The following is a 57,671-nucleotide window of genomic DNA, read 5'->3' on the forward strand; positions in this document are numbered from 1 at the left end:
TTAGGAAATTTGAGGGGTTATTGCAAAGGTCTCAAATTATCCAAAAAGCAACTGCGACATGAACGTCGCCGTATTGGCATGATCTTCCAAGAATATGCCTTGATTGAGCGTCTAACGGTGATGGAAAATGTCCTATCCGGTCGCTTGGGACAGATGGGCTTTTGGAATAGCTGGTTTCGTCGCTTTAACCCAGAAGATATTAGCGAAGCCTATGAATTATTAGACCGCGTTGGTCTAAAAGGTAAAGAAAACAACCGTGCTGATGAGCTGTCCGGCGGTCAGCGTCAACGTGTCGGTATTGCCCGTGCCTTAATTCAGCGCCCCGATCTATTACTGATTGATGAACCGACTGCTAGCTTAGACCCTAAGACCTCGCGGCAAATCATGCGTCTCATTATCGAACTATGTCGTGAACGTGGCCTTGCTGCCATTATTAATATTCATGATGTGGTGCTAGCAAGCGAGTTCTTGCCACGCATCGTCGGTTTACGTGCTGGTTCAGTGGTATTTGATGGGCCTGCTAAAGCGCTCAATGACACCGTACTCAGTACCATTTATGGCGATGAGGACTGGACCGCTATTTGTAAGAAAATCGCTGCTCAAAGCACCGTTGACTCTGAAACCGAAGATAGCTCAACGGCGCTAAAAGATGCTGCCGTCTCTGCGGCTTAAAGGATTGACATTGATGAATAATCCGTCTAATTCCTTGATGCCGCCCGCCTATCCTAGCCAATGGAAAAAGCCACCTTTTATTCGTAATCCATTAACTCGCTATGGCTTACTGCTTGGGGCTGTTATTTATTTGGCCTTAAGTATCGGCTCCCTTGAGATTAACTGGGTCCGCTTAAGCCAAGGTTGGGAACGTGCGTGGATTTTTATTAAAGGCTTTTTAAGCCCCGACTTCACTACCCGCAGTGCCGATATTTGGCAAGGCATGGTAGAAAGCTTAACAATGGCGCTGACCTCAACCGCGGCCGGCATCATTATCTCTATTCCCATTGCCATCGGTGCCGCAAAAAACTTGAGCCCCACCTGGATTTATCTATTATGCCGCGGCATTATCGCTATTTCCAGAACCTTAAATGAAATTATCGTGGCCATTTTTATGGTGGCTTTATTTGGCTTTGGGGCTTTTGCGGGTTTCCTAACCCTAAGCTTTGCCACTATCGGCTTTTTAGCCAAGCTCTTGGCAGAGGATATTGAAGAAATCCAAACTTCTCAATTGGAAGCGATGGAAGCCACGGGTGCTAGTTTCATACAAACCTTAGACTTTGCCGTATTGACTCAATGTCTGCCGCGCTTAGTCGGTCTCTCACTGTATCGTCTCGATATTAATTTCCGCGAATCGGCGGTCATTGGTATTGTCGGTGCAGGCGGTATTGGTGGTACCTTGGGCACCTCCATGGATCGCTATGAGTACAGCTCTGCTGCGGCGATTTTGCTCTTAATTATTGCGGTCGTCATGATTGCTGAATACTGCTCCAGTATTGTTCGTAGGAAAATGTTATGAGTAGTAGTTTAAGTGTTAATACTCAAACAATGCGCCAATGGCATAAGCGCACTCCCGTACAAAATGCCACTGTTTTTATGCTTTGGTTGGTGACCATTGCCTTTGTGCTATGGACCTTCCAAGTAATGACCAAAGACACGATTTGGGCCTTTGTAATGGATGCGCCACGCCAAATGCAGGATATTGGTGGTCGCATGTTCCCGCCCAACTGGCAGTCCATGAAAGAGCTTTGGTGGCCTCTCTGGGAGACCTTAAATATCGCTACCCTAGGTACCTTATTAGGCGCAATCTTGGCAGTGCCTGTGGCCTTTTTAGCAGCACGTAACACCACACCGAGTGCAGCGCTATTAAGACCCCTTGCGCTACTGATTATCGTCTCTTCACGCTCGATTAACTCATTAATTTGGGCTTTATTATTGGTGTCAATTTTAGGCCCCGGGGTACTAGCCGGCATCATTGCGATTGCACTACGTTCGATCGGCTTTATTGGAAAATTGCTGTATGAGGCGATTGAGGAAATTCGTCAAGAACCAGTGGAAGCAATTGTCGCCACGGGTGCCAAACCATCTCAGGTGATTACATGGGGTGTGTTTCCACAAATCGCACCTACCCTAGCTGGTATTTGCGTTTTCCGTTGGGATATTAATATCCGTGAATCCACCGTACTCGGTCTAGTCGGTGCGGGTGGTATGGGTTTAAAGCTAAATGCGGCCCTCAATACACTGGCTTGGCCTAAAGTGACGATGATTCTTATCGTCATCTTTGCGACAGTGATCGTGAGCGAGTGGGTAACGATGAAGCTCAGACAAAAACTCATTTAAGCCAACCTCCCCCCATACAAATCAGCATCAATCTCAAAAAAGCACTAAACATACGAAAAATCATGCTTAGTGCTTTATCTGCTCTGTAATTTTTCAGCTGCTAATGATAGAATCTGTAGTGACTATAACCAGCCTAATACTTTAGTCGCAGATTGGCGTATTAAAGCGGTTATAAAAGCTTACAAACTGAAGCATCCTATTGACAGTTAAGACGCTGAATTAGCCTGAGAAACAGTATAATTTAGAGTTGCTGTTAGGAGTTTTCCCTTTAACCTTGTTTTTTATTTCACAATATACTAAAATAGCAAAAGATAATATGAACATTGAAGCCAAAGATTTAGAAACTTTATCCAAAGACGCTGCGGATTTTATCAAAACCCTAGGTAATCCGCATCGACTGTTAATTCTCTGTCTACTCGCTGAAAATGCTGAGATGAGTGTTGGTCAGATTCATCAGTATTCGAGTCTTAGCCAATCCGCCTTATCCCAACATATTGCGATTATGCGCAAAGAGGGTTTGATTGATTACCGTCGCCAGGCGCAAACGCTTAACTATCGTATTATCGATGAGCGTGTGTTTAAGATCGTGACTTCGCTCAAGGAGATTTTTTGTCCCTAGTCCGCACTAGGACACCATTAACCTTATTTATTTTTATTTGACCTATGACTTTAGCACTCATTACTGCCGAACAGGCTGCTCAACTGGTTAAAGAAGGCGCTATCTTAGTTGATATTCGCTCAGCGGCTGAGTATCGCAATCGCCATATTCCTGACTCCATTAATCACACGGTAGACGAGTTATCAACCGTCCAACTACCGGCTGACCGCGTTGTGATTTTCTTATGTCAATCCGGTATGCGTACCCGCACAAATGCAAATAAACTAGCTGCCGCCGCACAACAAGCAAAGGCATTTTACATTCTTGAGGGTGGTATTGACAGCTGGCAAAAGCAAGGTCTTCCTGTGGAAGTCGTCGCTAATGCACCGTTAGAGCTACAGCGCCAAGTTCAAATCGCTGTGGGTTTGATGGTAATTTTAGGGGTTGTTTTAGGTACATGGATTAATCCAGCTTGGTACATTTTAAGCGCCTTTGCCGGTGCGGGTTTATTAGTCGCTGGTCTAACCGGGTTCTGCGGTTTAGCCAGACTGTTGATGTTAGCCCCCTGGAATCGGGTCTGATCTTCAACGCTACTAGCATGGCGAGTCGCAAGTTTTGCGCTGCAGCCATCCGTATTTTCAGCCTCTCACTGCTAGCACCCTAGGGGTGCTTCATATCACCCCTCACCACCATTCAAATGATGCAATGCATCACCTCGCTGCCAATGTGCGCACAACTGCCGTCCCTCAGGCAGCGCCTTTGACAAAAATTTCTCCACAGGCGCCAGTTTAAAACACAGCTTTCTTTGCTTACGTTATGATTCAAGCTTTACAATTTGAATTACACACTCACGGAGTATGTCATGAATGCTGTCGTCCTCGCGGTACTTGTTATGCTGATTCTATCCTTAGCTCGAGTACACGTTGTTTTAAGTTTATTAGTCGGTGCCTTATCAGGCGGACTGCTAGCGGGTCTAGGTCTTAAAGCGACCTTGGAAGCTTTTCAAACCGGCCTAGCTAACGGCGCTCAAATCGCCCTCTCTTATGTGATGCTTGGGGCGTTTGCGATGGCGATTGCCTACTCTGGTTTACCACGTGCCATTGCCAATCGTGTTATTGAGAGCTTAGATAAAACGCAAAGTGCCGGTGCTCGGGTTAAGTGGTTGCTAATTGCCATTCTGGCGATTATGGGTGTGATGAGCCAAAACTTAGTACCGATTCACATTGCCTTTATTCCTTTGATTATTCCACCGTTAATTATGGTATTTAATCGCTTAAATATCGACCGTCGCGCGATTGCTTGCGTACTCACCTTTGGCTTAGTGACGACCTATATGTACCTGCCTTACGGTTTCGGTGAGATTTTCTTAAAGCAAATTCTTTTAGGTAATATCAATAAAGCCGGCATGGACACCTCTGGTCTAAATGTCATGAGCGTGATGTCAATCCCTGCCCTTGGAATGGCTTTTGGTCTATTGGTTGCGCTCTTTATTAGCTACCGTAAACCACGCCATTATGAAAATAACCCTCTGACTAACACCAGTAATGACAAGCAGGAAAGTGGCAACAATAAAAGCCAGCGCTACAACAATCTGATTGCCTTAATCGCCATTATTGGTTCCTTTGCAATTCAACTCAGCACAGGTTCCTTACTATTGGGTGCGATGATTGGCTTCACCATCTTTATTGCCTTCGGTGTTATCAGCTGGCGTGATGCTGATGCCGTGTTTAATGACGGCCTACGCATGATGGCAATGATTGGTTTTATTATGATTTCTGCTCAGGGCTTTGCCGAAGTGATGAAGACCACCGGCGAAATCAATAGTTTGGTTAGTGCCTCGGCTGAGCTCTTTGCCGGTAATAAAGGCATGGCTGCACTAGCGATGTTATTGGTTGGTTTATTGGTGACCATGGGTATTGGCAGCTCCTTTTCCACCCTACCCATTATTGCGGCAATTTATGTGCCGATCTGCATGACCATGGGCTTTTCAACCGCTGCTACCGTCGCCTTAATTGGTACCGCCGGCGCCCTCGGTGATGCGGGTTCACCCGCTTCAGACTCAACCCTCGGGCCTACCATGGGTTTAAATGTGGACGGTCAGCATAACCATATCTACGATTCAGTGATCCCGACCTTTATTCACTTTAATATCCCGCTCTTAGTATTTGGCTGGATTGCGGCGATGGTGCTATAGGCTTTAGACTAAGGTCTGACACTAGATAACTAGCGGAGAGATGTTATGAATTATATTTTGCAAGTAGATTTTCCATTTGATGGACCGTGGGATAAGGCCATGTATACGGCGATGCAGGATTTAGCAAAGTCAATTAATAATGAACCGGGCTTAATCTGGAAAATCTGGACTGAGAACCAAGCCGATAAGTCAGCGGGCGGGATTTATTTATTCGATAGCCGACACAATGCCCAGAAGTATTTGGAAATGCATTCAGCCCGTCTAGCAGCGGTCGGCATCAAGGATATCCGCGGTCGAATCTTTGCCATTAATGATAAGCTCTCCGAGCTTAATAAAGCACCCCTCGGTTTTTAATCAATCAATTAAGCCCTTAGGACAAGCGACCTAAGGGCTTAATTTTTACTACTGGGCTTGCAAGGCACGGCAAATTTTCAATACTGGCTCTGCTTGATTGAGCGTATAGAAGTGTATGCCCGGCGCACCACCACGACGTAGATCATCACATAGCCTGCTCACCACTTCATGACCAAAGTCACGAATTGATTGCACATCATCCCCATAGCTCTCTAGGCGCTTAGCAATCCAGCGTGGGATTTCAGCACCGCACATTTTTGAGAAACGCGCCAATTTGCTATAGTTGGTAATTGGCATAATTCCTGCCACAATCGGGATGGTTACGCCCTTAGCCTGCGCTCTATCCACAAAATCCCAATAGGCATCGGCATTATAAAAATACTGTGTAATCGCCATATTGGCGCCAGCATTGACCTTGGCCACAAAATGATCGAGGTCCTCATCAAAGCTTTCCGCCTGGGGATGCATCTCTGGATAGGCGGCCACTTTGATACTAAACCAATCGCCACTGTGCTCCCTAATCAAACGCACCAGATCCACGGCATTACGCAAGGGTGAATCGGCCAAACCCATACCGGAAGGCATATCCCCCCGCAACGCCACAATACGACGAATGCCTTTGGCCTGATAACTATCGAGAATCTCCCTAATTGCCTCCGGCTGACTGCCCACACAGGCTAAATGTGGTACCGCCTCACGGCCTAAGTTCGACACCATCTGCACAGTATCCTCAGTGCCTTCACGGGTGGAACCACCCGCACCATAGGTCACGCTGATATACGCTGGATCAATTTCAAGTAGCTGCTTGGTGGTTTCTACCAGTCGCTCACGAGCGTGCTGCTCTCGCGGCGGGAAATACTCCAAACTAAAAAAACGAGAGCCCTCAGTCTCAATTCGATTCATGCTGTTATCTCATAAAAATATAGCTGAGGATGGAAGTAAAGAGGGAGTATAGGATTGGCGCCAAGAAAAAGGCAACTCCACCTCGTACTTCAAAGCCTTTTAAAAACTTACTACCTAACCAAAATAAAAAACCGTTGATGACCAATAAAAACAGCCCCAAGGTCACGATGGTGATGGGAATGGTTAAAATCACCAAAATCGGTTTGACCAAAGTATTAAGCAAAGCCAACACGGCTGCAGCAATAAAGGCCGAGAAGTAGTTTTCAACGTGCACGCCCTTGAGCACAAAGGCTACCGCCATCAAGGCAAAGGCATTTAACAGCCAAACAATAATAAAATCCATGGTATGCTCCTATCCTCAGATTGAGTAAAAAAATCTAAAACAGTGATCCCGACTGCATTGCAATCAGGATCACCTTAAATCATTGATAGTATGAACGCTTAGGAAAAAAATTTCCTATACCATTAGTAACGATAGTGGTTAGGCTTATACGGTCCGTCCACCGACACGCCGATATAGTCGGCTTGCTCTTGGCTCAGTGTGGTGAGTTGAACACCGAGTTTTTGTAAGTGAAGGCGCGCCACTTTTTCGTCTAAATGCTTAGGTAACACGTAGACTTGACCATTTTCATACTTATCACCATGACAAAAGAGCTCAATTTGCGCAATGGTCTGGTTGGTAAAGGAAGCAGACATCACAAAGGATGGGTGACCGGTAGCACACCCTAAATTTACTAAGCGACCCTGCGCGAGTAGAATAATCCGTTTACCATCAGGGAAAATCACATGATCCACCTGCGGTTTAATCTCTTCCCACTCCAGCGACTCTAAGCTAGCGACATCGATTTCATTATCAAAGTGGCCAATATTACATACAATCGCTTCGTTTTTCATTTGTTCCATATGCTCACGCGTAATCACATGGTAATTACCGGTAGCGGTCACAAAAATATCTGCTTTAGCGGCAGCTTCTTCCATGGTCACGACTTTGTAACCCTCCATTGAGGCTTGCAGGGCGCAGATTGGGTCAATTTCCGTTACCCATACTTGGGCTCTTAGCGCCTGCAGTGCTTGGGCGCAGCCCTTACCGACGTCACCAAAGCCAACTACCACGGCGATTTTACCGGCAATCATGACATCGGTTGCGCGCTTAATGCCGTCGACCAAGGACTCACGGCAGCCGTAAAGATTATCGAACTTAGACTTGGTTACGGAGTCATTCACATTAATGGCTGGGAAGGCTAACTCACCCTTTTTAGACATTTGATAAAGACGATTAACACCGGTAGTCGTCTCCTCGGTCACACCCTTAATTTGAGCAAGGCGGACTGAGTACCAAGAAGCGTCCTCGGCTAATTTCTTTTTAATCGAAGCAAATAAGGCTTTTTCCTCTTCACTGCTTGGATTATCCAACACCGACGGGTCCTTTTCGGCCTTAGCACCTAAATGCAATAACAGCGTCGCATCGCCACCGTCGTCTAGAATCATATTTGCCTGCTGATCGGCACCGCCCGGCCAATTAAAGATTTCATGGCAATAAGCCCAATACTCGTCCAAGGTCTCACCCTTAATGGCAAAAACCGGGATATTTTGAGCAGCAATCGCGGCAGCCGCATGGTCTTGGGTTGAAAAAATATTGCACGAAGCCCAACGCACCTCGGCACCTAAGGCAACCAAAGTCTCAATTAACACGCCGGTCTGAATGGTCATGTGTAAGCTACCCGCAATACGCGCACCCTTTAGTGGCTGACTGGCTGCATATTCTTCACGCGTTGCCATTAAACCTGGCATTTCTGTTTCAGCAATGGATAACTCACGACGCCCCCAGTCGGCTAAGCTAATATCCTTAATCACATAGTCCTGGGCCTTGATATTGGCACTCAGTTGATCGGCCATTTGATACTCCTAAGAATTTTTTAAAAAATAAAATTGAGAGTCAGTAGACACAAAAACGCCCACCAACTCTGAATCTAGAGATATGGTGAGCGCCGTTAGGATAATAAGATGGTTTAGTGCTGACGAGCCTGGCAGATAATCAATCTGTCGCAACGCCCCTCGTCAGCCTAAGTAATTGATAATTATAGCAGATTATATTAGAGCTCTGCTTTTAAGGCAGGCACACGGTCTAAGGCCTCCCAAGTAAACTCAGGCTCATTACGACCGAAGTGACCGTAAGCAGCTGTTTTGCTATAAATCGGACGTAGCAAATCAAGCATCTCGACAATACCGCGCGGTCTGAGATCGAAGTGCTTACGCACTAGCTTTGCAATCTCATCATCCGGCATCACACCGGTACCCTTAGTATAGACGGTGATATTAATCGGCTCAGCAATACCGATAGCATAGCTGACTTGTACCTCGCACTGGCGCGCCAAGCCGGCAGCCACCAGATTTTTAGCGACATAGCGCGCTGCATAAGCAGCAGAACGGTCGACCTTAGAGGGATCCTTACCAGAGAAAGCGCCACCCCCATGTGGGCAAGCACCGCCGTAGGTATCCACGATGATTTTACGACCAGTTAGGCCCGCATCCCCCTGAGGACCGCCAATCACAAACTTACCGGTAGGGTTAACAATAAACTTCGTATCCGGTGTAATTAGTTCAGCCGGAATACTCGGTAAAATAATCTCGCTTTTAACCTGCTCTTTAAGCGCTTCTTGCGTGATATCCGGGTGATGTTGAGTAGAAACTAATACCGTATCTACTTCGGCTGGCTTACCATCGATATAGCGGAAGGTTAGCTGTGCCTTAGCGTCAGGGCGTAACCATGGGAGACGACCATCCTTGCGTAGCTCACTCTGGCGCTGCATAATGCGATGAGCATACCAAATCGGTGCCGGCAGTAAATCCTCAGTCTCATCACACGCAAAACCGAACATCAAGCCCTGGTCACCCGCCCCCTGATCGAGGATGTTCTCCTCGCTGCGGTCAACGCCTTGGGCAATATCAGGTGACTGGCGGTCATAGGCCACCAGCACTGCACATGTTTTATAATCTATACCATATTCGGGGTTATCGTAGCCGATGCGCTTTAGTGTCTCACGCGCCACTGCTTGATAATCCACATTCGCCGTGGTGGTAATTTCCCCGGCCAAGACCACTAAACCAGTGCTACAAAGCGTCTCAGCGGCGACACGTGCATTAGGGTCCTGCGCTAAGATAGCATCCAGCACGGCATCAGAAATTTGGTCGGCAACTTTATCCGGATGACCTTCAGAAACAGATTCTGAAGTAAATAAAAAATCGTTATGCGCCATTTTAAGTAGCGTCCTTATATTTTTTAAAAAAACAGTAGAAAATTAATTTGGTATTGTATACCAATTGACAAAGCCATAGCGCTGAGAGTGAACGGATTGCGCTTTTCTTATCGCTTGATTGGTGCTGAGGCATGGTGGTAGCGCCCCAACTGCCATGGCTTAGCTATTCACTTAGGCTTGCACATCCAACGCACTTTAATCAGCTGGCATCTAATCAATCGTCTTGTTGTATACTGCTATTTTTAACCTAGCACGATGATTATTCGCTGCATTTCCAGTGTTCATGAAGCATTCCTTTAAATATAAAGCACTTAATCAGTTATTTCATTTTTTAGGGCAACTCTCCCTAAAAAATCGCTTACGTGTGGGGGCTTTTTTAAGTCTAATTGCACCTTTGGTGATGCGACGACGCATTAGGATTGTTAAGAAAAATTTAGAATTAAGCTTTCCTAAGGCCAGTGAAGCAGAGCGCGCCCAATGGCAAAAACAACATATTCGTGCGCTTTGCCAAAGCATTGTGGACCGGGGGTTTATTTGGTATGGGCCAGAGGAAGAAATCAAAGCACAAGTTCAGCTGAAGAATTTTCACTACTTGCAACAAGCCATGGATAATCAGGAGTCGATTATTCTTTTAGCACCGCATTTTATCGGATTAGATGTGGCCGCTTCTCGCATGACCATGATTGTGCCGGAGAGCGCAACCATTTATTCAGCACAGCGCAACCCACATATTGATGCCATTATCCGTGATGGTCGTGCCCGCTTTAATAAGGTGCATATGATTGAGCGCAAAGAGGGTGTGCGGGGCATGTTACGCTACCTAAAGCAAGGCTTTCCCGTGTACTACTTACCGGACATGGACTTTGGCCGTAAAGGCAGTATTTTTGTGCCCTTTTTCGATATCCCTGTCGCCACCCTACCCACCACCGCTGTACTGGCAGAGAAATGGGGAGCCACCATTATCCCTATTTATAGCCATTGGGATCCGGAAAACGGTCATTATGAAGTTGAAGTATTAGCGCCTTTGCTGAACTTTCCCGGGGAACAATCAGTCGAAGAAGCAACCCTTTTTATTAATCAATTAATTGAAAAGCTCATCCTGCGTGATCCGAGTCAATACTACTGGGTACATAGACGTTTTAAAACCCGCCCAGATCCAGCCGCGCCCAAGTTCTACTAAGGGACCGATGGTGATTCGACAGCACGCGGACGTGGAGAACTATCATGCACACACTTTTTCGTATTCTGAGCACCTTGTTATTTCTAAGTCTCAGCTTCTTTAGTTTTTCAGCGCATAGCGTCGGCGTAAGCAGCCAGCCGCATGTAGGTCAACGCATTGCTAAGCTCAAAGACTTCCAGGATAAACCAGCGACGGATTATCTTAAAAAAGGTCAGCCAAGCTTGGTGAAGTTTTGGGCCAGTTGGTGCCCGCTATGCTTAGCTACGCTTGAAGAAACCCGTGACTGGCGGCTGGATCCCGATTTTGCTGGGGTCAATATCATCAGCCTCGCCTCCCCCGGCTATTTAAATGAGCAAAGCCCCAAGGAATTTAGACAATGGTACCGCGGGGTTAATTTTGACAATTTACCGGTAATTGTGAATGATGGTGGTGAACTGACCCGTGCCATCGGTATCTCGGCTTATCCTAGCTGGGGCTTAATTGATGCTGAGGGTCGTTTACAACGTGTGATAAAAGGCCATATCACCAAGGAGCAAGCACTTGCGCTCGTGGCGGATAAAGACTACGAAATTAAGCGCAAGCCCCCCGATTTTTATCGACCAAGTAAGGACACGGCACAGCAACAAAAGGACAAGGCAAATCTTATGAAAACAAAGGAAATCTATCTAGCAGGCGGCTGCTTTTGGGGCGTGGAAGCGTATTTTGAACGTATCCCTGGGGTTGTCAATGCCGTCTCTGGCTATGCTAACGGCAAAACCCGCCAGCCGACCTATGAGCAAGTCATCTATATGAACACCGGTCACGCTGAAACGGTGAAGGTGGTCTACGATCCTGAGCGTATCGACTTAGAAACGATTTTACGTCACTACCTACGCATCATCGATCCGACCAGCTTAAATCGTCAGGGTAATGACCGCGGCACCCAATACCGCACCGGTATTTACTACAGCGAGCCGAGCGATAAAGACATCATTACGGCCGTGCTAGCACGTGAACAAAGCAAATGGGAGCGCCCTATCGTGGTTGAAAATCAGCCCTTAATCGCTTTTGATGAGGCTGAGGAATATCATCAAGACTATCTTGCTAAGAACCCCAATGGCTACTGTCATATCGATTTAAACCTAGTTGATAAGCCATTAGCCGAGGAAAAAACGCCATTAAATCTTCAAAACGGTAGTAACACCAAAGCCATGCAAGAGCAAAACACGCAAAGCACAATCACAGTGAACCCTGCGGACTATCATGTACCAAAAGAGGAGGAACTACGCAAAACGCTAAGCCCTCTTTCCTATCAGGTGACTCAACAAAATGCCACAGAGCGTGCCTTTACTCACCCCTATGATCATTTATTTGAAGCGGGCATCTATGTGGATATTGTGAGCGGTGAACCTCTTTTTAGTTCGGACGATAAATACGATTCCGGCTGCGGTTGGCCCTCCTTTACCAAGCCCATTGTGCCAGAAGTGATTACCGAGCATCTGGATACTTCCTATAATATGCAGCGCATTGAAACCCGTAGTCGCGTTGCCGACGCGCATTTAGGACATGTTTTTCCTGACGGTCCGCGCGATCGTGGCGGCTTACGTTATTGTATTAACGGCGCTGCCTTAAAGTTTATCCCTAAAGCCGAGATGGAAGCGGCCGGCTATGGTTATTTACTCCCTTTAGTGAGTGATAAATAGCATGAGTCAGGTGCTTAACCGTGAGCAGTTAAATCAATGGCTCGACTATATGCAGCAGCAACGTCGCTGCTCCGAGCATACTTTAGCTGCTTATCGGCGGGATTTAAAGGCTTTGATGGCACTTTATCCTGAGCACAATCTCCAAGCGCTCAGTCATGACTTACTACGGCGTGCAGTGGCGCGTTTGCATGCCAGCGGCTACAGCCCTCGCTCCATCGCCCGTATTGTTGCGGCCTGGCGCTCTTTTTATCAATGGCTTAGCGAGCGGGTTGAACTTAAAAGTAACCCCGCAGCGCACCTTAAGACACCCAGAGTTCCTCGACCGCTACCCAAGGCGATGACGGTGGATCAGACCACAGCCTTTTTAGACCGTAGTCAACAGCTTAGCAACGCCACTGAGGCTAAGGATGTATGCGATGTGGCCATGTTTGAATTGCTTTATAGCAGTGGCTTACGGCTCTCGGAATTAGTGCAGCTTGACTGCCACTATGTTAAAACAGCGAGTTATGAATCCCTCGGTTGGATTGATTTAACTGAAAAAGAGATTAAAGTCGTCGGTAAGGGCAATAAAACCCGCATTGTTCCCTTGGGCGAAAAAGCTGCTGAGGCGATTCGTCATTGGTTGACAATGCGTGAGGCTAGCTTGGCACCACAGGCTAATGAAAGCGATAGGGCTGCCTTATTCTTAGGTGCTAGAGGTCGTCGCATTAGCCCTCGGGCGGTGCAACTTCGCTTAAAGGCCATGGCGCTCAAAACCGGCGCCGACAGTGCTATTCACCCACATATGATGCGACACAGCTTTGCTAGTCATCTACTGCAGTCCGCACAAGACCTGCGGGCCGTGCAAGAGCTGTTAGGGCACAGCAATATCTCCACTACACAAATTTACACCCGTTTAGACTATCAACATTTGGCTAAAGCTTATGATGCTGCCCATCCAAGGGCGCAGAGAAAAGGCAAAGAGGATTGATAAGGGGGTAATGTCTATTAAAAATAGGGTGTGTGAATAATGTAGCAGGTTTACACGGTTTAAACATCTAGTATTTTGAAGCGGTAACTCTCTTTTATTAAGTGACGTGTCAGATCAAGTCGTAAATACAACCTCTCAAGTCAGCTGCAATCCTAGTTACCAAACCAGCTCTAGGTGTTAAATTCCAATAACTCACGCACCTCCTCTGCCGCTTCCTCCATAACTACACGATAAGACAATAATCGACTCAAGCAGGTTCTCGCAGTAACGGCATGGCAAGCAACGGTGGCAATAATACGCGATTTATGATACGGATCATAAACAGGCATAGCTAATGCCACCATGCCAGTAACAAACTCCTCTTTATCGAGCCCGAAGCCTTGGCGCTTGGTTTTTGCTAACTCTTTTTTAAACTCTTCTAAATCAGTAATCGTATTATCAGTAAAAGCGTTTAATTCAATATTTTTTAAAAAAGTGCTTTGCTCAAAATGAGATAAGTTTGACAAAAACAGCTTACCACTCGCTGTGCAATGCAAGGGCACAGATGTATTGGGCTTAACATTCATTTGCAAACTCCATGGCGCTGTATTCTCTACTCTAACCAAGTAACGCACCGAATCCTCATCTAATACCGTTAAATTGCAAGTCTCATTAATCTTACTGACGGTCCTCCTTAAAATCGAACGTGCAGCAACGCTAAATCTTGTAGTTCTCAAAGCATTAACGCAAAAGCTCACGCTTCTCGCGCCCACCGTGTAACCCAACTGTTCGGGCAAGCGAACAACAAAGCCCGCCTCACATAGGGAGTTTAAATTTCTCATTAAAGTGCTTCGAGGTATTGCTATCTTGGCGCATAAAGCATTTAGTGATAACGGTTCTTCTGAGTTAGCAAGTACCTCAACAATCATTAATGCTCTAGTTGCTGCTGAATTTGTAGTCACAACATTTATATCCTTCAATCGATGATGATCAGCAAAACACGCTCACCATAAACCGAAAATAAATCAAAAAAACAATTTGTTGTGTCAAAAATGGTTTTTTTAGCACAAACCCTATGATGTCAAATTTTTTCATATCTTAAATTGATTAAACAACTGATTACAAAGGAGACTTTAATGAAAGAGCAATTTGACTACATCGTGGTTGGCGGGGGTTCCGCAGGTTGTGTATTGGCGAATAGACTTAGCGAAAATGGAAAGCACAGTGTTTGTTTAATAGAAGCTGGACCTGCCGATAAAAACATTTGGATCCATATTCCTATTGGTTATGGAAAAACCATGTTTAACAAAAAGCTAAACTGGCAGTTCGAAACTGAGGCTGACCCATCCATGAACAACCGCAAGTTCTATTGGCCACGTGGTAAGACCTTAGGAGGCAGTAGTTCCATTAATGGTCTAATCTATATTAGAGGCCAAAAGGAAGACTACGACCACTGGGCTGCATTAGGCAATAAAGGCTGGAGCTGGGATGAGTGTTTGCCTTATTTTAGAAAATTAGAAAACAATGACTTACCTGCTTCTGAAACTCGCGGTAAAAATGGCCCCCTAAGCGCTACAACAATACCTGCTAAACATGAATTGGTAGAAGCCTTTATTAAGTCAGCAGGATTAGAGGGAATTCCGCACGTCAATGACTTCAACTCAGGCGATCAGTTCGGTGTTGGTTACTTCCAGTTAACCACCAAGAATGGACTGCGTCAGTCAACGGCCGTCGCTTATTTACGCCCAGCAAAAGAGCGCAGCAATTTGACCATTAAAACCGAGCACTTGGCGCATCGAGTTTTATTTGAAGGCAACCGTGCTGTAGGCATTCAGGTAAGCGATAAAAACAAGAACAAATATACTATAAAGGCCAACAAAGAAGTAATTCTAAGTGCTGGCGCTATTCAAAGTCCACAACTATTGATGCTATCTGGCATTGGTCCCGCTGCTCATTTAAAAGACAAGGGCATCCCCTTGCTCAAGAATCTAGATGGGGTAGGTAAAAACCTACAGGACCACTTACAGTTACGTTTAATCTACGAGGTGTCTAAACCCATTACTAATAACGATCAATTGAAAAACGTCTGGACCAAGAGCAAAATTGGCCTACAGTGGTTACTTTCTAGATCTGGCCCTTTAGCTATCGGCATTAACCAGGGAGCTGCTTTCTGCTATGCACTACCAGATGAAGCCAAAACGCCAGATATACAATTCCACTTCGGCACTCTTTCTGCCGATCAGGCAGGTGGTGCAGTTCACCCATGGTCAGGTTGCACCATTTCTGTTTGTCAATTACGTCCAGAGTCTAGAGGTCATATGGAGCTCAGAAGCTCTGACCCTTCCACGCCATTAGCGATTCATCCAAATTATTTAAGCACTGACTTAGACAGACGCACTGCTGTTGCCTCAGTTAAGTTAGCTCGACGCATCGCCACAACAGGCCCTCTAGCTGACTTATTGACTAGAGAACACCGCCCTGGTGTTGAGCAGCAAAGTGATGACGAAATCTTAGAGTTCTGCAGAAACTACGGTGCCACTATTTTCCACCCAGCAGGTACTGCAAAAATGGGCTCTGCGAATGATAGCTCAGCGGTAGTGGATGACAGACTTAGAGTCCACGGTTTCCAAGGCTTACGTGTAGTTGATGCATCCATTATGCCGACGCTAGTTTCCGGCAACACTAACGTACCTGTAGTGATGATCGCCGAAAAAGCCTCTGAGATGATACTTAATGATGCTGAGAGCATGTTAACTACATCCTACCTAGAAAAATCTATCGCTTAAAAACTAATTAGTTAAAAACCCAGGAGACAAAAATGAGCAATATGACTAAAGAACAAAAGAAAGAGGTGCACCAGGTCATACGGGCATCTTTAATCGGTGCGACAATCGAGTGGTATGATTTTTTCCTATACGGTGTTGTGGCTGGACTAGTTTTCAACAAACTCTATTTCCCATCAGACAATGAGTTTGTTAGTACCATGTTAGCCTACACTACTTTCGCAATCGGCTTCTTGGCGAGACCTTTTGGAGGGATTATTTTCGGCCACATTGGCGACAAAGTAAGCCGTAAAGGGGCGCTAGTAGCGACTTTATTATTGATGGGTGTTGCCACTTTTATTATCGGTTTAATCCCTTCCTATGAAACTATCGGCATCTGGGCACCCATTCTACTCTTATTGATGCGTATTCTACAGGGTATCGGCATGGGAGGCGAATGGGGTGGCGCAATATTGATGGCATATGAGTACGCCCCCAAGCATAAGCGTGGCCTATATACTTCCTTACCACAAATCGGTTTAGCACTAGGTCTTTGCCTTGCATCAGCTGTAGTTGCTATATTAACGGCTGTTTTAAGTCCTGAGGCCTTCTTCGCATGGGGCTGGCGTATTGCCTTCCTTCTTTCAGCCTTGTTGGTATGCGTGGGCTTGTATATTCGCACGCATATTAAAGAAAGCCCAGAATTCCAGAAAATGAAAGCTAGAAATGCAGAAACAAAAATTCCTTTCTTCACCATGCTCAAAAACTATCCAAAAAACATTCTTCGCGGAATGGGCGCACGTTACATAGATGGTGTTCTCTTCAACGTCTTTGGTGTCTTCAGTATTAGTTATTTGAGTAATGACCTTAATATGGATAGAACAACTGCCTTAACGGGCGTATTGATTGCTTCCTTTATAATGTGTTTTTTCATTCCACTATTCGGAGCCCTATCTGATAAAGTAGGCAGAGCTAAAACCTATATTTGGGGCTCATTAATCACTGGTGTTTCAGCTTTCCCCGCTCTATTTTTCATGACAATGCATGTTGATAGCACCCTAATCGTATGGACATCCATTATTATCCCATTTGGTATTTTATATGCTTCAGTATACGGTCCTGAAGCAGCTTTGTTCTGCGAGTTATTCGACACGGATGTTAGATATACAGGTATTTCTTTTGTATATCAATTTTCAGGTATATTCGCGTCGGGAATCACGCCAATGATCGCAACTGCACTACTACATGCTAATGACCATAAACCTTGGTATATCGCGACCTATGTCTTTGTGGTGGGCCTCATCTCAGCGTATAGTGCATGGTCTATTAAGAAAGCTGATGCTAAAGGTATACTTCTGAAACCTAATCTCGCATAAATTGTTAAATTTAAGCTTGGTAGCAGCCTGACTCATAACTTGATTATTGAGTCAGGCTGACTTAAACCATCGTAACTGTTAACAGTAACTCCTACACCAGTCCTAAATACTACAAGCAATAAAAACTTTAAGAATCCGTTCCTCCTAGCTCAACCCTTTGCAAACATTTAAACCACCTTGACTGTTTCCCTTTGGGGTAATCACTACTATTACTTCTTATACCATCTAAATAAACTATATTAAATATCAATAATTGATACACATAGTTTCACTAAAGGAGATTTTGATGAGAGGCTTGACAACTAAAAGGTTACTCACGGCCATTGTTGGAGGATGCCTATCTTTAATGGCACCGTTAGCCTTAGCTGATTATGAAGGACCAAAACTTAAGCTTAGACTAGCTCATACGGCGCCACCTGGTAATCACATCACCCTAGCCTATCAAAAGTTCGCAGATCTAGCTAAAGAAAAATCTAATAATAAAATTCAAATTCAAGTTTTACCTAATGCAATTCTAGGTAGCGATAGAGTTCTAATCGAAGGTGCACAACGTGGGACATTAGAGATTGGCGTGAGCTCAACACCCAATCTAGCAAACTTCTCTAAAGCGTTTCAAACCTTTGATTTGCCTTATATTACATCAATCAAAAACCAAAACAAACTCTATAAAGCTATTAACCCTGGTGGTCCTATATATGAATATCTAGAGGCAGAGTCGAACAAGATTGGTTTACAACCTATTATGTATGCTGAATATGGTTATCGCCATTTTGTATCGGCCAATAAACCATTAAATAGCGCAATTGATCTAGCGGGATTAAAAATGAGAACCACTGACTCTCCCGTTGAGATTGATGTGGCTAAAGCTCTCAATACAAATCCAGCACCTATCGCTTGGGGAGAGGTATATACCGCCTTGCAACAACGCACAGTAGACGCAGAGGGGAACACTTTCCCACATCTAACTGGAGCTAAACACGATGAGGTCTTGAAATACGCTATTACCTCTGCTCATAACTACGGCATGCAGGTAGCAATGGCAAACAAAAAATGGTGGGACGGCTTACACCCTGATACACGCAGAGTACTTCAAGAAGCCGCATTAGAGGCTGTTACTCACCAACGCAAGGTCTTGTGGCCTGAAAATGAAAAACAAGCACGCGCAAGCTTTGAGGAAAAAGGGATAAAAATTCATGATGCTACGGAAGAGGATCTAGCAGAATTCAAGAAGCTAACCCAACATGTTTATGACTCATACGCTGCGCAGTTACCAAGCGAGCTTATCGAGCTTATAAAGGCCACTCAAGAATAACTCGCAACTAATTGCTTAAGCAGTCCCCGATTTCTTATCTCAAAGATCGGGGACTCTTGTCTTTATTTATAAGAGCAGGTATAAATCATGAATGAATCTAGCACAAATCCCCATTTAACCCGATGGTATAACAACCTAGAAAAGCCGCTGCTAGTGATTGGCTTGATACTAATGATTCTTGTAATTAATTATCAAACCTTTTTTAGATACATTATGTCTGGGTTGATATCATTTGCCTCTAATCCAGCTAATCATTCATTGATATCTACCTTTATTGATCCGGTGTATTTCCTTGCTTTTTTAAAGGCTAAAATTGGATGGGCAGTATGGTCAGAAGAGCTTGCACGATATATTTTTATCTGGATATCTTATCTAGCTGTTCCAATCGCCATCCTAAACAAAGGCTTAATCAGGGTTGATGCTTTCCACAATTGGTTAAAGCCAAGCAATCAAAATACACTGTGGGTGACAATCTACTTATTGACATTAGCTTTAGCGCTAACGCTCTTCTGGCTTGGTTTTTCGCATCTCCAGATGCAATTAGAGTTTAAACAAACCACCCCGTCTTTAAAACTCAATTACGCCATTCCATACTTTATCCTACCCTTAGGTTTTAGCTTAATCGCTCTTCGCACAATTCAATGCTTAATAGAGGTCATACGTAGCTCAAGAATTAGAGAAATAATTTTAGGCAGCCTTATTGCCATCGCCCTAGTGGGAGTTGCTTGGATATTACAAGATTACTTCGTTAATACTGCTACAGTACTTTTTGGTTATTTTGCCATCTTTATTATTATCGGCTTACCCATTGCCTTTTCGTTAGGCTTAGCAAGCTTATTAACTATTATTGTATCCCAAGCGTTGCCCATCGACTATACAGCGCAGATTGCATTTGTGTCGATTGACTCCTTCCCAATTATGGCAATTCCTTTCTTTATTGCAGCTGGCGTTTACATGGGTGCAGGTGGGTTATCTGAACGCTTATTGAGAGTGGCCGATAAGTTAGTGGGCTCATTACCTGGCGGCCTTGCTCTAGCAAGTATCATGACCTGCATGTTCTTCTCCGCAATTAGCGGATCAGGGCCAGCGACTGTAGCTGCTATTGGTGCTATCACTATTCCAGCAATGGCACATCGAGGTTATAACATATACTTTGCCGCAGCGATCGTGGCCAGCGCAGGCGCGATTGGTGTAATTATTCCACCAAGCAATCCATTCGTTGTTTATGGTGTATCTGCTCAAGCCTCTATTGGAAAACTATTCATTGCCGGTATTATCCCTGGCTTTCTGATAGGTTTCTTATTAATGCTAGCCACGTACTTCATTTCAAAAAAGAATGGATGGAAAGGCGAAAAGACAGACAATTCACTTAAGTCTATCCTGAAAGCTGCCTATGATGCGAAATGGGCCCTACTTGTACCTGTTATCATCTTGGGCGGAATTTATGGTGGCATTATGACACCTACCGAATCTGCTGCCGTAGCAGCCTTATACGGCATCATTATAGGCATGTTTGTCTACAAAGAGTTGACTTGGACGCGCTTATGGAGCTCAACCATAGAGGCAGCCTTAACCTCCTCAATTATTATTATCTTAATGGCCATGGCTACTATCTTCGGTAACTTAATGACATTGGAACAAATTCCTGAAACTGTAGCTGCCAGTGTTCTTAGCTTAACTGAAAGCAAAGCTATTATTATTCTCTCTATGCTGGCTCTTCTGCTTCTCGTAGGGCTCTTTATGGAGGCACTAGCTGCTATTGTCATCATAACGCCTGTTTTACTACCTTTAGCCACACGCATTGGTATTGACCCAATACATTTCGGTGTCATGATGGTTACAGCTCTGGCCATTGGATTTATTACACCGCCAGTTGGTGTAAACCTTTTTGTCGCAAGTAGTATCTCAAAAGTCAAAATTGAGACTGTGGCAAAAGCTGCTATTCCCTTTTTACTCATGATGATCTTAGCGTTAAACATAATTTCATTTGTTCCTCAAACATCCCTCTTCTTAATATAAGGACTAGTAATGAACATTCAGGAAAGTTTAGAACTTATGAATTGGGCAATGCAACGCTCAAGCGAAGCTTTTAAAACGCCCGTATGTATCGCCATCTGTGATGCAAATGGCGAACTTCTTTTGTTTTCAAGAATGGACGAGGCCCCAGCTCGAACTATCAACATTGCCCAAGCTAAGGCTTATACAGCAGCGAGAATATCAATGAGCACAATTAGCTTCAAAGAGAGATTAGAACGTGAGAGCCTTGCAACATCTGATTTTATGGATGACAAACTATGCTCATTGCCAGGAGGAGTCCCCTTGCTTAAAGATGGTAAAACCGTCGCTGCTGTTGGAATAAGTGGTCTGAGCCTTGAAAACGATCATGCCCTAGCCTCACTGATTGCACAACAATTCATCACTTAGCCTGCTCACCATTTCTTACATTTATCTAGCCACGAACCTATGTCATTAATTCATTAGGTATCGTGGTTTTTTTTACCTCCTTATGTAAATTTATTTACATAAGGGAAAATACCCTTACATAACTATTAACAGCTGTGCTACTCTCTGTATATACTCGCAAATTTACTTACCAGTGGAAATAGATGGTTAACTCATCACAGTATTTAAGTCTTCTCCCTAAAATCCGAGAAAAGAGTCAACTGATGACTGCCAGCGAAAAAAAAGTTGCGCAGTATACGCTCGACAATACCTATAAGGTTGCCCATATGAGCATTAATGAGCTAGCGGATGAGGTTAAATTATCTATTGCCACAGTCAATCGATTCGCAAAACGCTGTGGATTTTCTGGTTTTTTAGAATTTAAAAAAGTTATAACTGACTATTTTTCCAAAATCCATGAGCCTATTGAAAAAGCCAAAAGAGTAAGAACAGGGCCACATGAGGTCGCCACCAGTCTCGATACTTCTTTTAATAACGCAATGGACAATCTTACTTTAACGAGAAACGAGCTTAATCAAGAAAAAATTAACTCCTTATGCAGTCAATTACTTACCAAAAAAAGAGTCTTTATTGCGGGCATAGGAGTCAGCTCAATGCTTGCTTCTTTTTTAGCAAATGCTATTGAGCCTTTTTTGCCCGATAGCTATATCAAGGAGTTAATTGGTTTCTACGGCTATGAAAGCGCTTTCAGGCAAATCAGTCATTTAACAAACGACGATTTGGTGATAATAATCTCCATTCCGAGGTATTCGCAAACCATTGTTGATTTAGCAAAAGCAGTTCAAGAAAAACAATGTACGATTATTGCGATAACAGACTCAATACATTCACCTATAGTTCCCTATGCCAATGAATGTATTTTTGTGGGCACTGAACACCCAGTGCTATATGCATCAAATGTGGCAATGATTGCGACCATTGAAACCATTTCTTATGTTTTAGCACTACGTACCCCTGAGTTAGACGATTTACTCAAACGACAAACTGAGGTTATTTATCCGCTCTTTTATAAAGGTTAACTATCATGCGCAAAAAAGATAATTTCCAAAAAAAATGGATGATTGTTTTCGCAATCAGCTATTTCTTAATCATGCTACCCCTACCCTTCTACTTCAACACGGAGTATGTTGCTGGTTGGTTTGGAGTACCAATTTTTGTTTATGGCTGGCTGATTCACGGTGCTATAGTAATCACACTTATCGCCATTTATGCTTATCAATGTCTACAAAGACCTGAATACCAAGACAGTCATTTTGAAAACTTAGGAGAAAAAAATGAGTAGTACTGTTGATGAGTTAATCCAGCCTATGGCGGGCTCCTTTATTTTCATTATGCTAATTTACTTTGGCTTAATTGGAGCTATTGGATATATTGCCGCAAAACAGACAAAGAGTCTTAAAGATTTCTTTGTTATGGGAGGTAAAGCGGGTTTTATCGTTTCAGGCATTGCTTATTTTGCCACTCAGTATAGTGTGAGCACCTTTATGGGCGTGCCCGCTATAGCCTACAGAGAAGGCTTTGCAGGGTTAAGTATTTCAGTTCCAGGCATTGCCTTCTCCATGTTAATCCCAGCATTAATCGTTGGCAAAAAGCTAATGCAATTATCCAAAAAAAATGATTTCTTTACCATGACCGACTATCTAGGTGACCGCTATCAATCAAACCTTATCCGGGTAACTCACGCAGTGATTATGGTTGTTTTCTTAATAGCGATGATGGGAGCCCAAATGGTCGGTGCTGGGGTAATCGTAAAAACATTCACTGGTTTTCCTGAGTGGACCGGCGTACTCATTACTGGTGTCATTGTAATTCTATATTGTATGTTCGGAGGTATGCGGGGTGCTATGCTAACCGATGTGTTGCAGGGCGGACTAATGATTCTTACAGCAATAATGACCTTTATTATGTCCTTAAAAGCTGGCGGTGGTTTAGAAAAGATCACGCAAGAATTGGCTGACACCAGTGTTTCGCACCTGACCCACCCTGGCGCAGAGGGCGGATTTGGCTTTGGCGTATATGTTTCTATGATTTTACTCTGGTCGTTTTTCAGCATTGCACAGCCAACGCTTTTCACCAAGTTTTACACTATGAAGAACTATAGAGTCATGTTCAAAGGGGTTCTATTAGGCACCTTGGGCATGTTTGTGTCAGCCACACTTATTGAATGGTCTGGTGTCAATGCCTATATTTCTATCCCAGGATTAAAAGGCTCCGAGGCGGATTTTGTCGTACCTATTCTGATCCAACAAAACCTGCCTAACCTTCTAGCAGCGATTATGATTGCTGGCATTGTCTCTGCTGGAATGTCAACTGTCTCTGCGTTAATGGTGGTGGCAACAGGTGGAATCTCACGAGATATATACCAAAAACTCATCAACCCTAACGCTAGTAATGATACCGTCTTAAAGCTATCGCGCATCATTACAGTAATCGTTGGTCTGTGCGGCATTGCTATTGGTATCTATAAACCCGCAGGCATTTTTGCTATTGTGCGCTTTGCATTTGGTGGTTTAGGCATTTGGGCTATTGCTGTCATTCTAGGCATGTATTGGCGACGTGTCTCAACCGCTGGGGTTATTGCAGGTATTATCGTTGCAGAAATCTATTATGTTTATCTTAAGCTTAATGGTTTAGATGGCTCTCTCTATGCTTTAAAGCTAGATTCTCTAGTTGCCTCATGGCTGCTAGGTATGATTGTCGCTATTGCCATTAGTCTAATAACCAAACCAGTCAATGCAGCTGTTGTCGAAAGGCACTTTAAAGACCAATCCATGACTAGTTAAAGGAGGATGTTATGTTTATTAAAGATATGAATTGGATGCAAGTTGAGGAATACCTCAGTAAAGATGACCGCATCATTGTTCCGCTAGGCAGCACCGAACAGCATGCTTATTTAAGTTTGTGTACAGACCTACTCCTAGCAGAGAACATCTCTCTTGAAGCTGCAGAACCCCTTGGCGTCCCAGTCATGCCTGGCGTTGCATTTGGCATGACACCATACTTTAGTGCATACCCAGGCACCGTTTCATTAAAACCAGCCACCTATTTTGCATTAATAAGGGACATTCTTGACAGCCTACAACTACAGGGGTTTCGACGCATTCTCTTTGTCAATGGACATGGTGGCAACAGCCCTGTCGCTGCTGAGATTCAAGAGTGGCTAAAGTCTCGTGATGAGATGCAAGTCAAAATTCATAATTGGTGGGCAGCGCCAAAAACTATGGCAACAGTCACTGAGATAGATCCCATAGCATCGCATGCGTCATGGATGGAAAACTTTCCCATCACCCGTATAGAAGGCGTAACTATGCCTACAGTGCAAAAACCTATGATTAATTTAAAAACCAATAAGCTTTTAAGTGCCAAACAGGTGCGGGAATATTGCGGAGATGGTAATTATGGTGGCGACTACCAAAAAGATGATCTCAGTATGGAAAAAATTTGGCAAATAGGCGTTTTAGAAACTCGCGAGGCTTTAGAAAATGACTGGATTTAACGAGTCAAAATTTGCTTTTCCAGCTGTTCCCATTCTTTCTGCAACTATTGAGGAAGATGACTATCTGCTAGCTAAAGAGCTTTTAGCAAAGATTGAGTCCCTGACCCATGTTGGGGACGATGTTTTAAAGCTAGAGTCAGAATTCTCCAAATGGCTTGGCGTTAATACAAGTATTGCTTGGACTGGTGGCAGAACTGCCCTATATGCTTCGATTAAGGCACTTAATCTTCAACCTGGCGATGAAGTTATTGTGCCTGCTTTCACCTGTCAGGCCGTGATTAATGCCTTCAAGTTTCAGCAGGTGGTGCCTGTTTATGCTGATATCGAAGAACAGAGTTATGGGCTCTCCATCACAGAGGTGCGCAAAAAGTTAAGCGCTAGAACCAAAGGAATACTCCTGCAGTATACCTTTGGTCTTATTCCTAAAGATATAAAAGAAACTATAGCTTGGGCAAGGGAGAACGACTTATGGATCATTGAAGATTGTGCCCATGCCTTAGGAGCTGAATGGGAAGGACAGAAACTCGGTGCATTAGGAGATATCTCCATTTTCAGTTCAGAGCGTTCAAAAATCATCAACACGGTCCATGGTGGTATTAGCTCTACTGACAACCCCACTATCAGTGAGTCTTTATTAGCCTTAAAAAGACAATCACCAACAATCTCCACAGAAAAGACTAAAAGTTTATTAGAAACTTTTCTATTATTATATGAACAAAACAATAACCTGCCCTTAAGCATACAAAAAGAGCATGCTATCCCGCAAATGTTTACGGATGAGCTAGAAGGCAAATTCATAGCTCATTACAAGGAATTAATGAGCCCAGCCATTGCTACATTATTCTTAAAACAATTCTCTAAACTAGAGAAGTTTCAAAGCCAACGGGATAAGGCGACACGGTTTTGGAACCAATGGTGTGATAACAATGGCTATGAAAAGCCACTGGTCGTGAACAATAGTCGACCCACATTTTTGCGTTACCCGCTTTATGCAGGCAAGCATGTAAAAGATAACATACTTGAGCTTGAACGAAAATTAAACGTAGATTTAGGCGTTTGGTTTACCACACCTGCACACCCTATGCCTATCAAGGTACCAGATTGTCCCGTAGGGATGCGACTAACAGCTGGTTGTATCAACATGCCTACCATATTGCCTCAAGCTTTCTACGACCATTTTAATTTTAAGGATGCTTAAACTTATGACTGAATCTTTTCGCCCTGTTCTAGTGATTCACGGAGGAGCTGGCGCTATCTCAAAAGAAGTAATCACCACTGAACAGGCTAAAAATTACACCGAGAGTTTAGCCAATATTGCTAAGGCGGGAATAGAGATAATCGAAAACGGAGGCAGTGCTGTTGATGCCGTCACACATGCTGTTTCATTGCTTGAAGATTGTGAGCTGTTTAATGCTGGAAAGGGCTCAGTTTTTACCGCTGACGAGACACATGAATTAGATGCAGCCATCATGGATGGCTTAACATTAAAAACTGGCGCCGTAAGCATCGTTAACCGAATTAAGAATCCTGTTCAAGCGGCAAGAGCAGTGCTACGACACAGTCATCATGCTTTTTTTGTTGGTGAGGGTGCTCATCGTTTTGCTAAAGAACATGGGTTAGAGTTGGTAAGCCCTGACTTTTTCAATACTGAATTTAGATATGAGCAATTGTTGCATTTAAAGAAAACTAATACTAAAAAAGCAGTATTAGATCATAATGCTCAAACATTAACGTCTAAGAGAAAGGCACCTCTGGATGAAAACAACAAAATGGGCACGGTAGGAGCTGTAGCTCTTGATAGCTATGGTAATTTAGCCGCAGCAACCTCAACTGGCGGCCTTACTAACAAGCAAATAGGACGAGTAGGTGATACTCCCATCATCGGCGCTGGCACGTATGCTAACAATAGAACCTGTGCAGTCTCATGCACTGGTGAAGGAGAGCGTTTTATTGAGCTTGTTGCAGCCTATGACATTTCTGCACTTATTGAATACTGTCAGCTCACCATTAACGACGCCGCACACAAAGTGATTGAAAAGCTAACAGCAATTAACGGCGTCGGTGGCCTCATAGCTGTTGATAGTCAAGGCAATATCAGCTTGCCCTTTAACTCTGGTGGTATGTATAGGGCATTTGCGTATCAAAATGAAGAGCCCAGAGTCGCCATCTATGACGAGGAGCCATTCTGCATTTGACGCACAAAGAAACAATACACGTTTAAGAAAGACTTACGCTCAAGGAAAATTACTCTGAAACTGGTAGGCTTTAAACAAAGCGTTTAAAGGAAAATTCACCATAAAATTACCCGATATAAGAACGCTGTCTTATATCGGGTTCACTAAAAACAAGAGTTTATTGTTCGGCTGCAAAAGCGCTAACAACGACAACGTCGTCATCTACCAATTGATAGTAGGCATGCCTTTTTTCTACTGATTTAGTCCTTGAACTAAACCACCAGTACTCCTCATTTAGAATCTCTTCAGCGTTAGCGCTATCAGCAATTTTTGTTAAAAAGGGCTTCCCCTGGACATCAAGCACTTTATCTAGAGAAGTATGAACTAAATCACGCTGACTCGGGGCAAAAATGATCTGTCGACTTTTAGTGTCCAACACAAAAATATATTTATCCGGATTTCTAAAACCGCTCTGATGATTACGGAACTTACGCATGGCAGCAATCGGGTTCTTACGATATTCACTCACTGCCTGTTTTAACAAATCAACAACTTCCGAATCGGTGGCAACGTGAGGCGTATAGCCTACGGCAACGATAATATCATCGACTACTTTAAAACGGGTCAGTTTGTTTTCATCCCTACCTAAGCTCATGCTGTACCAGAGATACTCAACCTCCCCGGCCCCCTCTGCTTTAGCAATATCAATAATACGTTGAAACAAGGGAACACCTTGAGCATCAATGTAATTAATCACATTATCACCAACCATACCAGCAGACCAACCGCCGCTGGAAAGTAAGATCCCCTCCGTACTTAGACTGAACACATAGAGGTCTCGATCAGTAAAACGCTCGTCATTATTAAAGTCGTTAACGCCGCTTAAGCCATTTTCTTGAATATGCGCCACAGCCTTGTCCAATAACTGAGCAACACGCGCCCGAGTAGACTCCTCGGATTTAACAATATCAACCGTATCGTTTTCAGCCTGCACAGGCGAGTTTTCAGCTGTTGCTACTGTTGAGAAAGCCAATGCCAAGACACTGACGAGCATCGCTTTTCTTGTAAACTTTGTCATATTAGTACCCCATCAAACTCGGCAACCACAAAGACAACCCAGGAACGAAGGCAATAGTAAAGATAGCAATCGTTAGGACCAGAATAAACGGTAGAACCTTAACCACAATTGACTCGACAGATGCACCTCCAATCCCCGAAGCAACGAAGATATTTTCACCTAACGGTGGTGTGATAAAGCCCACCGATAAGGCGCAGATAACCACGATACCCACGTGTGTCGGATCCGCACCCAACATATAAGTCACTGGTAACAAAACTGGCACCAGAATCATAATCGCTGCTAAGGTTTCCATAAACATGCCGACAAAGAGCAAAAACAGAATCAATAAAGTCCAGATAAGGTACATATTATCCGTCAAATTAATCAAGGTCTCGGCAATGTGAGCAGGAATTTTCTGCTCCACTAACAAGCGACCGAAAACGGTAGCAGCAAATAAAATTAACAAAACACGACCAGTAATCCAAGTTGTCGTACGCAAGGAGTTAAAGACTTTTTTGAAAGTTATTTCCCGGTGGATAAAAATACCAACGAATAATGTGTAGAAAATCGCAACAACCGCTGATTCTGTCGGCGTGAAAAAACCGGCATAAATACCGCCCAAAATAAAGAGCGGAGCTAATAAAGACCAAACCCCTTGTACCAGTGAACGTCGTAAACCAGCACCGTTCCAACCGCTATCCATACCCTTATAGCCATGCTTGCGTGAGATAAAATAATTCATCACCATAATACTAGAAGCCATAATCAGACCAGGAATAACGCCGGCGATAAATAATTTCGAAATGGAAACACTGGCAAACTCTCCGTGTAGTGTAACGGCCTCAGCCGGCGGTCTTAAGCCAAGCGCAGAAATACCGAAAATCACCATGGGAATCGATGGCGGAATAATAATGCCTAAACCGCCAGACGAAGCTGTAATCGCCGAAGCATAGCTTAAATTATAATTACGCTTGGTCATGGCTGGAATCATTAACATACCCACTGCGGCTGTGGTAGCCGGACCCGAACCGGAAATGGCACCAAAAAACAAACACGCTATTACTGTTGCAAGACCCAAACCACCGGTAATCGGTCCAGCAAGACTTTCTGCAATATCGACTAAACGCCGAGAAATGCCCGCCGCTTCCATGAGCGCACCGGCCAATATAAAGGCCGGCAAAGCCATTAAGGGGAAATTACCTACGGAGGTAAAAGCAATTTGTACAAATGAGATAGGATTTTTGTCCAAAACCAGATATGCCACCATCGCTGCACCGGCTAAGGAGACCGTAATCGGTGCGCCTATCAGCAGCAAGAAAATAAAGCCACCAAATAGCAATAAGACAATTTGTTGTTCCATCGTTACGCCCCTTTAACCAGTTGATTTTTAGATGCTTCCTCTTGAATCTTGGCGAGTTCCTGCGCCTCAGGATCGATGATTTCAACGTGCTTAAACCAAGTAAGATAGTTATTCCATAAAATACGGATGGACATTAAAGCAAAAGCCAAGGGCAATACCATAAAGAAATACTTCATGGGGATACCGGTTGTCTGAGACTTCCAAAACATATTCATGCGATTAAAGACGAAGTCATAACTTAAATAGGTAAAGAAAATATTAAAAGCTACCCATAATAAATCGGCAAACGTTTCCACCACTTTTTTAACAATGGGTGGGAATAGCTTAAATTGCACAGTTACACGATTATGCGCTGACATTTTGGCGGCAACCACCGCACCCAAATAAGCGAACCAGACAAACATATAGGTCGAAACTTCTTCGGCCCAAGGGATGGAATACGCAAAGAAAAAGCGCATGACAATTTGCGCGAAAAGAATAATCACAAAAGTTGAGAGAAGCAGACCGCAAACATACTCTTCGATGTGATTAACAAGATGCAGAAAGAACTTTTTAAAACTCATTGAAATCTCCGTCTTAAAATAGCTACGCTGATAATCAGTTGCCGCTATTTAGGCGACCACCGTCCGACCGAAAACCACATGATGCGGTCGGACAGCTTTACCGGAAAATTAATTGATTTAATTAACGGCCTAACGATTTCAGAATTTTATCTAAGCGCTCTTTACCACCCACTTGGTCGTAGAATTTAGGCCACACTTGGTTAGTCGCCGCCTCGATCCATTCTTTTTCATCATTGGCAGGATCGTTGATTTCCATGCCCTTAGCCACTAATTCTTCTTTAATCTTTTGCTCAGTGTCTTGCAAAAACTGATAGCTATGCTCAGTAGCCTCCATACCGGCATCTAAAATTGCCTGCTGAACTTCTGGTGATTGTGACTGGAACACTTGTTCGCTCACAATTAAGGGCTCTAAGGAGAATAAATAACGAATATTGGTGATGTACTTTTGGACTTCATCAAACTTCATTGCAGCAACGGTGATGTACGGATTATCCTGACCATCCACGACACGCTGTTGTAATGCTGTAAAGGTCTCATTCCAGGCTAAGGGGCTGGGATTAATACCCCAAGACTTATAGGTTGCAATCATTAATTCATTTTTAGGAACTCGGATAACCATGCCCTTTAGATCATCTAACGTTTTAACCGGGCGCTTGGAGTTTGTTAACACACGGAAGCCTGAATAAGACCAACCGATAATGCGCACACCCGCATCACGGATGGTATTTTCCGTCAACTCCTTACCAACATCCCCTTGTGTTAATTGCTTAGCATCTTCCAAACTTTGAATCATGTAAGGTAGCGTTAAAATAGCAACGGAGGGTGAAAATGGCGTGATATTATTGATGGCCAAAATCGAGAAATCAAGTAAACCCATGGCCGCATCATTTACTGTGTCTTGCTCGTCACCTAGTTGGCTATTAGGAAATAGGTCTGCGGTGTATTTGCCATCAGTTTTTTCTTTAAGGCTAGCCGCAAATGCCTTACCCAATTCGTGTTGGGTACCGCCAGCCGCATCACCGATTGCGACTTTAAATGTCGCTGCGCTTACCGCAGTTGCTAGAAAAAAGCCGAAAGCCCCGACCACGGTTTTTTTGAATAGTTTATTAAGTTTCATTTTCTGTCTCCGTACTATGTACTATGTTAAGTAACTATAGTTATTATTTATTTAAACTGCACCGTCTACTGACTACAACACCTCGTCTTTAAGGTGATACCAACGATAAAGAAAGCGTTGACCAAGTCGGCGGAGTGGCGCAAAAGTTTCAGACTCCACTTTTTCAAATAGGTTAGGAAAAGGCAGTCGACTATTGAAAATTGGTAGATCCAATTCCGATCCATGACCAGCGATCCACTGAGCTAAGCGCTTACCAGCTTGCGCTGAATACATGACCCCGTTACCGCCATATCCTAAGGCATAATAAATGCTCTGCTTAGGATCCGGCTGTGTAATGCGTGGCATCATGTCATGACTAACATCAACCCAACCCCACCATGAGTATTCCAATGGAATATCTCCTAGTTCGGGGAATTTACGTTTAATTGAAGCTCTAAGCAAGTCTTCATACTTTTGCTCAGGCGCTACACGACCTGTAATTGCGCTACGGCTCCCAATCTGCAATCGATTATCGGGCAATAATCGATAGTAATGACGAAGCACTCGTGTATCCGTCAAAACTTGATGCGTATAAAAGCGGCACGCCTCAATTTCATCAGCTGTTAAGGGGCGAGTCACTACGGAGTTGGATAAAATTGGCAATAACCGATTTTTAAACTCCTTATGTAAACTGTTGTTAGTATAGCCACCTGTAGCCACCCCAACGGCTTTTGCTTTAACTACGCCACCAGGCGTATGCAAAAAGTGATAACCATCACGGGTTTCCCAGGATTGCACTGGACTGGAGGGGTGCACTTTTACACCTAAGGCTCGTGCCTTTTTGACATAGCCAAAAGCGAGTTTACCAGCATGAATACCAATCCCTTCTGGCTCGTGCATAGCACCGCAAGCCTCATGGTCATTGACATACTCATTGCGCAATGTGGCGGCATCTATAATTTGTGCGTTATAGCCGAAAGTATTACGCAGCAACTCCGCCTCCTGCCTTAGGGCTGACATAATTCTTTCTCGGTGTGCGATATAGAAGTGACCGCCTGGCTGAGGATCGCAATCAATATCTTTGATTAACTCCTTAAAAGTTTCCATGCCATCAACGCATTCCTGATGCATTTTCTTGGCCGTTTCTAAACCCCAACGTTGAATCCACTGAGAACGCTTTAAACGTCCTGACGCACATTGCGCTTGACCGCCATTACGTGTACTACATCCCCAGGCAGTGCGATTAGCCTCTAAAACAGTTGCTTTGATACCATATTCTTGAGCTAGAAAGATGGCTGCTGTCAGCCCTGTAAAGCCAGCACCGATAATGGCTACATCTACTTCCATCGTTTGAGTCACCGGACCATCATCTGCCGGTGGCTCACCCGCCGTACCAATCCAATAGGTGGGCGCATAGTCTCGACCCAGTCCAGGCGTCTTGTCCATCAAAGGGTCATAGCTTGGATCATAGGGTACCCGCGCCTGGGTTGCACTCTCGGTAGTGGTCACCTCATTTATCTGCATGACCATAACTTACTCTCCGCTGATTGGTGGACGATTTTTACGGAATGCGTTTTTGACCTTAATTTTATCGCCGTCAAACTCAAACAAATCGACCATTTGAGCTTCATGTTTGGCACCGTTTAAATCAGTTCCTTTAAATCGACAAACAGCTAAAGCCTTATTTTCTTCCAATAAATAATACTCACCATCTAACCACGCAGCATCAGGGAAGTTATTCCACGCTGACTCATACGCAGCACGAACTTGTTCACGACCTCGATTTTCAGTACCCATGATGGTAGGACCGGCAATGGTGTAAAAAACACAATCATCTGCCGTCATACTCATTAATCTCTCTACATCATGAGCATTCCATGCTTTATAGTATTCTCTAAGAATCTCTAATTTATCTTTACTCATTATCTCTCTCCTTTTGAGAACTTTTTAGGCGAGGCGGAAACACCACTAACTCGCCTAAAAATTCGCTCGATAAGCTTATACGTAATCTTTGTACTTGTCTAATAGACGCACAGGCTTACGTAACGCATCACGACGGAACGGATCACCTAATTCGCGAGTACACATAATTTCGATAACGCAAGTCTTACCCTCGTTCATTTGCATATCGATCGCTTTTTTCAGGGCTGGACCAACGTCTTCGAGACGATCAACGACGATGCCTTCAGCGCCCATTGAACGAGCGATTTCTGCAAAAGAAGAGTTATCCAGTTCACCCGCAACAAAGCGACGATTATAGAACTCAACTTGGTTTTTCTTCTCTGCGCCCCATTGACGGTTGTGGAACACCACAGCAGTCACTGGAATATCATGACGCACCGCAGTCATAACTTCCATCATGCTCATCCCCCAAGCACCATCGCCAGCATAGGCAATAGCAGGACGATCAGGAGCGGCGGCCTTGGCACCGATAATTGTAGGTAAAGCGTAGCCGCAGTTACCAAAACTCATCGGCGCAAAGAAGCTGCGCGGCTTTTCAAAACGCAAGTAACTATGTGCAACCGAGTTAATGTTACCGATATCAGTCGACACCATCACATTTTCTGGCATTGCCTTTTCTAACTCACGTAACACTTGACGTGGGTGGAGATAATCACCACCGTTAAACGTTTTTTCCTTGGCGTTTTCAGCGATCATGTCCAAACTATACGGGTCAGTTTCATGAGTCCAATTATCCAACTCTTCTTCCCACGCTGCTTTTTCAGCTGCAATTTTCTTGGCACGCTCTTCTTTAGTCGCATCGCTCGCTAAGTTTTCATCAGCTAAACGTTTAACCAATTCTTGCGCTACTGCTTTGGCATCACCGCAAATACCGACGGCAATCTTTTTAACTAAACCAAGCACCTTGTGATCCGCATCAATCTGAATGATTTTGGCATCGGCAGGCCAATAATCCATACCATACTGCGGTAAGGTACCGAATGGCCCTAAACGTGAACCTAAAGCAATCACGACATCAGCCTGAGAAATCAGCTTCATACCTGCCTTAGAACCTTGGTAGCCTAAAGGACCACACCACTGAGGATGACTGGCTGGGAATGAGTCATTGTGCTGATAGCTGTTAACAACGGGTGCACCCAAGCGCTCAGCTAAAGCAATACACTCCTCGACGGCATCACCCATCACCACACCGCCACCAGAAATAATGACTGGGAACTTCGCATTTTTCAAAAGCTCAATCGCCTTTTGAAGCGACTGCTCACCACCATAGCCACGATCAATCTCGCGCGGCAATGGAATCTCACACGTAATTTCACCATAGAAGTAGTCACGTGGAATATTTAACTGTGTAGGACCCATTTCGCTCTTAGCGCGATCAAAACAACGTGCTGTATACTCAGCCATACGACTTGGGTTAGTGACATGACCCTGATACTTGGTAAATTCTTGGAACATCGGCAATTGATTACACTCTTGGAAACCGCCTAAGCCCATGGTGTTGGTACCAGCTTCGGGGGTAATCATCACGACAGGACTATGAGCCCAGTAGGCTGCAGCAATACCAGTCACACAGTTACTGATACCAGGGCCGTTTTGACCAATCACAACACCGTGACGACCCGACACTCTAGAATATCCATCCGCCATATGCGCTGCGCCCTGCTCATGAACTACAGGAATCAATCGGATACCTGCTGGTGCAAAAATATCCATTGCGTCCATAAACGCTGAACCCATAATACCGAAGATATCTCTAACACCGTTAGCAACCAAGGTCTCAACGAATGCCTCCGAAGGAGTCATCTTTGTCATACCGGTAACAGGCTTGCGATTATCAATTTCTTGACTCATTTTTTCGTCTCCTAAAAAACCTGTCGCTTTAAGCGGACAGACTAAAAACACATAAGTTTAATGTGCTTGAAACACCAAGCGATTTAAAAGTGATATTTATACAACTCAGAATCAAAACTAACACATAAAATCAAAAAAAGGAACAAAATATTCCATTTTTTATTGAAAAACGGGAAAACCCTAGGATTTATTCCATGAAAATCGTTCATAATGCATATAAACGAGACAAACTAATGCAAATATTTGATTTGGGGTAAGACATGAATGATTTTCTTGAAAAACCAGAACTGGATGTATCAATAACTGATTTGTTTGGTATAGATAACGCTTTGAAAGTTAAGGCGTTTAGCGCAAGAAATGAGTATGTGCCTGCGATTGATGAGGCCTATCGTTTTAATCCGGAGGTCACTTTGGCGATACTGGCCGGTTTCAACAACAACCGTCGCGTTATGGTTCAAGGCAGACACGGCACCGGTAAATCAACGCATATTGAACAAGTCGCAGCGCGCTTAAATTGGCCATGTATCAGAGTAAATTTGGACGGACACATCAGTCGCTTGGACCTAGTGGGCAAGGACACGATTCGTATTCAAGATGGTCTACAAATTACAGCTTTTCAGGAAGGCGTAATTCCTTGGGCGTTACAGCGACCCGTCGCCTTAATTCTGGATGAGTATGATGCTGGGCGCCCCGATGTGATGTTTGTTATTCAGCAAATCTTAGAACATGATGGACAATTTACTTTACTTGATCAAAATCGTGTCTTAACACCACATCCCTATTTTCGTATATTTGCTACTGCTAATACAGTAGGCTTAGGTGATAGCACTGGTTTATATCATGGCACGCATAGCCTTAACCATGCACAACTTGACCGCTGGAATATTGTGACGACCCTAAACTACTTAAGCCCTGAAGAAGAGGTCGCCATTGTGGCAGCTCGCGTACCCATCAAGAATCATGCACAGGGCTTAGCAGATATTAATGCGATGGTTGCTTTAGCCAACCTCACGCGCAATGCCTTTGCCGTCGGCGACCTATCCACCCTTATGTCGCCTCGTACCGTCATCACTTGGGCTGAAAACTGTACGATTTTTAAAAATAAGCAGCATGCTTTTATGGTGTCATTTTTAAATAAATGTGATGAATCTGAACACGCCTTGGTAGCAGAACTTTATCAGCGTTGTTTTAATGAGGAGTTACAGCTAAAACCTCGGTTATAAATAGTGAGTTATTGTGATGAACACCACCGACCAGTTAAGACAACAACGACGACTGCGTGAATTGAATGCCTCCACAACGAGAGCGTTAACAGCCGATCCCAAGGTGCATATACGACAACAGCAGTTTTATCAGGGCAATCACGTGCTAAATTACGGTCCGCATTTACGCTTGCAGGAAGTAGAAGAAGCGGACTCCTTGCGTGGTGTGGCTGACAGCTTGTCACTGCGCTTGAACTATAGCGATAAACAACTGCATCAAAAGCACCGCCCCGAATTACCCATTGCTCGCCTTATCTTTGATTGGCTAGAAACATTACGTTGCGAATCACTGGTGCCAGATAATTTACCTGGTGTAAAACACAATCTTCAGCAACGCTTTTATCATTGGTCGGCGGGCTTTCATCATGCCGCCCAAAGTCAAACCGAGATCGGCATTCTACTCTACACCACTGCTCAAATGTGCTGGAGTCGCTTACTAGCTTTACCAGTGTATCCTGAAACAGAAGATTTTATTGAGTCAACGAGAGCAGCGTTAAGCGCCTCTTTAGGCGCAGATTTAGCTGGTTTAAGACGCTTTAAAAGCAGTCAAGCTGACTACATCCCCTATGCGCTATCCATTGCCGATTTTATTGCCGCATCCGTAGCACATGCACATCAAAACCATGGAAAACAAACAATAGATGATAAGGAGGATACCGAAGAGGAGCATTTTGCGTTATTCCTGGACATGGACGATTTTGATGAGTCCGAGCAGGAACCGACACATGAGAGTAATACCTCTCGCATTTTGAGCGATGGCGTGAGTCATGATTACCAAGTTTTTATGCGTGATTTTGACACCACTACCTATGTAGCGGAAGGTATACGTCCAGAGCTACTGGAGCAATATCGAGAACTTATTAATCAGCGTCGTCAGCACCAACAAATCTCTTTTCACCTGCTGATTCAACGTCTACGTAAAGTATTATTAACACCTACCGCCACACAATGGGAATGGGATCGTGAAGAAGGCTTGATTGACGGACGACGACTAAGTCAACTCATCAGTTCACCAACAGAGCGACGCTTATTTAAAGAAATGCTACCGCAATGGAGAAATGAATGTAGCGTCAGTTTCTTGATCGACTGCTCTGGCTCCATGAAGCATCACGCAGAAACACTTACTCTTATGATAGATATCTTGATTGAAGCCTTGGAAAAAACTGGTACCAAAACCGAGGTTTTAGGCTTTTCTACGAATGCTTGGAATGGCGGTCGTCCCTATCGCCGTTGGCAAGCAACCGGTCGCAAAGCCAACCCAGGCCGCTTAAATGAAATAGACTTCCGAATCTTCAAAGACGCTACCACGAATTGGCAACAAGCCAATCGCAGTATCATGGCACTACTAAAACAAGACTTGTATCGTGAAGGTGTGGACGGTGAGGCTGTGATATGGGCTGTACAACGTCTATTAGAGCAAGACAGTAAACGCAAGGTGTTATATGTTATTTCTGACGGAGAACCAATGGATAGCGCCACTGCACTAGCCAATCATGACAAATACCTTGTCCATCACTTACAACATGTTTTGGCTCAACAACAACACTTGGGTATTGAGATTTGGGGTATTGGTATCGGCTTAGACCTGGGGCATTTGTATCGGAACTGTCTAATTGCTGATCTAGAGAAAGGCTTGGACAATCACTTTATAGATGACTTTGTACAAAGCCTTAACCCATTTAGGCGCGCTTATTAAGCAAGCCCGCGCTCAAAATCATCCTCGACCATCATCAAAGACTTTGCGGCACGTTGCAAGGCAGGCAATGCTGCCAAAGCCTTATCTGGTGTCATACGCATGATCGGTGCCTGCGTTGCCACTGCCAAATTTGAACGGCTACCATCACGGCGTGGCACTAAAACCGCTACACAAAACAATCCAGGTAAAAATTCCTCGTTGTCAAAAGCGTAACCCTGTTCTTTAACGCGGGACAATTCGCTATTTAATGCATCGAGCTCCGTAATCGTATTCTTTGTATAAGCCTTAAAATTAGCATTACCCAGCATGCGCTTACGTTGCGAAGGAGAGAATTGAGATAACAAAACCTTACCGCTCGCTGAACAATGTACTGGCACTCTAGATCCGGGCCTTAAATAAAACCGTAAGGGCTCATCACTTTCAATGCGATCAACATATAAGACCTCATTCCCAGACAGTGTCGTCAGATTGCAATTTTCACCCAATTCCTCCCCCAATGCACGCAAAATCATATGGCGTGCGCCATAGCGAGTGTCATTGATCAGCAGATCCTCTGCCATGCGCCGGAGGCGCGAACCAATACAATAATGACGCCCATCAACTTCTCGCGCCAACATACCTGAAGCTTCTAACTGTTGCAGCATACGATGCAGGGTGGGCTTAGGCAAATCGGTACTGTCAACCAAGCTTTGCAAGGAAAACTTCTGCTCCTGACTAGCAATCAACTCTAGAAGGCTCAACAAGCGCAAGGTCGGCGTATCGCCCGCAATACTGATTTGCTCTACAAATTTTCTATCTGATAAATTGTCCATAAAAACAAATATCCTCCTTAACAATCCCTTGTTATTAGATTATTTTAATATAAAAACTTGACTTAAATATTAATAAACGGTAGATTTGACATATAATCATAAAATTCGATATAAATAGTATCATTAAATGAGATTAGGGATTATTCGTGTCAATATTACAACAAATCATCAACAGAGCCAAACAAGCTCCTGCGACCATTACGCTATGTGAGGCTGAAGATATTCGCATTTTAAATGCAGCCTTAAAAGCTCAAAATGAAGGTATAGCAAAGATCATCTTAGTGGGAGATGAGAATAAAATCCAAAATAAGGCAAAAGAATATGAGCTGGATATTTCTCTTCTCGAAATCGAAGATACTAAAAGCTCAAAAAATCGTCCACAACTTGTGAACGCCCTAGTAAAACAACGTGCCCACAAGGGTATGACAGCGGCACAAGCTGAACACGCGCTTGACGATCCCTTATGTTTTGCCAATATGATGGTACACAGTGACTTAGCTCAAGGCTCAGTGGCAGGCGCTGTGTATAGCACCGCAGATGTCGTCAGAAACGCTTTGCAATTGATAGGAAAAAGACCTGATACAGCGATTGTGTCGAGCTTTTTCTTGATGCTTTTAAAACAGTCGCCGGACGCACAAGAAAGACCTGTTATCTTTAGTGATTGCGGTCTAATCATTGATCCCGATGTCGAAGAGTTAGCTGCGATTACTATTGCTGCCTCAAAAAGCGCAAAGGATCTTTTGAATGTTGATCCCCGTATTGCAATGTTGAGCTTTTCTACTGCCGGAAGTGCTAAACATCCTGCTGTCGATAAAGTTACACAAGCAGCCACCTTGATTAAAGACAAGCTCCCCAACATCGCCATTGACGGTGAGGTACAATTTGATGCGGCTTTTGTACCTGACATTGCGGCTAAAAAAATCAAACATTCCAGTGTTAACGGTCAGGCAAACGTGTTTATTTTTCCAAACCTAGATGCCGGTAATATCAGCTACAAAATTGCTGAACGTATTGGCGGTGCGACGGCGATCGGTCCCTTACTTCAAGGCTTACAAAAGCCAGCCAACGATCTATCTCGCGGCTGTCATGTGAATGATATCTTTTATGTTATAGCGGTAACTTCACTACAAGCGCAAAGCGTTAATAACTAAATCCTAAATCAATCGTTTAATGGATGGTGCTGTGATGAGTTTGAGCATAGTCAGTTTACTTTTACTGATTGTTGCCGTAGCCACTTACTTTCAGACGGTTACTGGCTTTGGATTAGCCATGATCGTCATCGGTGTGGTCAGTGGCTTTCAAATCACAGAGGTAGCTTTTATTGCCACTGTTGTCAGTTTAATCAGTATTGTCAATAGTGGCGTTGCGCTGCCTAAACACTTACATAAGATTCAATGGCGCAGCGCCTTTATTTGTTTAGCGGGAATAATTCCTTCAAGCATCTTGGGGGTGTTTTTATTAGATTATTTAGGTCATCAAGCAAGTGCAGCCTTAGAGCTGTTACTTGGCGTAATTATTGTCTATAGTGGCGTGCGCTTTGGGCTTCGCCCAAAGCAAAGAGAAACTATCTCTAGCGACAGTTCCTTCTTTATTGTTGGTTTTATTTCTGGACTATGTGGGGGTTTATTTGGAATGCCGGGACCACCATTAATCTTCCATATGTATCGTCAACCATTAAGTATAGCGGTGGTCCGTAATATGCTGTTACTACTGTTTTGCGCCACCTCATTTACACGAACGCTATATGAAGCGACAGCCTATGGGCTTCCTGCCGAAGCACTTTATATTGCGACAATGGCTATCCCTTGTGTGGCTATTTTTACCGTAATAGGGCAAAAGTTTCCACCGCCGCTAAGCCCTAACAATATGAGACGGATGTGCTTTATTACCTTAATTTTGATTGGACTAGGTGTCATCAAAGGTAGCTTCGGCCAACTAATCTAATCACAAGATCCTGCAAAACAAGACGCCCATACAAACATGATGTATGTATGGGCATTTAAAAAGGGCCAAAACTCAAGCTCCAACTAGGAAGATCATAATGTCCCAAACAAAACTGCTTGAGTTACGAAAAAAGCTTAAGGCGCCTTTACAGGTATCACCGTACCCTGATACTTATCCTCAATAAACTTCACGGTTTCAGCACTTTGCCATACCTGATTTAGCTTTTTAATGGCTGCGCTGTCCTTATTATCTTCTCGACTTGCGCAAAGATTGGCATAAGGTGAATCTGCCGCTTCCATAAATAAGCTATCACGTTTAGGATTTAAATCAGCATCCAGCGCATAATTGGTATTGATCACTGCTAAATCCACATCGCTTAACACACGAGGAATGGTGGCCGCCTCTAATTCTAAAAACTTTAATTTTTGGGGATTGTCGGCAATATCACGCGCAGTGGCGAATAAATTCTCTGGATCCTTAAGCGTAATTAAACCCTCTTTTTGCAATAACAATAAGGCTCTGGCACCATTGGTCGTATCTGAAGGAATCGCTACCGTGGCGCCCTTTTTAAGTTCAGCCAGCGAACTAATCTTGGTGGAATAAGCACCTAAAGGCAAAACATACATGTAGCCTTGGGGCTGTAAATTCTGACCCTCATTTTTATTAAACGACTCTAAGTGCGGCAAATGCTGAAAGCAGTTGACATCAATTTGCTTTTCCACCACCTGTTGATTAGGCTGGATAAAGTCGGTAAAGACATGCACCTTTAGATCCACGCCCTGCTCCGCCATTTGTGCCGTCATAAACTCGAGAATCTCCGCAGCCGGCACTGGGGTGGCGGCAACACTCAACTGCTCATTGGCAGCGACAGTATTAACGCCGAATAAAGCACTTAAACCATAAGCAACTAAACTGGCCTTAAAAATTTTTTTCATCAAACATCCTACAACTACTTCTGTTCAGTAGCACTTTCGGCTACCGCTTTCTCACCCTCTGCCGATGCTAATTTGGCTGCGGCTGCGGGACCAACTGCTGCCACCTGCTCTTGCGCTTTTTTTAACTTACCATCGTTATCAAAAGCTTCGGGGTATTTTTTGCGAAAATGATTGGCCAGCATCTTCATCGTCACTAAGTGAATAATGATCAAAAAAGCCACCAGAACCAAGGCAACCCAAAGAATATTTGGATAAGTCAATAATGAATTCATTGGCAATACATCCTCTTAATAGTTAACTTCTAAGTTATCAATTAATCGAGTCGAACCCAATTTAGCGGCACCTAGCACCACTAAAGGTTCCTTGTTGGCGAGCTCTTCGGGGGTGGGTTGCCATAAGTCACGCTGACGGCGTACGCTCAAATAGTCTACGACCCAGCCACGCTCACTCAAATAGACACAGGCCTCACGCTCGATTTGCTCAGTTTCAAGCACACCAGCGGCTAAACGAGCCTCCATTTGCTTGAGTGTTTGATAGAGCTGAATCGCCTCTGCTTTTTCCGCATCCGATAAATAACGATTTCTGGAGGACAGGGCTAAACCATGCTCATCACGCACCGTTTCATGAGCCACAATCTCAACTGGCAGTTGAAACTGACGACACATTTGGCGCACCACCATCAGCTGCTGATAGTCTTTTTTCCCAAAAACAGCGACTTTAGGTTGCACACAGGAAAAAAACTTCATTAAGACGGTCGACACTCCCTCAAAGAAGCCGGGGCGCGACTCACCTTCCAAAATATGCCCTAAATTATCTGGTGTTTGTACACTAAAACTCTGTGGCTCTGGGTAAATCTCATCGAGAGTCGGCGCAAACAGCACGTATACATCGCGCAAGGCCTCTAACTTTTCAATATCCTGTTCAAGCGTGCGCGGATACTTATCGAAGTCCTCATTAGGACCGAATTGCAAGGGATTCACGAAAATACTGGCAACCACTGGATCACCATATTGACGCGCCATGCGCATCAGGGATAAATGCCCCTCGTGCAAATTACCCATGGTCGGCACATAAGCCGTACGCAATTGGCCGCTTAATTGCTGCCTTAGTTCCTCGATAGTGCGAACAACCTTCAAATTAATTCTCCATGACCTCCGTCACGCTAATATAAGCGAGACGAACATAAATCGGGGCATAGGGCTCGACTTGCGTAATTTCTACCAAGCTTTCGCGAGCCAACTCTAATAATGCTAAAAAATGAACAACTACCACCGCCGCCGCTTCTCCGGCCTCAATGCGCTCAATAAAAAGCTCCTTAAACTCCATAAAGCGCACCCCGCCCAAACGGCGCAAGATATGACCCATATGCTCACGCACCGAGAACTGCTCACGGCTAATATGGTGACGCTTATTTAAACTGGCTCGACGCATAATCTCTGCCCAAGCATCACGCAGATCCTCAGCGCTAACCTCGGGCAAAAGCTGTGCCACGACCACGTCCTTATGCACTTTGGCTCGCTGAAAATCCCGACCAATTTGGGGCAACTCATCCAAATGACGCGCTGCCAACTTCATCTTCTCGTACTCTAATAAGCGTCGTACCAGCTCGGCGCGCGGATCCTCCACTTCCTCATCTGAATCCGCCTTTTTAACCGGCAACAGCATGCGCGACTTAATCTCAATCAGCATTGCTGCCATCAACAAATACTCTGCCGCCAGTTCCAAATTATGCTCACGAATCTGCTGCACATAGCCTAGATACTGTCGCGTGAGCTCTGCCATTGGAATATCGAGTACGTTAAAGTTTTGCTTACGAATCAAATAAAGCAAAAGATCCAGCGGCCCCTCAAAGGCCTCTAAAAAGATCTGTAGCGCATCAGGCGGGATATATAAATCCTGCGGCACATTGAATAAAGGCTCACCATAAAGACGAGCAAGCGCCACATGATCAACCGTATCCGGTGTACTATCATGCTGAGGAAGATGTAGCTGCGCTAGTTGAGACTCATCAACAGGCATGAGCTTAATGCGCTAACGACAGGACTTATTTATTGTAGTAAACATAGGGTTTTTGAGGAACACGAGCGGATTTATACTGCTCCTGTAGCTCTAAATCGATGGCCTTATCCCACAGGCGTAGACGACCCTCACGCTGCTTTTGCTCGGTCTCAGGGTGATCCTTTTTGTATTGCTTGATAAACTGAGTCACATCAGAAACATAACTACCCATCATATTTCCTTTTATAAATAACCATAAGTAATTTTAGAGTTTAGCAGAAAGCAAGGCATGGGCTACGCTAAAAAACCCTCTTTACTGTTAAAATCATGCTATCAATAGTTTTATACAGCTTTTTCTCAGGCAGCAATGATTGAATTCCAACACGTTTTCAAATCCTATGGACAGGGACCGAATATCCTCGCCGATCTTAATTTTAAAATTAATGCCGGTGAGTTTATTTTTGTCTCCGGACCTTCAGGTGCAGGTAAGTCCACGCTATTGAAGCTTATCGGCGGCTTAGAGAAGCCTAGCCGCGGCATGATCTCTATCAAGGGTCAGCGCCTTGACAAGATGCAGTCCCGTGAACGACCCTTTTTACGTCGTCGAGTCGGGATTATTTTGCAAGATACTCACCTACTCTACGATCGTAGTGCCTTGGCAAATGTGATGCTGCCGATGGCGGTGATGGGACACAGCACGCAAAGCGCCGAGGCCCGAGCACGTGCTGCCATTTACAAGGTCGGTTTAGGTGGCAAGGAGCGTATGAATCCAATTGAGCTATCAGGCGGTGAGCAGCAACGCTTAGCCATTGCCCGTGCCATTGTTAATCGCCCGGCCATTTTGATTGCTGATGAGCCTACGGCTAACTTAGATCAAGAAAACGCACGCTTAATTCTGGATGTGTTTAAGGACTTTAATCAAGTCGGTGTGACTACCCTCATTGCCTCCCACGATAAGCCTTTATTACAGCAGCACGCTAACCGCACACTTTTAGTTGAACCGGGTCGCTTTGTTGATTTGGGGGTACATTATGCGTAGTTGGCTTAGACAACACGGCTATGCCCTTAAGGTGGCATTACGTCGCATTATCCAAACGCCTTTTTCTTCCTTGGCCAATATCTTAGTGATTGCCTTTGTGCTATCCCTACCCTTGATTGCCGCCTCCTTGCTGGTCTCTCTGGAACCGGTCACCCGCACGGTGTCGGTTAATCCAGCCATCACGCTCTTTATGAAGGACACGCTCAGTCTAGACGAGACGAATGAGCTATCTCAACGCATCCGTGCAGATAGTTCAGATCTGATCCAAATGATTGAGGTGGTTGATAAGAATAAGGCCTTAGAGGATTTAAAAAACACCCCGGCTTGGTCCGAGTCACTCAGTGTGCTCCCTAAAAACCCCCTACCCCACGCCATTATCGTCACCCTCAGCAATTCCGGTCAGGACTTTGTGAATTCCGAACGGGTACTGGCATTAGCCGATGAGTTTGCAGGATACGATGAGGTTGATCTTGTGCAATTCGATAGCGAATGGGTACAAAAGTTACAGGCCATCATGACCTTTATTAAGGTCGTCTTAATATTATTGGCTATCGGGGTCTCCGTGGTCGTTATCGCAACCGTCTTTAATACGGTACGGATGCAGGCCTTGGTTCAACGGGATGAGATCTCCGTTGCCCGTCTTGTTGGCGCTACCGAAAGCTTTGTGCGTCGTCCTTTTTTATACTTTGGGGCGGTGGTCGGCTTTGTGGCCGGGATCGTGGCTATTTTATTAAGTAGTTTTGCGCTAATGCTACTCAATAACTCGATTCAAGAAGTAATTAGTCAGACCTATGAACAGCCCTTTATGGTGCAACTCCCCGAGACTTTTTGGCTGATTTTTAGCATTGTATTAGCCATGATCGTTGCTGCAGTTGCGGCGCGTTGGTCAGTCACTCGCCACAGCAAGTTTTAATTATTAATGACTAGTTTTGTGAATACGCTATGTGCTTGGCAACAAGCACATGGTCGTCATAATTTACCTTGGCAAAGCCAGGACCCCTACAAAGTCTGGCTTTCTGAAATTATGCTGCAGCAAACGCAGGTCACGACAGTGATTGATTACTATCAACGCTTTCTAGAGCGCTTTCCTGATATTTTTAGTCTTGCCGCTGCCGAACAAAGCGAGGTCTTAAGCTATTGGGCTGGACTGGGTTACTATGCACGAGCACGTAATCTACACCGTTGCGCCCAGATCGTGGTGGCGGAGTATCAGGGCGTATTTCCACAGACACCGGAACAGATCATGGCGCTACCGGGCATCGGTCGCTCCACCGCCCATGCCATCATGGCCTTTTGCTATAACGCCCCTACGCCCATTATGGATGGCAATGTTAAACGGCTATTTACCCGCTACTTTGGCATCATCGGTCCCACCACTAGCGCTGCCGTGGAAAAGCAGTTATGGACTCAAGCAGAAGCAACACTACAAACGGCGCTTAAGCAAAACCAGCAAACGCTTGATATGGCTTGCTACACGCAAGCCCTGATGGACTTTGGATCCTTGATCTGCACTCGCTCAAAGCCCCAGTGTGAGCGTTGCCCACTGGCTGCAGACTGCTATGCCAAAATGCATCATATGCAACAGCAACTACCGACACCCAAGGCTAAGAAGTCCACGCCCACACGCCATACGGTCATGTTAATGTTAGTGCATGAGGGGCAGATACTATTAGAGCAACGACCGCAAGCAGGGATTTGGGGTGGGCTGTTATCATTACCCGAGTTTGCTGATGAAGAAACACTGCTGCATTATTTACAACATCGCGGTTTAGCCCCAACAAGCAAAAAAGAGCTAATTAAACTAGCTGCTTTTGAGCATATTTTTAGTCATTTTAAGCTGCATATTCAAGCGTATTTAGTTAGGATTAAGGAAGTCAATCAACTACAAAGCTTTGAAGCTGAGCGCCAATTTTACCCTCTCAGTCAATGGCAAACACTGCCTTTACCCAAGCCGGTGAGCAGCTTATTAGACACCCTAAGTGAGCTGAGTGACAGCGCAAGCTAGCGCTCTAGATATTCGCGTTTATCCTCGCTACTCGGTACATAATTCGCAATACTCATTAACATACCGCAAGCCAGCCCCAAGGTCACCAAAGCGGTACCACCATAGCTCATAAAAGGTAAGGGCACGCCCACCACCGGCAAAATCCCCATGACCATGCCCATATTGACAAAAATATAGACAAAAAATGTCATGGTAATGGCACCGGCTAACAAACGTCCAAACTGGGTTTTGGCCTTTAAGGCAATGATAAAGCCACGCAACAGCAAGATGGTATATAGCGCCAATAATAAAATACAGCCATATAAACCAAATTCCTCAGCATAGACCGCAAAAATAAAGTCCGTGGTACGCTCAGGAATAAAATCCAAATGGGTTTGCGTACCTTGCATATAGCCTTTACCATAAACCCCACCGGAGCCAATCGCGATCATCGCTTGAATCGTGTGGAAGCCCTTGCCCAAGGGGTCTTTAGCTGGATCCATCAAGGTGCAGACGCGATGCTTTTGATACTCACGTAAAACCACCCAGTCAAACTCCGGCTGACAAAGTGTTTCTTGAAATGTGATAATCAGGGTCAAAGCGGTCACGCCAATCACAAACACCGGCAAAATCAATTTAAATGAAAGACCGGCAAAATAAATCACAAAAAAACCGCTAGCAAAGACCAATAAGGCCGTACCTAAATCTGGCTGCTTAATAATCAAAGCAAATGGCACTAATAAAAGCAGCGTCGCCACCATAAAATCCATTAAGGATAAACTGTTGCGATAACGGTCAAAATACCAGGCCAACATCAACGGCATTGCAAGCTTCATTATCTCTGAGGGTTGTAAGCTAATCACCCCTAAATCCAGCCAACGCGTCGCCCCCTTTTGAGTGGTACCAAACAATAATACCGCAAGCAGCAACAACAGCCCCAAGCCATAGACTGGCACGGCCAAACGCATCAATAAAGGCGGCTTAACCATGGCCATAAACCACATCGCAAAAAAGGCCACGGCAAAGTTTCTGAGCTGGCCCGCAAAACGATAGTCGGTACTACCGACTGCTGAATGCATCACCAACATACTTAGACCGAAAAAGGCCAATAAAATAAGCAGTAGCGGCCAGTCAAAACTGCGTAAAGAACGCAGTATTAGATTCATCAGCTTAGTCATCATCCGCCAACGCCTCCCTCAGCTGGCGTCAAAGCACGGCGACGCGTTTGCTGATTCGTAGTGGGATTACCGACAATCTCCGGTAATGGCTGCTGTTCATCCTCTTCTTCAAGATTCGTCGGTGCCGCAGGAATTTCGATATCGGGTGACACACTTTCGGAGAGATCGCCCTCCTCCAAGAAATTCGGCACATAGCTTTGTTGATTGCGATGCTGTACATCATCGGCTAACCAATAATCAAAGACCTTTCTGGCAATCGGCGCGGCGACCGTAGAGCCCCAGCCGCCATTTTCTACGATCACTGCCACCGCAATGGTGGGATTTTCAACCGGTGCGTAGCCCATATACAGCGCATGATCATGTAAGCGCTTATTCAGATTACGCGCATTATAGGTGGCTCCACGGAGGCTAAATACCTGTGCTGTGCCGGTCTTACCAGCGGATTTATAATTTGTGCCTTGAAACACGCGGCGCGCCGTACCATGGGTTGGCACTTCTGCCAAAGCCCTTTTAATCACATCAATATCTGCCTGCCTTAAATCGATTTTATATTCAGGCGCTCGCACCACTTGTTCGGCTCGTCGTTGGCTCGGATTTTCCAACCAATTAACAATATGCGGACGCGTATAAACACCGTTGGCAGCCAAGGTCGCCGTGGCTTGGGCTAATTGCATAATGGTAAAGGAGTTATAACCCTGCCCTACCGCCACTGAAATCGTCTCACCCGGGAACCAGCTTTGTTGTTTCGGATTTTTAAAGGCACTTTGCTTCCATGCGCGTGACGGTAAAATACCTTTTTTCTCATGTGGTAAATCAATACCGGTTTGCTTACCAAAGCCGAACTGAATGGCAAAATCATGGATAGCATCGACCCCCAAAATCGGCCCTAAGCCAAAGAAATAGGTATCTGAGGACACCACTAAGGCCCGGTGCATATCCAACGAACCATACACCGCACTACCTGCGTTTCTAAAACGCTGTCCGCCAAATTCAAAATAACCGGGGTCATGAATACGGGTTTTAGCATCGCGCGCATTGAGGGTTAAAGCAGCCAAGGCAATAAAAGGCTTATAGGTAGAACCAATAGGAAAGGTACCGTAAATCGGTCGATCAATCAAAGGATGATCGGGTGAATCCGATAAACGACGCCAATTCTCTACATCAATCCCATCAACAAATAAATTGGGATCAAAGGATGGTGCCGATACATAAGCTAAAACCTGACCATTTCTCGGATCAATCGCAACCACCGCACCACGTTGAGAATTTTTTTCATCATTAAATACCCCCTCAATCATGCGCTGTAGTCCCATATCAATGGAAAGTCTGAGGTTATCGCCGGGAATGGGATCACTACGCTCTAACACCCGTACCGGGCGGCCAGAGGCGGCAATTTCAACTTGCTCCCAACCGGGCTTACCGTGCAACTGCTTTTCATAGCTGAGCTCAAGCCCTTTTTTACCAATTACATCGGTGCCCCGATAATCACCAATTAAGCCTGCCTCCTCAATGCGCTCACGGTCTTTTTCAGAAATACGACCAATATATCCAATTAAATGCGCAGCCGACTCACCCTGCGGATACTCTCGCACCCAACGCGCGCGAATGCTAACACCTGGATACTTAAAAGCGCGCACTGCAAAGGTGGCTGCCTCTTCATCCGTCAAATTACTGCGCAGAATAATTGAGGTATAGCGGGTATTGGCCTCCATCCGCTGCTTAAAGCGACGTATATCCAAGGTCGAAATGGGAATGATGTTCGACACTTCCTCGATCAGCGCATCAATATTTTTCACCTGTCCGGGCACCACCTCAAGGGTGTAATCTCTATAGCTATGCGCCAGAATTTCGCCATTGCGATCATAGATATTACCCCGTTTGGGCGTGATCGGTACCAAGGAGATACGGTTATTATCGGCCCGTTCAGAAAAGCCCTGATAACGTTCTACCTGCAACACCCAAAGACGGTAAATCAAAATCGTAAAGCAAGCCAACACAAAAACCGCCGCCACTGCAACACGCAAGCGATTTCTGCTACGCTCGATTTTGATCCGTCGTCTTTGTTCAAACATCGTTCAGCCCACTACACTACCGCATCTTCATCATTTGCTAGCTGCCAAGGTAGCTTCAATACCAGATGTACACAGAGCCACAAAAATACATTAAGAAAGCCCCCCAACATCCAGCCCCAACCGCTCCAGGTACCAGCGGCCCAGGCATGAATCATATGCTGTGGCATCGGCACCAATAAAAAAACCGGTAGCATATAAACCATTTGACCGATGACGTCAAAATTCATCATCACTTTGCGGATTTTAACCACGCAATACATGGTAAACACATAGGTCAATGCACTACTACCTAAAATGGTCGTATCATGCACGTCCAGCAGATAACCAAAGATAAAAGCCGCTACCAAACCTACGCCAGCTGCACTATGCGCCCCCCAAAAAGCTAACACCACGAGCAATAAATCGGGTGAGCCCTCCCAATTTCTCCACGGTAGAAGCGAGGCCATTGCAGCAAAGAAAATACTGATCCACACATAGTAAGGATTAGCGTAAAAGGTATACTGCACGGCGCGTAAAGGACGTAGACTCTCTAAATTACGACGACCCTGCTCGCGCTCATTTTCTCTACGTACCATCGCTATTGCTCCTTGAACAGTGCTTCTTCATCCACCTCATCAGGGGGTGTATGTAATAACACCAAAAAATGACGATGACGGTCTGGGTGAGCACTAGGCTCAGCAATGGCGCGCACAAAACCTTGGGCACTATTCGTTTCGATGGAGGTAATACGTCCTATCATCAGCCCGGCGGGATAATAACCACCAATCCCGCTACTGACCAACTCATCGCCCACCTTGATATCAACATCGAGCGATAAATAACGCACTTCAATCTGTCCCGGTCTACCGCTTCCAAACACCAATACTCGGATGCCGTTTCTTTGTAATAGTGCCGGTACTGAGGTCTTATCATCAGTAACCAAGGCCGCTTCCGAGGTCTGTGCAGTGACGCGACGAATTTGACCAACAATACCGCCCTCGGCAATCACCGGCATACCCGGTTGAATCCCGTCATAACTGCCTTTATTTAAGATAATGGTTTCCTTAAAGGGATGCGCTGGTGTATACAAGACCTCCACCGCCACCGAAGGCACTTCAACTGAGGCCTTAACCCCCAAAAGACGGCGTAGCTGCACATTTTCCGCCTCCATTTGCATCGCCCGCATACTTAAGCGGGCATTTTCGATGCGAGCGCTTTCGCTCGTGCGAATTTGCGCCTCGGTCTGGGTCACAAAGCGTGACCAATCATAGACGCTGCGAACCAAATCCTTGGGCCAAATCGCCACCCGTTGAAAGGGATAAATTAAGGTCGCAGAAAGGCGTCGAACGGGTTCTAAAACCGACCAATTCGCATCAACAATCATGAGAGCAACACATAATAAGGCTAGAAAGAATAGCTTCACCTCACTAGCTATTCCCTGCCTAAAAAGATGTGGTGACTTTTTAGTCGACATTGTAAAAGCGGAGAAAAAGAGCGATGGCTAACACTTACTCATTAACAAAAACAGTGCCTAAACGCTCTAAATGCTCTAAGGCCTCACCACAACCATTAACCACACAAGCCAGTGGATCCTCGGCCACCACTACTGGAATACCTGTCTCTTCTTGCAGTAAACGATCGAGGTCGCGCAATAAGGCACCCCCACCGGTTAAGGCAATGCCTTTTTCCGTAATATCTGCACCTAACTCAGGTGGTGTCTGCTCTAAACCAATTTTGACCGCTGACACAATCTGATTTAAAGGATCACTTAAAGACTCTAAAATCTCTTTGGAGCTGATGGTAAAGCTGCGCGGAACACCCTCGGTCATATTACGACCCTTGACCTCAATCTCCTTATTTTCGGTGGAGGGGAAAGCTGAACCAATCTCTTTTTTAATCAGTTCTGCTGTCGGGTCACCAATCAGCATGCCTTTATTGCGACGAATATAGTTGATGATCGATTCGTCAAACTTATCACCGCCGACACGTACGGAGCCCTTATACACCATACCACCTAGCGAAATCACGGCAACCTCAGTGGTGCCACCCCCAATATCGACTACCATTGAACCGCTGGCGTCGGAGACATTAAGCCCAGCACCAATTGCTGCCGCCATGGGCTCTTCAATCAAATACACCTGACTAGCACCAGCACCCAAGGCCGCCTCGCGGATAGCACGACGTTCGACTTGAGTTGAACCACAAGGCACGCACACAATAATGCGCGGGCTTGGAGAGATCAAGCTACGCGGATTGACCATACGGATAAACTGCTTAATCATCTGCTCAGTCACCGTAAAGTCGGCGATCACACCGTCCTTCATCGGACGAATGGCTTCAATATTGCCAGGAACACGGCCTAGCATCTGCTTAGCTGCCTGACCGACGGCCTGGATAATCTTACGACCGTGGGGACCACCCTCGTGACGAATCGCCACCACCGAAGGCTCATCTAAGACAATACCCTTACCCCGTACATAAATTAAAGTATTGGCGGTTCCGAGGTCGATCGCCATATCCGTTGAAAAATAACTTCTGAGAAATCCAAACATGATTAAGAGTCTTTGCGATTACAAACAATAACGTGCCTACGGTGTGAAACAGAGGCGTTTAGTGCGTCGAGAAATGCCTTTATAGGTAGCAATAGCAGAATAAAAGGCACGACTTAAAGTCAAAACCTGCCCATCAATACGAGCCATTTGCCCATACTAATCTGAGAGTTAACATATGATAACGTATTATGATAGCGAATCGACAGGATTGCGCCTCAATTCTGAAGATGTAACATTACACTGAAGGCCTAGCCTACTTAGCTAATCTCAGCAATGATTTACAGATACATGAGCCGCTTAATCTGCGTTCTATCGTTGATGCTATCCACACGAAAATTACGCTCATGGCTTAAGCTAGGCGTATCCTCGCAAAGCGCCAAGAAGCAATGCCGCAATCAGCTAGCTTCTCAACACATCAATGCCCTAGATAACTTATAATAATACCCTTAACGCTATAATCCTAGGGCATCAGGATACCTCCTGACTAGCCCTCAAAAACACTATCGATAAACAATCATGTCCTTATCTAATCAAGATGTTAAACACATTGCCCAGCTGGCGGCAATTGAGCTTTCAGCTGAGGAATTACAGCAGTACGAAGGTGACCTTAACTCCCTACTGACGCTATTTAATAGCTTAAAAAGCATTGACACCGAGGGTGTTGCACCCCTAACTCACCCTTTGGCCATGTTGGCAGAGGTGCAGTTGCCTTTGCGTGATGATATTGTCACCGAAGCTGATACGGTAGCCCATCGCACAGCCCTGATGAGTAATGCACCGGCCCAAACCGACGGGGTCTTTTTGGTGCCCAAGGTTATTGAATAATTGATTGAGTTAGCTATGTCATTTCCTACCATTGCCGATTTAAATAAAGCACTTAGCAAGAAGCAAGTAAGTGCGGTGGAATTAGCTCAGGAGGCACTTAACAAGGCCTCGAGCTTAAAGCAATTAAATGCGTTTATTGAGATAAATGAGGAATTAAGTTTGGCCCAAGCGGCCGCTGCCGATGATTTATTAGCCCAGGGACAAGGTGACTACCTCACCGGTATCCCCATGGCTCACAAGGATAATTTCGTCACCGAAGGCTGGAAAACGACAGCCGCCAGTAAAATGCTCGCCAACTATCTGAGCCCTTTTGAGGCGACGGTGGTAGAGGATTTACGCAAAGCCGGCACAGTCAACATTGGTAAGCTAAATCTTGACGAGTTTGCGATGGGCTCAAGCAACGAGACCTCCTACTTCGGAGCCTGCTTAAACCCTTGGGACCACAGTAAAATTCCCGGCGGCTCATCGGGCGGTTCGGCCGCTGCCGTTGCTGCTGGCATTATTCCTTTCGCTACGGCAAGCGACACCGGTGGTTCTATTCGCCAACCGGCAGCGCTTTGCGGAGTAACCGGTCTTAAAGCCACCTACGGCGCCATCTCACGCTGGGGTATTATCGCTTATGCCTCCAGCATGGACCAAGCAGGTATTATCGCTCGTAGCGCTGAGGACATCGTACCAGCCTTGGATCGTATTTGTCACTATGATGCGCGCGACTCTAACAGTGTTAATTATTGCCTTGCGGATAAGAATGAGATTGGCCGTGTACAGGCTCAATACGATAATCAGCGCCGTCAATTTGATAGCGCCGGTGATAAGCCACTCAGCGGTTTACGCGTCGGCGTACCACTCGAGTACCAAGGTGATGAGCTAAATGCAGAGGTTGCAACAGCAGTTAAGGCGGCCATTCAGCAACTAGCGGATCTGGGCGCAGAGATTGTGGAAATCAGTCTACCGCATACACCTGAATGTATTCCAGCGTACTATATTTTATCGCCTGCAGAGGCTTCTTCTAATCTCAGCCGCTTTGACGGCATTCGTTTCGGGCATCGCAGCACCGAAGCTGACAATATTGAGCAATTGATTGCCCGCTCCCGTGCCGAAGGCTTTGGTCATGAAGTACGTCGCCGAGTTTTACTGGGCACCTACGCCTTGTCCGAGGGCTATTATGATGCGCTCTATGTCAAAGCACAACGTGTACGCCGCTTAATTGCTGACGACTTTAAACGCGCCTTTGCCGAGCAATGTGATGTGATCGTAGGCCCTGTAAGTCCTAATGTAGCGCGTAATATCGGTGACAATAAGGATCTCAAAGCAGAGTGGCTAGGTGATATTTTCACCCTCAGCGTCAATCTTGCAGGCCTGCCTGCCATGTCTTTACCATGCGGTTTTAGTAGCGATGCCAAGCCTTTGCCCATCGGTTTACAACTGATTGGCAATTATTTTAAAGAGGGGCAATTGTTGGCCATCGCTGACCGTTATCAACAAAGCACAGACTGGCATACACGTAAACCGACGGAAGTTTAAAAAATGAAATGGGAAATTGTTATCGGTCTGGAGACGCATGTACAGCTCTCGACCGCTTCTAAAATCTTTTCCGGCAGCAGTACCGCTGTTGGTGCCGCACCTAATACGCTAACCTGCGCCAATGACTTAGCGCTCCCGGGCACGCTACCAGTGATGAACCGTGCTGCCGTCCATAAAGCCATTCAATTCGGCTTAGCGATTAATGCCAAGGTGGCCGAATTTTCGCAATTTGAGCGCAAGCATTATTTCTACCCTGATCTACCTAAAAACTATCAGACCTCACAACTGGCACACCCAATTGTCAGTGGTGGTCAAATCAGCTTTATGGTGGGCGATGAATTAAAAACATTAAATTTAACGCGTGCTCACCTAGAGGAAGATGCGGGCAAATCATTACACGAAAACTACCACTTTGAGGACGGTCGTCCGGCCACGGGGATTGACTTAAACCGTACTGGCACACCGCTATTAGAGATTGTTACCGAGCCTGATTTACGCTCAGCTGCTGAAGCTGTCGCCTATGCACGTGCTTTACATAGTTTAGTGGTGTGGCTTGGCGTGTGTGACGGTAATCTGCAAGAGGGTAATTTCCGCTGCGATGCCAACGTTTCCGTACGCCCCATGGGACAAAAGGAGCTCGGTACACGTACCGAAATCAAAAACGTCAACTCCTTCCGCTTTTTAGAACGAGCCATTGCCTATGAGGCGCAGCGCCAAATCGAGGTGCTCGAAGACGGCGGCAAAATCGTTCAGGAAACCCTTCTTTACGACGATGTCAATGACGAAACGCGCAGTATGCGTAGCAAAGAAGATGCGCAAGACTACCGCTACTTCCCTTGCCCCGATTTACCCCCTCTCATTGTGAGTAAGGAGTGGATTGAAGAAGTTCGTGCGGCTTTGCCTGAATTACCGGCAGCTTGTCGCCAGCGCTATGAATCCGAATTAGGGCTATCAGCCTATGATGCGGCGCAAATGACGGTCAATCGTGAGACCGCTGATTATTTTGAAGCAGTCTTAGCTGAAGCTGGTCAAAAACAAGCTAAAACCATCGCTAACTGGATTATGGGTGATGTTAACGCCACGCTCAATAGCTCCGGCTTGGAAATGGCTGAGATTCCAGTGACCCCAACTGCGCTTGCCAAGCTCGTTACTCGCATCAGTGACGGCACGATTTCTCATAAAGCCGCACGCGATGTATTTCAAGCGCTATGGGCAGGTGAGCATGAGGCTGATGTTGATAAAATCATTGAAGCCAAAGGGCTTAAGCAAATTAGCGACAGTGGTGCCATTGAAGCCTTAGTTGATACCGTCCTAGCCGCTAATGCCGATATTGTTGAAGAATACCGCTCAGGCAAAGACAAAGCCTTCAACTCACTAGTCGGTCGCGTCATGCGCGAAGCTAAGGGTAAGGCCAATCCGGCACAAGTTAATGAGATTCTGAAGCAAAAATTAAGCTAATAGCTTTAACATTGATTTGACCTCCTTCCCCACAAGAGCCAAGATTCTCGTGGGGAAGTTTAAGCTGATAACCACAGTCTTAGCTCATAACACTATTTAAAAACTCTGGCACTCAGCTTAGAGAAACTCATCCGGCTCCCTTCTCCCAGACAATAAGCCGTTCAATCCAAGTCAATGGCCAACGATAGGTCGTTTAATAACGTCGTCATATTATCCAGTTACATTATGGTGACCTTTACTAATTAAAATAACGACTCCATCAATCAACGGCTCATATGAACAGTTTTTCTAGCTATCCGCTAATCTTTAAAACTCAAAGACCATTTAACGACTTTGCTCATGACGATATGCAATTTGGCGATATATCAGCTGATTTGCTACAAAAAAAATTCGGTCTGCGCAACGTATCAAATTATGTTGATCCCTATAAACTAGTAAAGAAGAAACCTACAGGTATTATCACCACCCCCAGCCTACATCTCTTAGAAAAAATAGGACAATACTCCACCGATATCACTTATAAAGAATGTGCTAAGCTCATGTTTAATGAGTTTATAACACTAACTCGGGCTTTTAATGGGATTGGTTCAGGCACCTACGCACCTCTCATCGAGCGATTAGTCCGACATATGCAATATGGTCAGGGGACGCCCTATTTTGATCCAATGTTGGATCTCGCATTCGAAAGGCAAATCAATAATGACTCTAAAATTAATGCCTCAAAAAGAATGTTAGCGAACTCTCTCTCAGAATTTGTTGATTGGAATAAAAAACAGCTACTACTCAATGAAATAATAAAACCAAACTCAGCTTTTTTAAACTCAATAGCTGAATCTATACTCCCAAAATTCAATCGAACCACAGACAATTTCAACGGCATGCGAATCTCAGTGCATGATGTATATGCCATTAGTATTCGAATCAATCCCGCCTCGTTTAAAGTTCAAGGCAATCGTTTCGGTGTCGATGTGTATTATCAAGGACAAGATCATTTTGGCCTAGATCAAGAGGATATTTTAAACCCTCGTTTTAAACGTTTACGAATATTCCCCATCTGGTTTGTACTGCAGCGTTACGACAAATTTAAACCATTTTGCTTTAAACCTTTCTTTACTAACATGAAAGCAAAGATAAGAATTGAGGGACAACGCAACTAAGACGATTAGCCACTCCCCTTTTACTATACCAATGAAACAACTGCACTGATTATTACGAAAAACCACAAGGAGAACAACAGTGACAACGCCCAAACACCAACCTACATCAATCACCAAAACAATAGGTTTTCGTGTGTTTATCTTTCTATTGCTACTGGCCGTTGTCTCGTTTAGTTATAGCTACCTCAATAAAACCTTCTTCAATGAACGCCAAACCAACATCCTAGCGGACGCAACTCGCCTTGTTTCAAAGGCCTCAGGAGCGGACTACATCTTCTTAACAAACCCACCTAAAACGAGCCAAGGTCTCATTGGTTGGTGGATTGAACATCG

At 44.9% G+C, this 57,671-nt stretch carries 56 protein-coding genes and 1 riboswitch (1 of these 57 running past the window's edge); of the genes, 33 read left to right on the forward strand and 23 right to left on the reverse strand.

The genetic code is table 11. From position 1 onward, the window contains the following. The 7 genes from HMPREF3179_RS08190 to HMPREF3179_RS08220 form a co-directional block, all read left to right on the forward strand. Positions 1–672, forward strand: a 672-nt coding sequence (locus HMPREF3179_RS08190) for a phosphonate ABC transporter ATP-binding protein (RefSeq protein WP_070470594.1), incomplete at its 5' end; no start/stop codon positions are given. A 13-nt stretch (positions 673–685) separates the two neighbouring features. Beyond that, positions 686–1,510, forward strand: a complete 825-nt coding sequence (phnE, locus tag HMPREF3179_RS08195; protein WP_018027014.1) for a phosphonate ABC transporter, permease protein PhnE — start codon at positions 686–688, stop codon at positions 1,508–1,510. Then, the gene (gene phnE / locus HMPREF3179_RS08200) at positions 1,507–2,331 is read left to right on the forward strand and encodes a phosphonate ABC transporter, permease protein PhnE (protein WP_048767124.1); all 825 of its coding nucleotides are present in this window, start codon (positions 1,507–1,509) and stop codon (positions 2,329–2,331) included. Before phnE (HMPREF3179_RS08195) ends, phnE (HMPREF3179_RS08200) begins: the two co-directional genes overlap by 4 nt. Before the next feature lie 316 nt (positions 2,332–2,647). Further along, complete coding sequence (locus HMPREF3179_RS08205) at positions 2,648–2,950, forward strand: ArsR/SmtB family transcription factor (RefSeq protein ID WP_018027016.1); 303 nt, start codon at positions 2,648–2,650, stop codon at positions 2,948–2,950. 44 nt (positions 2,951–2,994) lie between these two features. After that, entirely contained in the window at positions 2,995–3,510 is a 516-nt protein-coding gene (locus tag HMPREF3179_RS08210; protein WP_018027017.1) for a rhodanese family protein, read from the forward strand. A gap of 281 nt (positions 3,511–3,791) precedes the next feature. Further along, complete coding sequence (locus tag HMPREF3179_RS08215) at positions 3,792–5,123, forward strand: Na+/H+ antiporter family protein (RefSeq protein WP_070470596.1); 1,332 nt, start codon at positions 3,792–3,794, stop codon at positions 5,121–5,123. 45 nt (positions 5,124–5,168) lie between these two features. After that, positions 5,169–5,477 carry a monooxygenase gene (locus HMPREF3179_RS08220; RefSeq protein WP_018027019.1) on the forward strand — a complete coding sequence of 103 codons (309 nt, stop codon included), beginning with the start codon at positions 5,169–5,171 and terminating at the stop codon, positions 5,475–5,477. Between the two features lie 48 nt (positions 5,478–5,525). Here the strand turns inward: HMPREF3179_RS08220 and metF are convergent, their stop codons facing one another. The 4 genes from metF to metK form a co-directional block, all read right to left on the reverse strand. Next, a complete protein-coding gene (gene metF / locus HMPREF3179_RS08225; protein ID WP_070470598.1) occupies positions 5,526–6,380 on the reverse strand; it encodes a methylenetetrahydrofolate reductase [NAD(P)H] in 855 nt (284 codons plus the stop codon). A gap of 4 nt (positions 6,381–6,384) precedes the next feature. Continuing rightward, positions 6,385–6,723 (reverse strand): phage holin family protein, encoded by a 339-nt coding sequence (locus HMPREF3179_RS08230; protein WP_018027021.1) that lies wholly within the window; start codon positions 6,721–6,723, stop codon positions 6,385–6,387. Positions 6,724–6,845: 122 nt separating this feature from the next. Beyond that, positions 6,846–8,276, reverse strand: a complete 1,431-nt coding sequence (ahcY, locus tag HMPREF3179_RS08235; RefSeq protein ID WP_018027022.1) for an adenosylhomocysteinase — start codon at positions 8,274–8,276, stop codon at positions 6,846–6,848. An 80-nt stretch (positions 8,277–8,356) separates the two neighbouring features. Next, a riboswitch (S-adenosyl-L-homocysteine riboswitch) is annotated at positions 8,357–8,443 on the reverse strand. A 30-nt stretch (positions 8,444–8,473) separates the two neighbouring features. After that, on the reverse strand, positions 8,474–9,637 hold the full coding sequence (gene metK, locus HMPREF3179_RS08240) for a methionine adenosyltransferase (RefSeq protein WP_036559235.1): 1,164 nt from the start codon (positions 9,635–9,637) through the stop codon (positions 8,474–8,476). Between the two features lie 283 nt (positions 9,638–9,920). On the opposite strand from metK, the gene HMPREF3179_RS08245 reads away from it, so the two are divergent. The 3 genes from HMPREF3179_RS08245 to xerC are packed head-to-tail and all read left to right on the forward strand — an operon-like array spanning position 9,921 to position 13,469. Continuing rightward, positions 9,921–10,817 carry a lysophospholipid acyltransferase family protein gene (locus tag HMPREF3179_RS08245; RefSeq protein WP_070470600.1) on the forward strand — a complete coding sequence of 299 codons (897 nt, stop codon included), beginning with the start codon at positions 9,921–9,923 and terminating at the stop codon, positions 10,815–10,817. 44 nt (positions 10,818–10,861) lie between these two features. Continuing rightward, positions 10,862–12,499 carry a bifunctional peptide-methionine (S)-S-oxide reductase MsrA/peptide-methionine (R)-S-oxide reductase MsrB gene (msrAB, locus tag HMPREF3179_RS08250; protein WP_070470602.1) on the forward strand — a complete coding sequence of 546 codons (1,638 nt, stop codon included), beginning with the start codon at positions 10,862–10,864 and terminating at the stop codon, positions 12,497–12,499. A 1-nt stretch (position 12,500) separates the two neighbouring features. Beyond that, complete coding sequence (gene xerC / locus HMPREF3179_RS08255; protein ID WP_070470604.1) at positions 12,501–13,469, forward strand: tyrosine recombinase XerC; 969 nt, start codon at positions 12,501–12,503, stop codon at positions 13,467–13,469. Between the two features lie 170 nt (positions 13,470–13,639). On the opposite strand, the gene HMPREF3179_RS08260 is transcribed toward xerC, so the two are convergent. Next, the gene (locus tag HMPREF3179_RS08260) at positions 13,640–14,410 is read right to left on the reverse strand and encodes an IclR family transcriptional regulator (protein WP_256388753.1); all 771 of its coding nucleotides are present in this window, start codon (positions 14,408–14,410) and stop codon (positions 13,640–13,642) included. Positions 14,411–14,584: 174 nt separating this feature from the next. Between HMPREF3179_RS08260 and HMPREF3179_RS08265 the strand changes: the two genes are divergently transcribed. From HMPREF3179_RS08265 to HMPREF3179_RS08315, 11 genes are all read left to right on the forward strand, one after another. After that, positions 14,585–16,234 carry a GMC family oxidoreductase gene (locus HMPREF3179_RS08265; RefSeq protein ID WP_070470607.1) on the forward strand — a complete coding sequence of 550 codons (1,650 nt, stop codon included), beginning with the start codon at positions 14,585–14,587 and terminating at the stop codon, positions 16,232–16,234. A gap of 41 nt (positions 16,235–16,275) precedes the next feature. Next, positions 16,276–17,586: an MFS transporter gene (locus tag HMPREF3179_RS08270; RefSeq protein WP_070470642.1), complete on the forward strand. Its 1,311-nt coding sequence runs from the start codon at positions 16,276–16,278 to the stop codon at positions 17,584–17,586. A 286-nt stretch (positions 17,587–17,872) separates the two neighbouring features. Further along, complete coding sequence (locus HMPREF3179_RS08275; RefSeq protein ID WP_070470609.1) at positions 17,873–18,898, forward strand: TRAP transporter substrate-binding protein; 1,026 nt, start codon at positions 17,873–17,875, stop codon at positions 18,896–18,898. Between the two features lie 87 nt (positions 18,899–18,985). Then, positions 18,986–20,917 carry a TRAP transporter large permease gene (locus tag HMPREF3179_RS08280; RefSeq protein WP_070470612.1) on the forward strand — a complete coding sequence of 644 codons (1,932 nt, stop codon included), beginning with the start codon at positions 18,986–18,988 and terminating at the stop codon, positions 20,915–20,917. Positions 20,918–20,926: 9 nt separating this feature from the next. Then, positions 20,927–21,322, forward strand: coding sequence for a GlcG/HbpS family heme-binding protein (locus HMPREF3179_RS08285; protein WP_070470613.1), 396 nt, complete (start codon positions 20,927–20,929; stop codon positions 21,320–21,322). A gap of 182 nt (positions 21,323–21,504) precedes the next feature. Beyond that, the gene (locus HMPREF3179_RS08290) at positions 21,505–22,380 is read left to right on the forward strand and encodes a MurR/RpiR family transcriptional regulator (protein ID WP_083290732.1); all 876 of its coding nucleotides are present in this window, start codon (positions 21,505–21,507) and stop codon (positions 22,378–22,380) included. A 5-nt stretch (positions 22,381–22,385) separates the two neighbouring features. Further along, positions 22,386–22,643 carry a hypothetical protein gene (locus HMPREF3179_RS08295; RefSeq protein ID WP_070470617.1) on the forward strand — a complete coding sequence of 86 codons (258 nt, stop codon included), beginning with the start codon at positions 22,386–22,388 and terminating at the stop codon, positions 22,641–22,643. After that, positions 22,636–24,144, forward strand: a complete 1,509-nt coding sequence (locus HMPREF3179_RS08300; RefSeq protein WP_018027035.1) for a sodium:solute symporter family protein — start codon at positions 22,636–22,638, stop codon at positions 24,142–24,144. The genes HMPREF3179_RS08295 and HMPREF3179_RS08300 overlap by 8 nt, the downstream gene beginning before the upstream one ends. Before the next feature lie 11 nt (positions 24,145–24,155). Then, positions 24,156–24,857 (forward strand): creatininase family protein, encoded by a 702-nt coding sequence (locus HMPREF3179_RS08305; protein WP_018027036.1) that lies wholly within the window; start codon positions 24,156–24,158, stop codon positions 24,855–24,857. Further along, positions 24,844–26,055, forward strand: coding sequence for an aminotransferase class I/II-fold pyridoxal phosphate-dependent enzyme (locus HMPREF3179_RS08310; protein WP_018027037.1), 1,212 nt, complete (start codon positions 24,844–24,846; stop codon positions 26,053–26,055). The genes HMPREF3179_RS08305 and HMPREF3179_RS08310 overlap by 14 nt, the downstream gene beginning before the upstream one ends. Before the next feature lie 4 nt (positions 26,056–26,059). Then, a complete protein-coding gene (locus tag HMPREF3179_RS08315; RefSeq protein WP_018027038.1) occupies positions 26,060–27,052 on the forward strand; it encodes an isoaspartyl peptidase/L-asparaginase family protein in 993 nt (330 codons plus the stop codon). Between the two features lie 157 nt (positions 27,053–27,209). Here the strand turns inward: HMPREF3179_RS08315 and HMPREF3179_RS08320 are convergent, their stop codons facing one another. The 7 genes from HMPREF3179_RS08320 to xsc all read right to left on the reverse strand — a co-directional run bounded on the left by HMPREF3179_RS08320 (position 27,210) and on the right by xsc (position 34,923). Then, positions 27,210–28,109, reverse strand: a complete 900-nt coding sequence (locus HMPREF3179_RS08320; RefSeq protein ID WP_070470619.1) for a cache domain-containing protein — start codon at positions 28,107–28,109, stop codon at positions 27,210–27,212. A 1-nt stretch (position 28,110) separates the two neighbouring features. After that, a complete protein-coding gene (locus HMPREF3179_RS08325) occupies positions 28,111–29,451 on the reverse strand; it encodes a TRAP transporter large permease (protein ID WP_018027040.1) in 1,341 nt (446 codons plus the stop codon). 2 nt (positions 29,452–29,453) lie between these two features. Continuing rightward, on the reverse strand, positions 29,454–30,014 hold the full coding sequence (locus tag HMPREF3179_RS08330) for a TRAP transporter small permease (RefSeq protein WP_018027041.1): 561 nt from the start codon (positions 30,012–30,014) through the stop codon (positions 29,454–29,456). Positions 30,015–30,135: 121 nt separating this feature from the next. Continuing rightward, entirely contained in the window at positions 30,136–31,131 is a 996-nt protein-coding gene (locus tag HMPREF3179_RS08335) for a TRAP transporter substrate-binding protein (protein ID WP_018027042.1), read from the reverse strand. Positions 31,132–31,203: 72 nt separating this feature from the next. Continuing rightward, positions 31,204–32,640: an NAD(P)/FAD-dependent oxidoreductase gene (locus tag HMPREF3179_RS08340; RefSeq protein WP_070470621.1), complete on the reverse strand. Its 1,437-nt coding sequence runs from the start codon at positions 32,638–32,640 to the stop codon at positions 31,204–31,206. Positions 32,641–32,643: 3 nt separating this feature from the next. After that, the gene (locus tag HMPREF3179_RS08345) at positions 32,644–33,033 is read right to left on the reverse strand and encodes a nuclear transport factor 2 family protein (RefSeq protein ID WP_070470622.1); all 390 of its coding nucleotides are present in this window, start codon (positions 33,031–33,033) and stop codon (positions 32,644–32,646) included. A 75-nt stretch (positions 33,034–33,108) separates the two neighbouring features. Beyond that, entirely contained in the window at positions 33,109–34,923 is a 1,815-nt protein-coding gene (gene xsc / locus HMPREF3179_RS08350) for a sulfoacetaldehyde acetyltransferase (RefSeq protein WP_070470624.1), read from the reverse strand. 260 nt (positions 34,924–35,183) lie between these two features. Between xsc and HMPREF3179_RS08355 the strand changes: the two genes are divergently transcribed. Both HMPREF3179_RS08355 and HMPREF3179_RS08360 read left to right on the forward strand, forming a co-directional pair. Further along, positions 35,184–36,146 (forward strand): AAA family ATPase, encoded by a 963-nt coding sequence (locus HMPREF3179_RS08355; RefSeq protein ID WP_018027046.1) that lies wholly within the window; start codon positions 35,184–35,186, stop codon positions 36,144–36,146. 16 nt (positions 36,147–36,162) lie between these two features. Next, positions 36,163–37,881, forward strand: coding sequence for a cobaltochelatase CobT-related protein (locus HMPREF3179_RS08360; RefSeq protein ID WP_070470626.1), 1,719 nt, complete (start codon positions 36,163–36,165; stop codon positions 37,879–37,881). Here the strand turns inward: HMPREF3179_RS08360 and HMPREF3179_RS08365 are convergent. Beyond that, a complete protein-coding gene (locus HMPREF3179_RS08365) occupies positions 37,878–38,693 on the reverse strand; it encodes an IclR family transcriptional regulator (protein WP_018027048.1) in 816 nt (271 codons plus the stop codon). The genes HMPREF3179_RS08360 and HMPREF3179_RS08365 overlap by 4 nt on opposite strands. 146 nt (positions 38,694–38,839) lie before the next feature. Between HMPREF3179_RS08365 and pta the strand changes: the two genes are divergently transcribed. Both pta and HMPREF3179_RS08375 read left to right on the forward strand, forming a co-directional pair. Next, positions 38,840–39,844, forward strand: coding sequence for a phosphate acetyltransferase (gene pta / locus HMPREF3179_RS08370; RefSeq protein ID WP_070470628.1), 1,005 nt, complete (start codon positions 38,840–38,842; stop codon positions 39,842–39,844). A 34-nt stretch (positions 39,845–39,878) separates the two neighbouring features. After that, positions 39,879–40,637, forward strand: coding sequence for a sulfite exporter TauE/SafE family protein (locus tag HMPREF3179_RS08375; protein ID WP_070470644.1), 759 nt, complete (start codon positions 39,879–39,881; stop codon positions 40,635–40,637). A gap of 134 nt (positions 40,638–40,771) precedes the next feature. On the opposite strand, the gene HMPREF3179_RS08380 is transcribed toward HMPREF3179_RS08375, so the two are convergent. From HMPREF3179_RS08380 to HMPREF3179_RS08400, 5 genes are read right to left on the reverse strand one after another with little or no spacing between them, the layout of a single operon-like run. After that, positions 40,772–41,572, reverse strand: coding sequence for a MetQ/NlpA family ABC transporter substrate-binding protein (locus HMPREF3179_RS08380; RefSeq protein WP_070470630.1), 801 nt, complete (start codon positions 41,570–41,572; stop codon positions 40,772–40,774). A gap of 14 nt (positions 41,573–41,586) precedes the next feature. Next, positions 41,587–41,844: a hypothetical protein gene (locus HMPREF3179_RS08385; protein WP_070470632.1), complete on the reverse strand. Its 258-nt coding sequence runs from the start codon at positions 41,842–41,844 to the stop codon at positions 41,587–41,589. A 15-nt stretch (positions 41,845–41,859) separates the two neighbouring features. Then, a complete protein-coding gene (panC, locus tag HMPREF3179_RS08390) occupies positions 41,860–42,708 on the reverse strand; it encodes a pantoate--beta-alanine ligase (RefSeq protein WP_070470634.1) in 849 nt (282 codons plus the stop codon). Position 42,709: 1 nt separating this feature from the next. Continuing rightward, complete coding sequence (locus tag HMPREF3179_RS08395; RefSeq protein WP_018027054.1) at positions 42,710–43,591, reverse strand: segregation and condensation protein A; 882 nt, start codon at positions 43,589–43,591, stop codon at positions 42,710–42,712. A 25-nt stretch (positions 43,592–43,616) separates the two neighbouring features. Then, the gene (locus HMPREF3179_RS08400; protein ID WP_026156913.1) at positions 43,617–43,805 is read right to left on the reverse strand and encodes a DUF3460 family protein; all 189 of its coding nucleotides are present in this window, start codon (positions 43,803–43,805) and stop codon (positions 43,617–43,619) included. Between the two features lie 132 nt (positions 43,806–43,937). Here HMPREF3179_RS08400 and HMPREF3179_RS08405 point away from each other — a divergent pair, with 132 nt between their 5' ends. The 3 genes from HMPREF3179_RS08405 to mutY are packed head-to-tail and all read left to right on the forward strand — an operon-like array spanning position 43,938 to position 46,614. After that, positions 43,938–44,609, forward strand: coding sequence for a cell division ATP-binding protein FtsE (locus tag HMPREF3179_RS08405; protein ID WP_018027056.1), 672 nt, complete (start codon positions 43,938–43,940; stop codon positions 44,607–44,609). Further along, positions 44,602–45,522, forward strand: coding sequence for a cell division protein FtsX (locus HMPREF3179_RS08410; protein WP_018027057.1), 921 nt, complete (start codon positions 44,602–44,604; stop codon positions 45,520–45,522). The genes HMPREF3179_RS08405 and HMPREF3179_RS08410 overlap by 8 nt, the downstream gene beginning before the upstream one ends. Before the next feature lie 6 nt (positions 45,523–45,528). Continuing rightward, positions 45,529–46,614 carry an A/G-specific adenine glycosylase gene (gene mutY / locus HMPREF3179_RS08415; protein ID WP_070470636.1) on the forward strand — a complete coding sequence of 362 codons (1,086 nt, stop codon included), beginning with the start codon at positions 45,529–45,531 and terminating at the stop codon, positions 46,612–46,614. Here the strand turns inward: mutY and rodA are convergent. Genes rodA through HMPREF3179_RS08440 form a run of 5 tightly spaced genes read right to left on the reverse strand, consistent with a single transcriptional unit; the run spans position 46,611 to position 52,374 of the window. Further along, entirely contained in the window at positions 46,611–47,771 is a 1,161-nt protein-coding gene (rodA, locus tag HMPREF3179_RS08420; protein ID WP_036559356.1) for a rod shape-determining protein RodA, read from the reverse strand. The genes mutY and rodA overlap by 4 nt on opposite strands. Beyond that, positions 47,771–49,843 (reverse strand): penicillin-binding protein 2, encoded by a 2,073-nt coding sequence (gene mrdA, locus HMPREF3179_RS08425; RefSeq protein ID WP_070470638.1) that lies wholly within the window; start codon positions 49,841–49,843, stop codon positions 47,771–47,773. Before mrdA ends, rodA begins: the two co-directional genes overlap by 1 nt. An 11-nt stretch (positions 49,844–49,854) precedes the next feature. After that, on the reverse strand, positions 49,855–50,418 hold the full coding sequence (mreD, locus tag HMPREF3179_RS08430; protein ID WP_018027061.1) for a rod shape-determining protein MreD: 564 nt from the start codon (positions 50,416–50,418) through the stop codon (positions 49,855–49,857). Positions 50,419–50,420: 2 nt separating this feature from the next. After that, positions 50,421–51,296: a rod shape-determining protein MreC gene (gene mreC, locus HMPREF3179_RS08435; RefSeq protein ID WP_070470640.1), complete on the reverse strand. Its 876-nt coding sequence runs from the start codon at positions 51,294–51,296 to the stop codon at positions 50,421–50,423. 34 nt (positions 51,297–51,330) lie between these two features. After that, complete coding sequence (locus HMPREF3179_RS08440) at positions 51,331–52,374, reverse strand: rod shape-determining protein (protein WP_026156915.1); 1,044 nt, start codon at positions 52,372–52,374, stop codon at positions 51,331–51,333. Positions 52,375–52,890: 516 nt separating this feature from the next. Here HMPREF3179_RS08440 and gatC point away from each other — a divergent pair. The 5 genes from gatC to HMPREF3179_RS08465 form a co-directional block, all read left to right on the forward strand. Next, positions 52,891–53,199 (forward strand): Asp-tRNA(Asn)/Glu-tRNA(Gln) amidotransferase subunit GatC, encoded by a 309-nt coding sequence (gene gatC, locus HMPREF3179_RS08445; RefSeq protein WP_018027064.1) that lies wholly within the window; start codon positions 52,891–52,893, stop codon positions 53,197–53,199. Between the two features lie 15 nt (positions 53,200–53,214). Continuing rightward, complete coding sequence (gatA, locus tag HMPREF3179_RS08450; RefSeq protein WP_040614236.1) at positions 53,215–54,723, forward strand: Asp-tRNA(Asn)/Glu-tRNA(Gln) amidotransferase subunit GatA; 1,509 nt, start codon at positions 53,215–53,217, stop codon at positions 54,721–54,723. Positions 54,724–54,726: 3 nt separating this feature from the next. Further along, a complete protein-coding gene (gene gatB / locus HMPREF3179_RS08455) occupies positions 54,727–56,181 on the forward strand; it encodes an Asp-tRNA(Asn)/Glu-tRNA(Gln) amidotransferase subunit GatB (RefSeq protein ID WP_018027066.1) in 1,455 nt (484 codons plus the stop codon). A 275-nt stretch (positions 56,182–56,456) separates the two neighbouring features. Continuing rightward, the gene (locus HMPREF3179_RS08460; protein ID WP_018027067.1) at positions 56,457–57,338 is read left to right on the forward strand and encodes a DUF3289 family protein; all 882 of its coding nucleotides are present in this window, start codon (positions 56,457–56,459) and stop codon (positions 57,336–57,338) included. 79 nt (positions 57,339–57,417) lie between these two features. Then, positions 57,418–57,671, forward strand: partial view of a DUF943 family protein gene (locus HMPREF3179_RS08465; protein ID WP_018027068.1) — the 5' portion only. It continues 289 nt past the right edge of the window; 254 of the gene's 543 nt are visible here — the first part of the coding sequence; it begins with the start codon at positions 57,418–57,420; its stop codon lies beyond the right edge, outside the window.

Origin of the sequence: Oligella sp. HMSC09E12, assembly GCF_001808505.1 — a bacterium.
Taxonomy (GTDB): domain Bacteria; phylum Pseudomonadota; class Gammaproteobacteria; order Burkholderiales; family Burkholderiaceae_B; genus Oligella; species Oligella urethralis.

Coding starts and splice junctions, on each gene's coding strand:
- phnE (WP_018027014.1), top strand. CDS start 686: ATGAATAATCCGTCTAATTCCTTGATGCCGCCCGCCTATCCTAGCCAA.
- phnE (WP_048767124.1), top strand. CDS start 1,507: ATGAGTAGTAGTTTAAGTGTTAATACTCAAACAATGCGCCAATGGCAT.
- HMPREF3179_RS08205 (WP_018027016.1), top strand. CDS start 2,648: ATGAACATTGAAGCCAAAGATTTAGAAACTTTATCCAAAGACGCTGCG.
- HMPREF3179_RS08210 (WP_018027017.1), top strand. CDS start 2,995: ATGACTTTAGCACTCATTACTGCCGAACAGGCTGCTCAACTGGTTAAA.
- HMPREF3179_RS08215 (WP_070470596.1), top strand. CDS start 3,792: ATGAATGCTGTCGTCCTCGCGGTACTTGTTATGCTGATTCTATCCTTA.
- HMPREF3179_RS08220 (WP_018027019.1), top strand. CDS start 5,169: ATGAATTATATTTTGCAAGTAGATTTTCCATTTGATGGACCGTGGGAT.
- metF (WP_070470598.1), bottom strand. CDS start 6,380: ATGAATCGAATTGAGACTGAGGGCTCTCGTTTTTTTAGTTTGGAGTAT.
- HMPREF3179_RS08230 (WP_018027021.1), bottom strand. CDS start 6,723: ATGGATTTTATTATTGTTTGGCTGTTAAATGCCTTTGCCTTGATGGCG.
- ahcY (WP_018027022.1), bottom strand. CDS start 8,276: ATGGCCGATCAACTGAGTGCCAATATCAAGGCCCAGGACTATGTGATT.
- metK (WP_036559235.1), bottom strand. CDS start 9,637: ATGGCGCATAACGATTTTTTATTTACTTCAGAATCTGTTTCTGAAGGT.
- HMPREF3179_RS08245 (WP_070470600.1), top strand. CDS start 9,921: ATGAAGCATTCCTTTAAATATAAAGCACTTAATCAGTTATTTCATTTT.
- msrAB (WP_070470602.1), top strand. CDS start 10,862: ATGCACACACTTTTTCGTATTCTGAGCACCTTGTTATTTCTAAGTCTC.
- xerC (WP_070470604.1), top strand. CDS start 12,501: ATGAGTCAGGTGCTTAACCGTGAGCAGTTAAATCAATGGCTCGACTAT.
- HMPREF3179_RS08265 (WP_070470607.1), top strand. CDS start 14,585: ATGAAAGAGCAATTTGACTACATCGTGGTTGGCGGGGGTTCCGCAGGT.
- HMPREF3179_RS08270 (WP_070470642.1), top strand. CDS start 16,276: ATGACTAAAGAACAAAAGAAAGAGGTGCACCAGGTCATACGGGCATCT.
- HMPREF3179_RS08275 (WP_070470609.1), top strand. CDS start 17,873: ATGAGAGGCTTGACAACTAAAAGGTTACTCACGGCCATTGTTGGAGGA.
- HMPREF3179_RS08280 (WP_070470612.1), top strand. CDS start 18,986: ATGAATGAATCTAGCACAAATCCCCATTTAACCCGATGGTATAACAAC.
- HMPREF3179_RS08285 (WP_070470613.1), top strand. CDS start 20,927: ATGAACATTCAGGAAAGTTTAGAACTTATGAATTGGGCAATGCAACGC.
- HMPREF3179_RS08290 (WP_083290732.1), top strand. CDS start 21,505: ATGGTTAACTCATCACAGTATTTAAGTCTTCTCCCTAAAATCCGAGAA.
- HMPREF3179_RS08295 (WP_070470617.1), top strand. CDS start 22,386: ATGCGCAAAAAAGATAATTTCCAAAAAAAATGGATGATTGTTTTCGCA.
- HMPREF3179_RS08300 (WP_018027035.1), top strand. CDS start 22,636: ATGAGTAGTACTGTTGATGAGTTAATCCAGCCTATGGCGGGCTCCTTT.
- HMPREF3179_RS08305 (WP_018027036.1), top strand. CDS start 24,156: ATGTTTATTAAAGATATGAATTGGATGCAAGTTGAGGAATACCTCAGT.
- HMPREF3179_RS08310 (WP_018027037.1), top strand. CDS start 24,844: ATGACTGGATTTAACGAGTCAAAATTTGCTTTTCCAGCTGTTCCCATT.
- HMPREF3179_RS08315 (WP_018027038.1), top strand. CDS start 26,060: ATGACTGAATCTTTTCGCCCTGTTCTAGTGATTCACGGAGGAGCTGGC.
- HMPREF3179_RS08320 (WP_070470619.1), bottom strand. CDS start 28,109: ATGACAAAGTTTACAAGAAAAGCGATGCTCGTCAGTGTCTTGGCATTG.
- HMPREF3179_RS08325 (WP_018027040.1), bottom strand. CDS start 29,451: ATGGAACAACAAATTGTCTTATTGCTATTTGGTGGCTTTATTTTCTTG.
- HMPREF3179_RS08330 (WP_018027041.1), bottom strand. CDS start 30,014: ATGAGTTTTAAAAAGTTCTTTCTGCATCTTGTTAATCACATCGAAGAG.
- HMPREF3179_RS08335 (WP_018027042.1), bottom strand. CDS start 31,131: ATGAAACTTAATAAACTATTCAAAAAAACCGTGGTCGGGGCTTTCGGC.
- HMPREF3179_RS08340 (WP_070470621.1), bottom strand. CDS start 32,640: ATGGTCATGCAGATAAATGAGGTGACCACTACCGAGAGTGCAACCCAG.
- HMPREF3179_RS08345 (WP_070470622.1), bottom strand. CDS start 33,033: ATGAGTAAAGATAAATTAGAGATTCTTAGAGAATACTATAAAGCATGG.
- xsc (WP_070470624.1), bottom strand. CDS start 34,923: ATGAGTCAAGAAATTGATAATCGCAAGCCTGTTACCGGTATGACAAAG.
- HMPREF3179_RS08355 (WP_018027046.1), top strand. CDS start 35,184: ATGAATGATTTTCTTGAAAAACCAGAACTGGATGTATCAATAACTGAT.
- HMPREF3179_RS08360 (WP_070470626.1), top strand. CDS start 36,163: ATGAACACCACCGACCAGTTAAGACAACAACGACGACTGCGTGAATTG.
- HMPREF3179_RS08365 (WP_018027048.1), bottom strand. CDS start 38,693: ATGGACAATTTATCAGATAGAAAATTTGTAGAGCAAATCAGTATTGCG.
- HMPREF3179_RS08375 (WP_070470644.1), top strand. CDS start 39,879: ATGAGTTTGAGCATAGTCAGTTTACTTTTACTGATTGTTGCCGTAGCC.
- HMPREF3179_RS08380 (WP_070470630.1), bottom strand. CDS start 41,572: ATGAAAAAAATTTTTAAGGCCAGTTTAGTTGCTTATGGTTTAAGTGCT.
- HMPREF3179_RS08385 (WP_070470632.1), bottom strand. CDS start 41,844: ATGAATTCATTATTGACTTATCCAAATATTCTTTGGGTTGCCTTGGTT.
- HMPREF3179_RS08395 (WP_018027054.1), bottom strand. CDS start 43,591: ATGCCTGTTGATGAGTCTCAACTAGCGCAGCTACATCTTCCTCAGCAT.
- HMPREF3179_RS08400 (WP_026156913.1), bottom strand. CDS start 43,805: ATGATGGGTAGTTATGTTTCTGATGTGACTCAGTTTATCAAGCAATAC.
- HMPREF3179_RS08405 (WP_018027056.1), top strand. CDS start 43,938: ATGATTGAATTCCAACACGTTTTCAAATCCTATGGACAGGGACCGAAT.
- HMPREF3179_RS08410 (WP_018027057.1), top strand. CDS start 44,602: ATGCGTAGTTGGCTTAGACAACACGGCTATGCCCTTAAGGTGGCATTA.
- mutY (WP_070470636.1), top strand. CDS start 45,529: ATGACTAGTTTTGTGAATACGCTATGTGCTTGGCAACAAGCACATGGT.
- rodA (WP_036559356.1), bottom strand. CDS start 47,771: ATGACTAAGCTGATGAATCTAATACTGCGTTCTTTACGCAGTTTTGAC.
- mrdA (WP_070470638.1), bottom strand. CDS start 49,843: ATGTTTGAACAAAGACGACGGATCAAAATCGAGCGTAGCAGAAATCGC.
- mreD (WP_018027061.1), bottom strand. CDS start 50,418: ATGGTACGTAGAGAAAATGAGCGCGAGCAGGGTCGTCGTAATTTAGAG.
- mreC (WP_070470640.1), bottom strand. CDS start 51,296: ATGTCGACTAAAAAGTCACCACATCTTTTTAGGCAGGGAATAGCTAGT.
- HMPREF3179_RS08440 (WP_026156915.1), bottom strand. CDS start 52,374: ATGTTTGGATTTCTCAGAAGTTATTTTTCAACGGATATGGCGATCGAC.
- gatC (WP_018027064.1), top strand. CDS start 52,891: ATGTCCTTATCTAATCAAGATGTTAAACACATTGCCCAGCTGGCGGCA.
- gatA (WP_040614236.1), top strand. CDS start 53,215: ATGTCATTTCCTACCATTGCCGATTTAAATAAAGCACTTAGCAAGAAG.
- gatB (WP_018027066.1), top strand. CDS start 54,727: ATGAAATGGGAAATTGTTATCGGTCTGGAGACGCATGTACAGCTCTCG.
- HMPREF3179_RS08460 (WP_018027067.1), top strand. CDS start 56,457: ATGAACAGTTTTTCTAGCTATCCGCTAATCTTTAAAACTCAAAGACCA.